This is a genomic window from Methylobacterium organophilum (genome assembly GCF_022179465.1).
In the GTDB taxonomy this organism is placed as follows: Bacteria; Pseudomonadota; Alphaproteobacteria; order Rhizobiales; family Beijerinckiaceae; genus Methylobacterium; species Methylobacterium organophilum.
Window position 1 is genome coordinate 1 of the sequence record NZ_BPQV01000016.1, and the last position, 57,021, is coordinate 57,021.

At 70.2% G+C, this 57,021-nt stretch carries 49 protein-coding genes (1 of these 49 only partly in view); 22 read left to right on the plus strand and 27 right to left on the minus strand.

Features of this window, described 5'->3' with window-relative positions; all coding sequences use genetic code 11:
• Nucleotides 1–155 precede the first annotated feature (155 nt).
• Genes MFF21_RS21600 through MFF21_RS21610 form a run of 3 tightly spaced genes read right to left on the minus strand, consistent with a single transcriptional unit; the run spans nucleotide 156 to nucleotide 3,879 of the window.
• Complete coding sequence (locus MFF21_RS21600; protein ID WP_238313967.1) at nucleotides 156–1,904, minus strand: ABC transporter ATP-binding protein; 1,749 nt, start codon at nucleotides 1,902–1,904, stop codon at nucleotides 156–158.
• Nucleotides 1,898–2,635 carry a siderophore-iron reductase FhuF gene (gene fhuF / locus MFF21_RS21605; protein ID WP_238313969.1) on the minus strand — a complete coding sequence of 246 codons (738 nt, stop codon included), beginning with the start codon at nucleotides 2,633–2,635 and terminating at the stop codon, nucleotides 1,898–1,900. The genes MFF21_RS21600 and fhuF overlap by 7 nt, the downstream gene beginning before the upstream one ends.
• Nucleotides 2,632–3,879: an MFS transporter gene (locus MFF21_RS21610; RefSeq protein ID WP_373325077.1), complete on the minus strand. Its 1,248-nt coding sequence runs from the start codon at nucleotides 3,877–3,879 to the stop codon at nucleotides 2,632–2,634. The genes fhuF and MFF21_RS21610 overlap by 4 nt, the downstream gene beginning before the upstream one ends.
• A 337-nt stretch (nucleotides 3,880–4,216) precedes the next feature.
• Here MFF21_RS21610 and MFF21_RS21615 point away from each other — a divergent pair, with 337 nt between their 5' ends.
• A complete protein-coding gene (locus tag MFF21_RS21615) occupies nucleotides 4,217–5,422 on the plus strand; it encodes an L-dopachrome tautomerase-related protein (protein WP_238313971.1) in 1,206 nt (401 codons plus the stop codon).
• Nucleotides 5,423–5,479: 57 nt separating this feature from the next.
• Here MFF21_RS21615 and rfbA read toward each other — a convergent pair whose 3' ends face one another.
• From rfbA to MFF21_RS21645, 6 genes are all read right to left on the minus strand, one after another.
• Nucleotides 5,480–6,499, minus strand: coding sequence for a glucose-1-phosphate thymidylyltransferase RfbA (gene rfbA, locus MFF21_RS21620; RefSeq protein ID WP_238313974.1), 1,020 nt, complete (start codon nucleotides 6,497–6,499; stop codon nucleotides 5,480–5,482).
• Nucleotides 6,500–6,596: 97 nt separating this feature from the next.
• Nucleotides 6,597–8,030 carry a hypothetical protein gene (locus MFF21_RS21625; protein WP_238313976.1) on the minus strand — a complete coding sequence of 478 codons (1,434 nt, stop codon included), beginning with the start codon at nucleotides 8,028–8,030 and terminating at the stop codon, nucleotides 6,597–6,599.
• On the minus strand, nucleotides 8,030–9,142 hold the full coding sequence (locus tag MFF21_RS21630) for a DegT/DnrJ/EryC1/StrS family aminotransferase (protein WP_238313989.1): 1,113 nt from the start codon (nucleotides 9,140–9,142) through the stop codon (nucleotides 8,030–8,032). The genes MFF21_RS21625 and MFF21_RS21630 overlap by 1 nt, the downstream gene beginning before the upstream one ends.
• Nucleotides 9,143–9,511: 369 nt before the next feature.
• A complete protein-coding gene (locus MFF21_RS21635) occupies nucleotides 9,512–10,810 on the minus strand; it encodes a right-handed parallel beta-helix repeat-containing protein (RefSeq protein WP_238313991.1) in 1,299 nt (432 codons plus the stop codon).
• Between the two features lie 22 nt (nucleotides 10,811–10,832).
• On the minus strand, nucleotides 10,833–12,314 hold the full coding sequence (locus MFF21_RS21640; RefSeq protein WP_238313993.1) for an O-antigen ligase family protein: 1,482 nt from the start codon (nucleotides 12,312–12,314) through the stop codon (nucleotides 10,833–10,835).
• A gap of 107 nt (nucleotides 12,315–12,421) precedes the next feature.
• Nucleotides 12,422–13,012, minus strand: coding sequence for a WecB/TagA/CpsF family glycosyltransferase (locus tag MFF21_RS21645; protein WP_238313995.1), 591 nt, complete (start codon nucleotides 13,010–13,012; stop codon nucleotides 12,422–12,424).
• 78 nt (nucleotides 13,013–13,090) lie between these two features.
• Between MFF21_RS21645 and MFF21_RS21650 the strand changes: the two genes are divergently transcribed.
• Nucleotides 13,091–13,435, plus strand: a complete 345-nt coding sequence (locus tag MFF21_RS21650; RefSeq protein WP_238313996.1) for an acyltransferase family protein — start codon at nucleotides 13,091–13,093, stop codon at nucleotides 13,433–13,435.
• An 87-nt stretch (nucleotides 13,436–13,522) separates the two neighbouring features.
• Here MFF21_RS21650 and MFF21_RS21655 read toward each other — a convergent pair whose 3' ends face one another.
• The 3 genes from MFF21_RS21655 to MFF21_RS21665 form a co-directional block, all read right to left on the minus strand.
• Nucleotides 13,523–14,851, minus strand: a complete 1,329-nt coding sequence (locus tag MFF21_RS21655; protein WP_373325080.1) for an HlyD family type I secretion periplasmic adaptor subunit — start codon at nucleotides 14,849–14,851, stop codon at nucleotides 13,523–13,525.
• A 122-nt stretch (nucleotides 14,852–14,973) separates the two neighbouring features.
• A complete protein-coding gene (locus MFF21_RS21660; protein WP_238314277.1) occupies nucleotides 14,974–16,818 on the minus strand; it encodes a type I secretion system permease/ATPase in 1,845 nt (614 codons plus the stop codon).
• Between the two features lie 426 nt (nucleotides 16,819–17,244).
• Nucleotides 17,245–19,302, minus strand: coding sequence for a right-handed parallel beta-helix repeat-containing protein (locus tag MFF21_RS21665; RefSeq protein ID WP_238313997.1), 2,058 nt, complete (start codon nucleotides 19,300–19,302; stop codon nucleotides 17,245–17,247).
• A gap of 296 nt (nucleotides 19,303–19,598) precedes the next feature.
• On the opposite strand from MFF21_RS21665, the gene MFF21_RS21670 reads away from it, so the two are divergent.
• A complete protein-coding gene (locus tag MFF21_RS21670) occupies nucleotides 19,599–20,675 on the plus strand; it encodes a helix-turn-helix domain-containing protein (protein WP_238313999.1) in 1,077 nt (358 codons plus the stop codon).
• Nucleotides 20,676–20,912: 237 nt separating this feature from the next.
• Here the strand turns inward: MFF21_RS21670 and MFF21_RS21675 are convergent, their stop codons facing one another.
• Nucleotides 20,913–22,265, minus strand: coding sequence for a UDP-glucose dehydrogenase family protein (locus MFF21_RS21675; RefSeq protein WP_238314008.1), 1,353 nt, complete (start codon nucleotides 22,263–22,265; stop codon nucleotides 20,913–20,915).
• 200 nt (nucleotides 22,266–22,465) lie between these two features.
• On the opposite strand from MFF21_RS21675, the gene MFF21_RS21680 reads away from it, so the two are divergent.
• The 10 genes from MFF21_RS21680 to MFF21_RS21725 all read left to right on the plus strand — a co-directional run bounded on the left by MFF21_RS21680 (nucleotide 22,466) and on the right by MFF21_RS21725 (nucleotide 31,798).
• Nucleotides 22,466–23,386 (plus strand): FkbM family methyltransferase, encoded by a 921-nt coding sequence (locus MFF21_RS21680; protein WP_238314010.1) that lies wholly within the window; start codon nucleotides 22,466–22,468, stop codon nucleotides 23,384–23,386.
• A gap of 710 nt (nucleotides 23,387–24,096) precedes the next feature.
• The gene (locus tag MFF21_RS21685; RefSeq protein WP_238314013.1) at nucleotides 24,097–24,327 is read left to right on the plus strand and encodes a hypothetical protein; all 231 of its coding nucleotides are present in this window, start codon (nucleotides 24,097–24,099) and stop codon (nucleotides 24,325–24,327) included.
• Nucleotides 24,328–24,705: 378 nt separating this feature from the next.
• Nucleotides 24,706–25,701: a glycosyltransferase family 2 protein gene (locus tag MFF21_RS21690; protein WP_238314015.1), complete on the plus strand. Its 996-nt coding sequence runs from the start codon at nucleotides 24,706–24,708 to the stop codon at nucleotides 25,699–25,701.
• A gap of 159 nt (nucleotides 25,702–25,860) precedes the next feature.
• Nucleotides 25,861–26,781, plus strand: coding sequence for a LysR substrate-binding domain-containing protein (locus MFF21_RS21695; RefSeq protein WP_238314016.1), 921 nt, complete (start codon nucleotides 25,861–25,863; stop codon nucleotides 26,779–26,781).
• 96 nt (nucleotides 26,782–26,877) lie between these two features.
• Nucleotides 26,878–27,861, plus strand: coding sequence for an isopenicillin N synthase family dioxygenase (locus tag MFF21_RS21700; protein ID WP_241101217.1), 984 nt, complete (start codon nucleotides 26,878–26,880; stop codon nucleotides 27,859–27,861).
• 2 nt (nucleotides 27,862–27,863) lie between these two features.
• Entirely contained in the window at nucleotides 27,864–28,673 is an 810-nt protein-coding gene (locus tag MFF21_RS21705) for an alpha/beta fold hydrolase (RefSeq protein ID WP_238314020.1), read from the plus strand.
• 11 nt (nucleotides 28,674–28,684) lie between these two features.
• A complete protein-coding gene (locus tag MFF21_RS21710; protein ID WP_238314022.1) occupies nucleotides 28,685–29,692 on the plus strand; it encodes an ABC transporter substrate-binding protein in 1,008 nt (335 codons plus the stop codon).
• Nucleotides 29,689–30,474 carry an ABC transporter ATP-binding protein gene (locus tag MFF21_RS21715; RefSeq protein ID WP_238314024.1) on the plus strand — a complete coding sequence of 262 codons (786 nt, stop codon included), beginning with the start codon at nucleotides 29,689–29,691 and terminating at the stop codon, nucleotides 30,472–30,474. Before MFF21_RS21710 ends, MFF21_RS21715 begins: the two co-directional genes overlap by 4 nt.
• Entirely contained in the window at nucleotides 30,440–31,294 is an 855-nt protein-coding gene (locus tag MFF21_RS21720) for an ABC transporter permease (protein WP_308445697.1), read from the plus strand. Before MFF21_RS21715 ends, MFF21_RS21720 begins: the two co-directional genes overlap by 35 nt.
• Nucleotides 31,295–31,303: 9 nt before the next feature.
• A complete protein-coding gene (locus MFF21_RS21725; RefSeq protein ID WP_238314032.1) occupies nucleotides 31,304–31,798 on the plus strand; it encodes a nucleoside deaminase in 495 nt (164 codons plus the stop codon).
• Nucleotides 31,799–31,814: 16 nt separating this feature from the next.
• Here the strand turns inward: MFF21_RS21725 and MFF21_RS21730 are convergent, their stop codons facing one another.
• Both MFF21_RS21730 and MFF21_RS21735 read right to left on the minus strand, forming a co-directional pair.
• Nucleotides 31,815–32,375 carry a HupE/UreJ family protein gene (locus MFF21_RS21730; RefSeq protein WP_238314034.1) on the minus strand — a complete coding sequence of 187 codons (561 nt, stop codon included), beginning with the start codon at nucleotides 32,373–32,375 and terminating at the stop codon, nucleotides 31,815–31,817.
• Between the two features lie 98 nt (nucleotides 32,376–32,473).
• Nucleotides 32,474–32,770, minus strand: a complete 297-nt coding sequence (locus tag MFF21_RS21735; RefSeq protein ID WP_238314036.1) for a hypothetical protein — start codon at nucleotides 32,768–32,770, stop codon at nucleotides 32,474–32,476.
• 425 nt (nucleotides 32,771–33,195) lie between these two features.
• On the opposite strand from MFF21_RS21735, the gene MFF21_RS21740 reads away from it, so the two are divergent.
• The 3 genes from MFF21_RS21740 (at nucleotide 33,196) to MFF21_RS21750 (ending at nucleotide 36,556) form a co-directional block, all read left to right on the plus strand.
• A complete protein-coding gene (locus MFF21_RS21740; RefSeq protein WP_238314043.1) occupies nucleotides 33,196–33,672 on the plus strand; it encodes a (2Fe-2S)-binding protein in 477 nt (158 codons plus the stop codon).
• Entirely contained in the window at nucleotides 33,669–36,020 is a 2,352-nt protein-coding gene (locus MFF21_RS21745; RefSeq protein WP_238314045.1) for a xanthine dehydrogenase family protein molybdopterin-binding subunit, read from the plus strand. The genes MFF21_RS21740 and MFF21_RS21745 overlap by 4 nt, the downstream gene beginning before the upstream one ends.
• 170 nt (nucleotides 36,021–36,190) lie before the next feature.
• Nucleotides 36,191–36,556 carry a hypothetical protein gene (locus tag MFF21_RS21750; RefSeq protein ID WP_238314047.1) on the plus strand — a complete coding sequence of 122 codons (366 nt, stop codon included), beginning with the start codon at nucleotides 36,191–36,193 and terminating at the stop codon, nucleotides 36,554–36,556.
• Nucleotides 36,557–36,793: 237 nt separating this feature from the next.
• Here the strand turns inward: MFF21_RS21750 and MFF21_RS21755 are convergent, their stop codons facing one another.
• From MFF21_RS21755 to MFF21_RS21765, 3 genes are all read right to left on the minus strand, one after another.
• Nucleotides 36,794–37,018 carry a hypothetical protein gene (locus MFF21_RS21755; protein WP_238314048.1) on the minus strand — a complete coding sequence of 75 codons (225 nt, stop codon included), beginning with the start codon at nucleotides 37,016–37,018 and terminating at the stop codon, nucleotides 36,794–36,796.
• Between the two features lie 124 nt (nucleotides 37,019–37,142).
• Nucleotides 37,143–37,850, minus strand: a complete 708-nt coding sequence (locus MFF21_RS21760; RefSeq protein ID WP_238314050.1) for an NAD-dependent deacylase — start codon at nucleotides 37,848–37,850, stop codon at nucleotides 37,143–37,145.
• A 49-nt stretch (nucleotides 37,851–37,899) separates the two neighbouring features.
• On the minus strand, nucleotides 37,900–39,171 hold the full coding sequence (locus MFF21_RS21765) for a hemolysin family protein (RefSeq protein WP_283206554.1): 1,272 nt from the start codon (nucleotides 39,169–39,171) through the stop codon (nucleotides 37,900–37,902).
• 278 nt (nucleotides 39,172–39,449) lie between these two features.
• Here MFF21_RS21765 and MFF21_RS21770 point away from each other — a divergent pair, with 278 nt between their 5' ends.
• The 3 genes from MFF21_RS21770 (at nucleotide 39,450) to MFF21_RS21780 (ending at nucleotide 41,257) form a co-directional block, all read left to right on the plus strand.
• The gene (locus tag MFF21_RS21770; RefSeq protein ID WP_238314054.1) at nucleotides 39,450–39,635 is read left to right on the plus strand and encodes a NepR family anti-sigma factor; all 186 of its coding nucleotides are present in this window, start codon (nucleotides 39,450–39,452) and stop codon (nucleotides 39,633–39,635) included.
• Between the two features lie 307 nt (nucleotides 39,636–39,942).
• Entirely contained in the window at nucleotides 39,943–40,998 is a 1,056-nt protein-coding gene (locus MFF21_RS21775) for a cysteine synthase A (RefSeq protein WP_238314056.1), read from the plus strand.
• A 100-nt stretch (nucleotides 40,999–41,098) separates the two neighbouring features.
• Complete coding sequence (locus MFF21_RS21780) at nucleotides 41,099–41,257, plus strand: DUF3309 domain-containing protein (RefSeq protein WP_238314058.1); 159 nt, start codon at nucleotides 41,099–41,101, stop codon at nucleotides 41,255–41,257.
• Between the two features lie 13 nt (nucleotides 41,258–41,270).
• Here the strand turns inward: MFF21_RS21780 and MFF21_RS21785 are convergent, their stop codons facing one another.
• Nucleotides 41,271–42,680: a trypsin-like peptidase domain-containing protein gene (locus MFF21_RS21785; RefSeq protein WP_373325078.1), complete on the minus strand. Its 1,410-nt coding sequence runs from the start codon at nucleotides 42,678–42,680 to the stop codon at nucleotides 41,271–41,273.
• Between the two features lie 175 nt (nucleotides 42,681–42,855).
• On the opposite strand from MFF21_RS21785, the gene MFF21_RS21790 reads away from it, so the two are divergent.
• From MFF21_RS21790 to MFF21_RS21800, 3 genes are all read left to right on the plus strand, one after another.
• On the plus strand, nucleotides 42,856–48,171 hold the full coding sequence (locus tag MFF21_RS21790) for an alpha-2-macroglobulin family protein (protein ID WP_238314062.1): 5,316 nt from the start codon (nucleotides 42,856–42,858) through the stop codon (nucleotides 48,169–48,171).
• Nucleotides 48,171–50,390, plus strand: coding sequence for a penicillin-binding protein 1C (pbpC, locus tag MFF21_RS21795; RefSeq protein ID WP_373325079.1), 2,220 nt, complete (start codon nucleotides 48,171–48,173; stop codon nucleotides 50,388–50,390). The genes MFF21_RS21790 and pbpC overlap by 1 nt, the downstream gene beginning before the upstream one ends.
• 68 nt (nucleotides 50,391–50,458) lie before the next feature.
• Nucleotides 50,459–51,052, plus strand: a complete 594-nt coding sequence (locus MFF21_RS21800; protein WP_238314064.1) for a histidine phosphatase family protein — start codon at nucleotides 50,459–50,461, stop codon at nucleotides 51,050–51,052.
• 42 nt (nucleotides 51,053–51,094) lie between these two features.
• On the opposite strand, the gene MFF21_RS21805 is transcribed toward MFF21_RS21800, so the two are convergent.
• From MFF21_RS21805 to MFF21_RS21840, 8 genes are all read right to left on the minus strand, one after another.
• On the minus strand, nucleotides 51,095–51,829 hold the full coding sequence (locus MFF21_RS21805; protein WP_238314066.1) for an outer membrane protein: 735 nt from the start codon (nucleotides 51,827–51,829) through the stop codon (nucleotides 51,095–51,097).
• Between the two features lie 42 nt (nucleotides 51,830–51,871).
• Nucleotides 51,872–52,012, minus strand: coding sequence for a hypothetical protein (locus MFF21_RS21810; RefSeq protein ID WP_238314068.1), 141 nt, complete (start codon nucleotides 52,010–52,012; stop codon nucleotides 51,872–51,874).
• 204 nt (nucleotides 52,013–52,216) lie between these two features.
• Entirely contained in the window at nucleotides 52,217–52,942 is a 726-nt protein-coding gene (locus MFF21_RS21815; RefSeq protein WP_238314070.1) for a hypothetical protein, read from the minus strand.
• Nucleotides 52,943–53,019: 77 nt separating this feature from the next.
• A complete protein-coding gene (locus MFF21_RS21820) occupies nucleotides 53,020–54,042 on the minus strand; it encodes a nickel/cobalt transporter (RefSeq protein ID WP_308445698.1) in 1,023 nt (340 codons plus the stop codon).
• Complete coding sequence (locus MFF21_RS21825) at nucleotides 54,033–54,692, minus strand: DUF1007 family protein (RefSeq protein WP_238314071.1); 660 nt, start codon at nucleotides 54,690–54,692, stop codon at nucleotides 54,033–54,035. Before MFF21_RS21825 ends, MFF21_RS21820 begins: the two co-directional genes overlap by 10 nt.
• 144 nt (nucleotides 54,693–54,836) lie before the next feature.
• A complete protein-coding gene (locus MFF21_RS21830; protein WP_238314073.1) occupies nucleotides 54,837–55,190 on the minus strand; it encodes a hypothetical protein in 354 nt (117 codons plus the stop codon).
• Nucleotides 55,191–55,418: 228 nt separating this feature from the next.
• The gene (locus tag MFF21_RS21835) at nucleotides 55,419–55,886 is read right to left on the minus strand and encodes a cytochrome c-type biogenesis protein (RefSeq protein WP_238314074.1); all 468 of its coding nucleotides are present in this window, start codon (nucleotides 55,884–55,886) and stop codon (nucleotides 55,419–55,421) included.
• Nucleotides 55,883–57,021, minus strand: partial view of a heme lyase CcmF/NrfE family subunit gene (locus MFF21_RS21840; protein ID WP_238314076.1) — the 3' portion only. Its footprint extends 862 nt past the window's final position; only the last 1,139 of its 2,001 coding nucleotides appear in the window; the start codon falls outside the window, past its right edge — the gene reads right to left on this strand; the stop codon is at nucleotides 55,883–55,885. The genes MFF21_RS21835 and MFF21_RS21840 overlap by 4 nt, the downstream gene beginning before the upstream one ends.

The following is a 57,021-nucleotide window of genomic DNA, read 5'->3' on the forward strand; positions in this document are numbered from 1 at the left end:
GGCTTCAGAGCGAACCCCTCACCGCGTTCCCTTTTGATCCCCGAGGGGAACCGTCACCCCATGGCTAAGCTTGGCGTCGCGGCTCTGTCAATGCGGTGCCGCCCGCCCCCTCAGTCGCCCTCTCCTATCCCGGGCGAGGGGGCCTCACGCCGCCCCTACTCCGCCGCGGCGCGCGGCGTGTCCGGCCGATCCGACGCGAACTGAGCCGCGTGGAGCCTCCGGTAGTAGCCGCCGGCGGCGAGCAACTCCTCGTGCCGCCCTTCCTCGACGATGCCGCTCTCGGTGACCACGGCGATGCGGTCGGCATGGCGGATCGTGGCGAGGCGGTGGGCGATGACGAGGGTGGTGCGGCCGGCCGCGAGCTCGGTCAGCGCCGCCTGGATGTCCCGCTCGGTCTGGGTGTCGAGGGCGGAGGTCGCCTCGTCGAGGATCAAGATCGGCGGGTTCTTCAGGAAGACCCGGGCGATGGCGAGCCGCTGCTTCTGGCCGCCCGAGAGCTTCACCCCGCGCTCGCCGACCACGGTGTCGAGCCCGTCCGGCAGCCCCGCGATCAGGTCGCCGAGACGGGCGCGCCGCGCCGCCTCCAGGATCTCGGCCTCACCGGCATCGAGCCGGCCATAGGCGATGTTCTCGCGGATCGTGCCGGCGAACAGGAACACGTCCTGCTGCACGATGCCGATCTGCCCGCGCAGGGAGGCGAGCGTGTAGTCGCGGATGTCGTGCCCGTCGATCGTGATGCGGCCGGCGTCCACCTCGTAGAAGCGCGGGATCAGGGAGCAGAGCGTGGTCTTGCCCGCGCCCGAGGGGCCGACGAGCGCCACCGTCTCGCCCGCCGCGATGGTGAGGCTCAGGTCGCGCAGCACGGGACGGTCCGGGCTGTAGCCGAAGGAAACGGAGTCGAAGCGGATGTCGCCGCGCAGGGCGGGGGCCGCGGTGGCGCCCGGCTGGTCGACGATGTCGGGCGCCGTGCCGAGCAGGCCCATGTAGCGCCGGAAGCCGGCAATGCCCTTCGGGTAGGTCTCGACCACCGCGCCGATCTTCTCGAGCGGCCGGTAGAACACGCCGACGAGCAGCAGGAAGCCGACGAAGCCGCCGGCGGTCAGGTCGCCCCGCACCACGAAGGCGGCGCCGCCGAGCAGCACGACGATCTGGACGAGGCGCATACCGAGATAGTTGATCGACAGGCTCGCGGCCATGATCCGGTAGGCTTCGAGCTTGGTGGCGCGGTACTTCGCGTTGTCGGCGGCGAAGAGGGCGCGTTCATGCGCCTCGTTGGCGAAGGCGCGCACCACGCGCACGCCGCCCACATTCTCCTCGATGCGGGCGTTGAAGGCGCCGACGCGGCCGTACTGGGCCTGCCAGTTGCGGGTCATGCGCCCGCCGTAGCGCAGCGTCACGAAGGCGATCACCGGCAGGATCGCCGCCGTCATCAGGGCGAGCGGCGGATGCACCCAGATCATCAGGCCGAAGGCGCCGAACAGCGTCATTACCGCGATGAACAGGTCCTCCGGCCCGTGATGGGCGACCTCGCCGATCTCCTCCAGGTCCTTCGTCACCCGGGCGACGAGGTGGCCGGTCTTCTGGCCGTCGTAGAAGCGGAAGGAGAGCTTCTGCAGGTGATCGAAGGCCCGTGCCCGCATCGTGGTCTCGATGTTGATGCCGAGCACGTGGCCCCAATAGGTGACGACGACCATCAGCCCGGCATTGGCCACGTAGAGCAGGGCGAGGCCCGCGGCGGCGAGCAGGATCAGGCCCCAGTCCTGCTGCGGCAGCAGGTGGTCGACGAAGGCCTTCACGGCCAGCGGAAAGCCGAGCTCGAGCAGGCCCGAGAGTACGGCGCAGCCGAAATCGACCAGGAACAGCGTCCGGTGCGGCCGATAATAGGCGAGGAAGGCCTTCAGCATCGGGGCGGATCAGGCTTCTGGGCGTGTTCGAGGGGGCAGAGCGACCCGCAGGAGGGAACGCCCGGCAGGCGGTGGCGCAGGCAGCAGGTGCGCCGCCGGCAGCCGGAGTCGCCTGGGCGCAAGGCCTGCGCCAGGGGGCTTCTAGGGCAGACCGGCCCGGCGCACCAACCGAGGCAGGCGGCGATCTCGGCGCAAGCGGGGCTGTCCGTCTCGCCGAGCTCCCGCGCCACGTAGTCGAAGATCACCGCGGCATTGCCCCAGAGCACCCGGGGGGCGAGGCCGCCCTGGGCTTGGCACAGGGCCACGAAGGGCTGCAGATGCGCCTCGACGAGGCCCGCCAGGCCGCTCCGCGGGCAGGGTGCGGCGCTGGGATCGTCGCCGAGCCGGTCCGGGTCCACGAGGAGGCGGGCGGGGCGGCCGGCCGCGTCGAGCTCGAGGCTGGTCTCGTCGAAGGCCAGCGGCAGGGGGCGGCCGAGGCGCATCAGGGCGGTCAGGGCCGGGGTCGCCAGGGTCGCGAGGTAGAACTGGCTCCAGTAGGAGACCAGGGCGCGGCGGTCGAGGCTCCCGCAGGCGCCGCAGCGGGCGCCGAAGGCCGAGAGCGTCGCCTCGAACACGGCCGGATCGCGCAGGGCGGAGAGGGGCCGCGCCTCCGGCCCGCCGGGACCGGCGGCGACGCCGTCGCGATAGGCGCTGAGCGAGGCGGGAACCTGCGCGGCGACCTCCGGGATCATCGCGGCTCCGCCCGGTCGGCTTGCGGGGTGCGCGCCACGCAGAGGGCCAGCCACGCCACCGCGGCGGCGTAGAGCGGCATCGTCGCCGCGAAGTAGCCCGGCCAGCCGGCCCAGCCGGCCAGCGCCGGTGCGGCCACCCGCAGGGGCATCGCCGCGAAGAAGGCCGCCCCGAACAGCAGGGCGTAGTCGGTGGCCGGCCGCGGCCCCTGCGCCCAACGGTAGATCATGTTGAACACCGGCACGCCGAGGATCCCACCGCAGACGAAGTTCAGGACGGTCGCGCACACCGCCGGGCCGGCTGCGCCGACGGCGCAGGCGCCGGCCATCAGGCCTCCCGAGGCGAGGACGCCCAGGCCGCCGAGCACGATCAGCCGGACGGTCCCGAACCGGGCGACGAGGGCGCCGGCCACCAGTGCCATGACGAGGTTGATTCCCGGCAGGACCGTTCCGGTCAGGAAGCCGACCTCCCCGAGCGTCACGCCGAGATCGAGCAGGGCCAGGGTGTTGGGGCCGGAGAGGAGATAGGCTGCGGCGAAATAGGCGCCGAGCGCGAGGATCCGCACCAGGAGGGCACGCAGACGCGCGAGGGAGCCCGACCAGCGCTCTGGGGCGCGGCCGGCCCCCTGCAGGCGCGCCTCCGGGTAGCGCAGGATCGGGAGCAGGCAGAGGGCATCGAGGCCGGCGCAGCCCAGAACCGCGAGGCGCCAGCCGAGGCTGTCGTAGGCCCCCACCAGAACGCCGACGCCGAGGATGCCGCCCAGGGAAGCCCCGCACAGCTTGGCGGAGGCGACGAAGGCCCGCTGCTCCGCGGGTACCGTCTCGACGACCAGCGCCTCCAGGGCGATGTCCATGCTCGCGATGCAGGTGCAGGCGGCGATCGCCAGCGCCAGGAGCGCGGCCAGGGGCCAGTGCTCGCCGAAGCTGAGGACGATGAGCAGGGCGATCGTCATCCCCTGCGTCGCGACGATCCAGCCGATCCGGTGGCCGAGGACGGGCAGGCGGACCCGATCCAGTAGCGTCGCCCAGAGGAAGGTGAGCCCCACGGGCAGGTTGATGAGCTGGAGCAGGCCGACCTCGGCCAGATCCAGGCCGCGCGCCCGCAGGATCAGCGGCGCCCCGCCGGAGAGGAAGCCGAGCGTGGCGCCGAAGGTCATGTAGAGGCAGAAGAACGGGGCCAGCGGGCGCAGGGCTGCGAACGCGGTTTCCACGCGCGCGCCGCCCCCGATCGCCGAGAGGCCCGTCATCGCGGGGAGGGGCCACCGCCCCTGCAAGGACAGGCAGGCCGGCCCGCGTCGCGGGCCGGCCACGCTCCCGGGTGCTGCAGGCATCGATAGTTTATAATCAAACTAAACTGTTGTTCTGCTTCACTTTTCCCGCTTAGCCCAAGGGGCGCTCCCGCTCAACCCGGGCCGTCGCCGTCCTGCCGGATCTGCCGTCCCGTCCGCCTCGCCGAAGCCCCGAGCCAGAGCGGCGCGACAACCGCGCTGCGACACGGTGCCCGCTCCGCGCATCCGAAAAGAACGGGACGCATCGGCATGCCGACGCGTTGCCCCGGCGAATTCCCTTCTCGGAGCATGCAGAATGACGAGAGCCGCCATCGCCCGCGCGGGGCTGGGCATGATCCTGATGTCCGGCGTCATGGCCGTGGCCGGTCCCGCCTCGGCCCAGGAGCCCGCCTCCGGGCAGGGCCGCCTGACCCAGGTGGCGCGCTTCGAGCATCAGGTCACCGGCGTCACCGTCGCGCGGGACGGGCGCATCTTCGTCAATTTCCCGCGTTGGAGCGAGGATGCCCCTGTCTCCGTGGCGGAACTGAAGGACGGCAAGCCCGTGGCCTATCCGGATGCGGAGTGGAATGCCTGGCGCAACGCCCGCAAGGACGAGGTCGACCCCAAGACCCATTTCGTCTGCGTGCAGAGCGTGGTCGCGGACGGGCAGGACCGCCTCTGGGTGGTGGACGCTGCCGCGCCCGCCATGGCGCATGTGGTCAAGGATGGGCCGAAGCTCGTCGGGATCGACCTGAAGACCAACACGGTGATCAAGACGATTCCCTTCGACACCAGCACGGTGATGCAGGCCTCCTACCTCAACGACGTGCGGATCTCGCCGGATGGGAAGACCGCCTATCTCACCGATTCCGGCGCCGAGGGGGCCCTGATCGTCGTGGACATCGACAGCGGCTCGGCCAGGCGCGTGCTCTCGGGACATGCCTCGACCATGCCCGACACGAGCGTGACTGTGAGCTACGACGGTGCCCCGCTGCGCCGGCCGGATGGGCGGGGCGTGGAATTCGCGGCCGACGGCATCGCCCTCTCGGGCGACGGCAAGACGCTGTACTGGCAGGCGATCAAGGGCAAGACGCTCTACAGCCTGCCGACCGATGCCCTCACCGGCTGGGCCGCTTCGTCGGTGGTGCCGGAGATGCTCACCGACAGGACCCTGGACGCCAAGATCGTCCGGGTGGGCGAGAACGGGCCGGCGGACGGCCTGCTGATCTCCCGGCACGACGGGCGGATGTACGTGACCTCGCCCCAGGACGACGCGGTGAAGGTGCGCGACCTCTCCGGCAGCGGCACGGGTCTGACGACGCTCCTCCAGGATTCCCGACTGCGCTGGCCGGACACCTTCGGCGAGGGACCGGATGGCACGATCTACCTGACGACGTCGCACATCCAGGATTCGGCGGATTACAAGCCCGGTGCGCCGATCAGCCTGCCGACGGAACTCTGGGCCATCAAGCCGCTTCCGGGCGAGGCGACCGGCTCCACACGCCCGGGGCCCGCCCGCTGACATCGCTTCCTGACATCGTTCGCGGGGCCGCTTCGGGCCGGGCGGGCGGCGGCCCGCTCAGCCCGGCAGGGAGGCCTGCTTCACCCAGTCGAAGGCGTCGCTGCGCGGCAGTTGCACCGGCGGCTGCACGGGAGGCGGCGTCTCGGCCGGGGCCTCCCGCTCGACCCGACGGGGGGAGTCCATGATCAGGCGGAACGCGTCCCCGGCGGGTTCCTCGCGCGCCAGCCGAAGCAGGTTCTGTCCGTAGGGCGTCTTGGCGAAGAGCTCGCCGCGGGCGAGCAACTGCTCGTGGGTGATGAAGTTCTGAAGGTAGGCGATTTCCTCCAGGCAGGCGACCTGAAGGCCCTGCCGGCGCTGCAGCGTGCGCACGAACTCGCCGGCTTCCAGCAGGCTGTCATGCGTGCCCGTGTCGAGCCAGGCATAGCCGCGGGAGAGCTGCTCGACGTGGAGCTGCCGGCGTTCGAGATAGATCTGGTTCACGGTGGTGATCTCGAGCTCGCCTCGGGCCGAGGGCCGCACCTGGGCGGCGATGTCGAGCACCTGGTTGTCGTAAACGTAGAGGCCCGTCACCGCCCAGTTGCTCTCCGGGCGCCGGGGCTTCTCGACGAGCTTTCTCGGACGGCCCTGCTGGTCCAGGGTCACGACGCCGTAGGCCTCGGGGCCATCGACATAATAGGCGAAGACCGTGGCGCCCCGCTTCCGGGCGACCGCCCGGGCGAGCAGGTCGCGCAGGCCTGCGCCGAAGAACAGGTTGTCGCCGAGCACCAGGGCGACGTCGTCGGTCCCGACGAAGTCGCGCCCGATCAGGAAGGCCTGGGCCAAGCCCTCGGGCCGCGGCTGCACCGCGTAGGTGAAGTTCAGGCCGAACTGCTCGCCGCTGCCGAGAAGGCGCTGGTAGCTGTCGAGATGCTCGGGCGCGGAGATGATCAGGATCTCGCGGATGCCGGCGAGCATCAGCACCGAGATCGGATAGTAGATCATCGGCTTGTCGTAGACCGGCAGCAACTGCTTGTTGATGGCGAGCGTGGCCGGGTGCAGCCGCGTGCCGGAGCCGCCGGCGAGGACGATGCCCTTCATGGCGCGATGATCTCCTGCTCCTGTCCCTGGGACGCTTGCGATCCCGCCGGGCGGCGGCCCGATGGCCCCGTCCGGCCTCCGTTCTGTTCCCCCGACCTCAGCGTGCGGCGACGACGGGCGTGCCCAGCTCGGTCGGGGCGATGATCGGGGCCGCGGTCGGCCAGCCGACCAGGGCGTCCTCCGCGACGGTCGCCGGAACGGAGGCGGGCGCGGTGGCGACGAGGTTGTCGATGAGCATGGCGCCGACGGCGGTCTGCCAGAGCCAGAGCCCGTTCGCCTGGCCGACGAAGCTCGGTTCGCCGCCGAACGTGCCCTGCGGCTTGAAGCCGGCGGCAAGCCCGATCCCGAAGACGCCGCCGACGGGGCGTCCCTCGGTGTCGAGCACCTGGCAGGCCCCGTCCACCGCCGGTGCGGAGGAGGTGGTTCCCATGAGGCGGATCGGCGCGCCGCTGCTGTCCGACAGGAGGAGCAGCCGCGGCCGGTAGCCCAGTGCCGCGACGATGACGTCGGCCTCATCCAGGGTTCTGCGCGCCGCGGCGAGGGTGCCGGGCTCGATCAGGGTCGGGACGACCCGCGGTTCCCCGGGCCGCCCCCCGATCCGCTTCACGTTCATCACGAGATCGCGGGAATCGGTCCGGAACCCGGCGAAGCGATAGACGAAGCCGCTGACCGGGCAGATGTCCTGCGGGCCGAACTCGGTATAGCCCTCGTCGAGGGCTGCCTGGGCGGAGGGGTAGAACACGCGCAGCGGCCGCCGGTGCAGCAGCGCGATGCTGCCCGGCTGGCTCGTCTCGGCCGGCAGCGCCTTCAGGAGCAGGGCTGCGGTGGCGACCGCGCTCGTGCTTCCGCCGACGATGGCGATGCGGGGCCGGGCCCGGCCCCGCAGGAGCGCGGCGACGCGGGCGATGCCGCCCGTGCGCAGCACCTCGTCGGATTGCAGGACCTTGCCCGCATAGGTCGGCAGCAGGGGCGCGTTGGCGACCCGCTCCTCGTAGAGGCGGGCGAGATCCTGCCCGCCGCCGGTGGCGAGGAGCAGCGTGTCCGACACGATCTCGTGGGTGGTGCCGACCGCCTTGCTGCGGATCTCGGTGTGCCATTGCCCGTCGCCGTCCCGGTGGGCGCCGGTCGCCTCGTGGTTGACGAGGACCACGCCGCCCGCTTCCAGGATGGCCCGGTGCAGGATCTCGCCGATGAGCGCCATGAAGGCGCCGGCCTTCTCCAGGGGGATCGCGCCCTTCCCGTAGCCGCGCAGCTCCCGGCAGAGCGGGTGGTCGATGAGCGCCCCGAGCCGCGGGTCGGCATGGCCGGTCACGGCCGTGAGGAAGGTCTCTGCCGTGCTGTCCGACCAGATGGCGTAGTTCCCCAGTCGTCCGGCGCCGATGGCCGGCCCAGCCTCGATGACGGCCACGCCGCCGGCCAGGAACGCGTCGAGGCGTCCGTCGCGCGAGGCGGCGACGAGGGGCGCCAGGGCGGCGGGGCCGCCTCCGACGATCGTGGTGCGGAAGGGCGCCCTTGGCGCTCGCCCGGCCATCACGCGACGCGCTCCTCGACGGGCGCACCGCAGGCCTCGCGAAACGCCGCGCAGATCCGCGCGACATCCTCGACCGTCAGGAAGTCCGACAGGGGTAGGGAGAGGACATGCGCGCTGAGCGTGTCGGCCACCGGCAGCGCGTCCGACACGCAGCGCGTGCGGAAATACGGCTGTTGGCCGATATGGGGACTGAAATAGCTGCCCGTGCCGATGCCCATCCGGGTCATCTCGGCCTGGATCTCGGCCCGGCTCGCGGCCAGCCCGGGCGGTAACAGAAGCGGCATGAACTGATAGACCACCCGCTGTCCCCGCGTCTGCTGCGTGGCGATGTCGGGCAACTCCTTCAGGTAGGCGGCGAGCAGCTGTTCCCGGTGCTGCGCGCGCTCCTCGAAATCCTTGAGCCGCACGAGCGCGCCCAGAGCCGCGACCTCGGACATCTTGGCGTTCATCCCCGGCATCACCGCCGAGCGCCCGTTGTCGAAGCCGAAATTCGCCATGCGTCGCAGGGTGTCGATCGTGTCGGAATCCGCGCTGTAGATCAGGCCGCCCTCGCCGACGCCGAAGGGTTTCGTGCCGTGCATCGAGAACACGATCATGTGCGGCGAGCCGGTGCCGAAGGTCTGCCCCAGGGGATCGAGGGAGCCGAGGGAGGGCGCCGCGTCGACCACGACGGACACGCCGTGCTCCCGGGCGAGCCGGTCGTAGCGCGACAGGTCGATGCAGGTCCCGAAGGTGGCGTAGGGCATCAGCGCGGCGACCCGGCCCCGATGCGCCTCGAGGGCCTCCTCCTCGGCGAGGCGGCAGGCGCACCAATCCGAAGGATCCACGTCGATCAGGAGGGGGGTCAGGCCGGCCCAGAGGACCGCATGCGCGGCCGCCGCGAAGGTGAAGGCCGGCATGACCACGTAGCGCGCGCCCGCGGAGGCGCGCTCGGCGGCCAGCATCAGGGCCAGCATCAGCCCGTTCGTCGCGTTGCAGACGGTGGTGCAGGCGCCGACGCCCCCGAAGAACCGATCGAGCATCGCGGCTTCGAGGCGCGTGTTGACGGGCCCGTAATTGCTCAACCAGCAGGACTTCTCGATCTCCCGCAGCTCTTCGACATACGCGCTCAAGCGCGGCGCGTCAGGCTTGGTCAAAGGCAAGAAATTGGCTGCGATCGTCTCAAGTGCTCGCGCTGTCATGGGGGAGCCCTCAGTAATGCTGCACTGCTCCGCGCTTCGAAATCAGCTCAGAGGATGCAAATGCCTGACGTGGGAAGCATGGCAGTCGTATTTATGCCGTTCAACGCGCTTTAATATTTTATTAATGACTAACCCGGAGGGGTTAGGGTTCTCCTGCCCATTTCGGTCTGGGCGCGAATGCCGCCCGCTTCAGACCTTGGCGCCTCTTCGAGGAGGGCCGCGCCGCGGCGGATCTACTTCCAAAGCGGCTGCACCGATTTTCCTTGAGGCGCCCGGGCCCTCGCAGGCCGGCGCCGCGACTCAGCGGAACCTGCCCGATGTCTCCTGCCCGTGTTCGCGGATGAAGGCTTCGCCGCCGGTCCCGTTCGCCCAGGCGAAGGGGGAGGGGTTGGCGCCGATGATGTAGGTGTTGCGGTCCATGCGGATGTTGCGCTCGGAGAAGAGCGCGAGGTCGCCCGTATCCTGGACGAGGCCGCTGGCCCCCCCGGCGGAGAGATCGATCGTGTTGTCGTGGATGTGGATGTTCTGGAGCAGGTGCGTCCCGAACTTGCCCGACTGGCGGGCCTGCTGGATCAGGGCAATGCCGTTGCCCTTGGTCGCGCCATCCGACACCACCGTGTTGTCGGCGATGTCGATCACGCCCCCCTTCGTGCCCCCCGAGGCGGCGATGAGGATGCCGCCGCACCAGAGCCAGCCGGGGCAGGTGGGACCGGAATTGTTGCGGACCACGTTGTGCCGGATCGCGGCGGTCCAGGAGATCTCGTGGAAGATCCCGCCGCAGCAATTGTTCTCGACCAGGTTCCAGTCGGCCGTGTAGTTCGTGTTGTCGATGTCGGTCCAGATCCCGGGCCCGCCGTTGTCGTGGACCCAGTTGTGGCGGACCACGGCGCCGTTGCTCAGGGAGATCTTGCCGCCGCCTGCCTCGAAGGCCGGATCGAATTTCTTCTCGGCGTTGTTGAACGCGATCTCGTTGTTCTCGATCCGCGGCGCGCCCGCCGTCGGGGTGCCGTAACCCGCCTGCCCGTTGTGGTGGAGGAAGTTGCCGGAGACGACGGTGTCGGCCCCCGTCGAGACCCCGATTCCGGCATTGTGGTCGATCTCGTTGTCGAGGACGCGCCAGCCGAGCCCGTGGCCGGCGAAGACCGGTGCGTCCTGGCTGCCGGCGGTGTAGTTGCGGATGGCGAGATTGCGGATGACGACGTTGCGCGCGCTTCCGTCGAAGGCGCGGCGCACGCGGTTGCCGCCGTCGAGGATCGCGCCCTTCAGGCCGATGAAGGACTGGAGCGGGAGCGGGCTGACATGCTGGCCGCGATAGGTGCCGGGCTGGAGGCAGAGGGTGGCGCCGGCGCCCGCCATCTCCGCGATTCCCTGCAGCCCGTCGCCGGGCCGGACCTCGATGCCCTGGCAGGCGATCTCCTTGGGCCCGACCGGCCCGAGCAGCCCGGCGGTCTCCGGGGCGTTCGCCGCGGGCACCCCGCCGCGGCCCACCTCAAGCGACACGCGCCCCTGCGCCGGCCGGTTCGCGGTGGCGAGGACCAAGGCCCCAGCCGACAGGCCCAGGAGGCCGACGAGGACGAGGGCGGTCTGCCGGTCGGACATCGTGGGCCCTCCATGCCGGCCGCTACTTCGCGGCGCTCGCAGGGATCTCGTAGGGGTAGAAGGCCAAAGCCGGCGCGCGGGCCGGACGCCGGCGCGGCGCCCGGTAGACCATCGAGGCGGCGAGGCCGAAACCGAACAGGCTCCAGAACCAGATCCCGAGCATCGGACCCTCGATCGCCACGTCGAAGGACGCGTCGATCACGATCGCGGCCTGGTAGGTGACGATCCAGAGCAGGACGTTCGATTGCTCGATGTCGCCCCGCCGCCGGGATTGGATCACGTCCCAGAGCAGCCGGGTGAACCAGGCCACCAGCAGGACGATCCAGAGGGCGAGCCCGGGTACGCCCGTGCGCGCCAGGAAGGTCATGTTCACGTTGTGCGGGCTGCGCAGCAGCGGCGTGTTCGAGCGGCCGTTGCTGATGCCGTCATCGACGGAGAGATTGATGCCCAGCCCCTTGCCCGTCCAGAAATACGGGCCGTGCAGGGTGTAGTCCTGGATCTTCTGCCACCATTGCAGCCGCCAGGCCTTCGTCTCGTCGAGATTGGCGGACTTGCTGTTGCCGACGATGCTGTTGACGTTGTCGCTGATCTGCTCGAGCCCGATCTCCCGCCGCGATCCGTCCGGGTTGGGCGGTCCGATCTGCTTGATGCCGAGGGCGGACATCGCGCCGAGCAGCACGACGCTGATGAGGAACACCTGCGCGACCCGTCGCATCTGGCCACCGAGAACGGCGGCGATGAGCGTCGGGATCAGGCAGGCCAGCATGCCGCCCCGGCTCGGCGTCAGCAGGGCGAGGCCGAACAGCAGGGCGCCCACCCAGGGCAGGCTGACCTTCCGCATGCCGAGGAGGACGAAGATGGTGGCCCCGGCCACGTGGACGGAGGCTTCCCCCGGCCGGACCTCGAAGGCGGGCGTCCCCGACCAGGGCCAGTTCGGCACGGTGTCCTTGGCGTATTTGGTCAGGAGGAAGAGCGGGCCGCCGATCAGGCCGTAGAACCAGGCGAACGTCGCGTAGCGGGCGATCAGGACGTCGATGCGCCGCGGATCTTCCAGAAGCAGCGCGACCACGAAGAACGCGAACAATCCGTAGAAGACGAGCACGGCGTCCCGGACCGTGTCGAGGCCGTAGGCGCCGACATAGGGAACCGCCCGGACGACGATCAGCACCATCAACCCGACCAGGATCTGGTTCTGCAGCGGCACGAAGCTCGCCAGCACGCAGCGCGTCTGGAACCAGGCGAAGATCCCGAGGAGCAGCAGGATCTCGCCGACGAACAGGGGCGGCAGGCCGAGATAGGCGAAGCCCTTGCCCAAGGTCGCGTAGCCGAAGAGCGCGAGGCAGAGCGCCAGGAGATAGAGGTCGTTGAAGCGCGCCCGCGGCGCGGTCGCCGCGCGGGCGGGACCGGTTCCGTAGGGCAGGCGCGCGAAATTCGTCATGGATCCGGCCAGGAAAACGCGGCGGGCGAGCAGGGTGGCGAGGATGGCATGGCGTGCGCGGCCCAAGGGCGGCGCATCGGTGTCATCCCCCTATCCGAAAGGGGGAGGGCACGGCCTCTCCGGGCGAGGCCGTGCCCCTGGCGCGCTTCGCGCGCGCAGAGACGGAGGCGGGGTCAGGAGTGCTCCAGGCTGGAGCGGCCGCCCTGGCGGATCAGCTGGCCGGCGGCGAGGCCCAGGAAGCGCGGGACGATCGAGGCGTAGCGGCGCCCCAGCCGCCGCGGCTCGGTCCCGAGCCGGAAGGCCCATTCGAGCCCGCTCCGCTGCATCCAGAGCGGGGCCTGGCGCTTGGTGCCCGCCAGGAAGTCGAAGGCGGCGCCGACGCCGATCATCACGGGGGCCTCGATCCGGTCTCGGTGGGCGCTCATCCAGCGCTCCTGCTTGGGTGTGCTGAGTCCCACCCAGACGATGTCGGGCTTGGCCTCGTTGATGGCGCTGACAACCGACTCGTCCTCTTCCTCCGTCAGAGGGCGGAAAGGCGGACAGAAGGTGCCGGCCACGGCGAGGCCGGGATGGGCCGCGGACAGGGTCTGCGCGAGCTTGTCGGCCAAGCCCGGGCCGCCGCCGTAATAGTAGTGGCGGTAGCCGCGCGACGGCGAGAGCCGCGTGATCTCGCGCATCAGATCCGGGCCGTAGACGCGCCGGACGCCGGGCCGGCCGAGCCGGCGGGCCATCCAGACGAGGGGCATCCCGTCCGGCGTCACCATGCCGTCCACAATCTCTATGTCGCGCTGGGCTCCGCTTTCGTCATCGCCGCCTCCTTCGCCGGGGGCGCGATCCGGCACGTGCTCGCGCACAACGTGTTTCAGTTCCTGGGGCGCATCTCCTTCGGACTGTACCTGACGCATGTGCCGTTCATTTTTCTCTACGCCATCTTTTTGAACGACATCGCGCCGCTCTGGACGAACCTGATCGTCCTGCCGCCGATCTGCCTCTATGCCGGCTGGCTCTACCAGCGCGTCGTGATCGACCGGTGCGTCGACCTCGGGAGAAGGCTCGCCCAGGCCCTCCGCCACGCCGCCGCCGATACGCCGCAGCCGTCGCGGATCGCCCTCACCAAGGGGGCCTTCCCGGTCGAGGCGGGCGGCCAGGCCCTTCCGGCCCCCAGCGTGATGATGCCCGACCGGTGAGGTCCGGTTCGGCAACGAGCGGCGCCAAGCCTTTGTCGTGACGCGCGCGCTCACGCCGAACCGGTGTCCACGCCGGCGGAGAGCGCTTTAGTTCTCACGCCAGGCTTTCGCGATCTGGTCGGTGAGGGGCTTGGTCAGGAAGGACAGAACCGTCCGCTCCGCCGTTTCGATGAAGGTCTCGACCGGCATTCCGGGCCGCAGGCTCACGCGGCCGAGGCGCTGGCGCTCTCCCTCGGGAATGGCGATCCGGGCCGTGTAGAAGCTCAGGCCGGTCTTCGCGTCCCGCGTCACGTCGGGGGAGAGCCGGTCGACCATGCCGTCGATCTCCGGCGTCGTGCGCTGGTTGAAGGCCGAGAAGCGCAGCACGGTGCGCTGTCCGACATGGACGTGGTCGATGTCCTCGGGCTTCACCTTGACCTCGACGGCGAGGTCGTCCGCCTGCGGGACGATCAGCATCACGGGCTCGCTCGGGGTGACGAGGCCGCCGATCGTGTGCACGGTCATCTGATGGACCGTGCCGTCCTGGGGCGCGCGCAGATCGATGTGCCGCAGCGAATCCTCGGCGACCACGCGTTTCTCGACGCTCTCGGAGATCTTGGCCCGGATCTCGGAGAGCTCCTTGGTGACTTCGGAGCGCATGTCCTGATCGACCTGGAGGATCTGCAGCTCCGTCTCGCTGATCTTGCCCTTGGCCTGGGCGGTGGAGGCCAGGAGCTGGCCCCGCTCGCCTTCGAGCCGGGTCGCCTCGCGTTCGAGCGCCGTCACGCGGGAGACGGGGATCAGGTTCTTCTGGCGCAGCTCGCGCAGGCCCTGAAGCTCGTTCTGGATCAGGGTCATCTCGTGCTCCTTCGAGACGGTCTGATTCTCGAGGCCGCCGATCTCCTGGCGAAGCTGGGCGATCCGCTCGCTGAGCTGCGCCTTCTGACCGTTGCGGGTGGCGCGGCGGATCTCGAAGAAGGCGGTCTCGCCGGCGATGAGGTCGGCGACGGTCCTGTCCGTCTTCGCCCGCTCCAAAAATTCGGGCGGGAAGGACAGATGGTCGGCGCCCCGCTGCTCCGCCTCGTCCCGCGCCCGGCGGGCCGTCATCTCGTCGAGGGATTTGACGATGATGTCGAGATTGGCCCGGATCTGGGTGTCGTCGAGGCGAACCAGGACCTGCCCGGTGGTGACGCGGTCGCCCTCGCGGACATTGAGCGATCCCACCACGCCGCCGACCGGATGCTGGACCTTCTTGACCTCCGATTCGACGACGAGCTGCCCCGGCGCGATCACGGCACCGGAAAGGGAGGTGAAGCAGGCCCAGCCGCCGATGCCGAAGACCAGCACGCCGGCCAGCACCATCGCCGCCCGGATCTGGCGCATGAGCGAGAGATAGGCCGGGCTCCCATCGACGACGGGCGGCGTGAGCACGCTCATGGTGAGGGCGTGGGCGCGGGTCGCCGTCGGCCCGAGACGGGGGCCGAGGGCCGTGCGCAGGCGCGCGAGATCGGTGCGCAGGCGCGAATCCAGCGTGCGCACGAGCAGGGGAACAGCCAGGGTCATGCGCTCACCTGCCGGTTGGCCGAGGCGCCGAAGGCCGGCCTCTGCACGCTGTTGAGGAAGCTGGCCTGCGCGGCGGCAGGCGTGGAGGGGGGCGCTGCGGAGGAGACCGGCACCGCCGTCGGGCGCAGCAGGCGCCGGAGAACCTCGTCCTTCGGGCCGAACTCGGCCACGCGCCCATCGGCGAGGGCGAGGATCCGATCGACCGTCGCCAGGACGTTGGGGCGATGGGCGACGACGATCGAGATGCCGCCCCGCGCCCTGACGCCGTGCAGGGCCGCCGCGAGGGCGCTCTCCCCGGCCACGTCGAGATTGGCGTTGGGTTCGTCCAGCACGACGAGGAACGGGTTTCGATAGAGGGCCCGGGCGAGGCCGACGCGCTGGCGCTGCCCCGCCGACAGCAGGGTGCCGCGCTCGCCGATCGGGCAATCGTAGCCGCCCGGCATCTGCACGATCGCCTCGTGGAAGCCCGCCGCCTGCGCCGCCTCGATCACCGCGCCGGGAGAGGCCTCGGGATCGAATCGGGCGATGTTCTCGGCGATGGTGCCCTCGAAGAGTTCGACCTCCTGGGGCAGGTAGCCGATATGGCGCCCGAGCGCCGAGCTCGACCATTGGTCGAGGGAGGCGCCGTCGAGACGGACCGTTCCCCGGAGGGGCGTCCAGACGCCGACGATGGCCCGCACCAGGGACGACTTGCCCGAGGCGCTCGGGCCGACGATGCCGAGCGACGTGCCCGCTTCCAGCTCCAGGCTCACATCCTGGAGAATCAGGCGCTGGATCTGAGGGGGCGCCACGCTGATGGCGCGCAGGCTCACGCTCCGGCTCGGGGCCGGCAGCTCATGGGGTTCCGGCACGGCGGGAAGCGTGGACAGGAGCAGGTCGAGGCGGTGCCAGCTCTGCCGCGCGGCCACGAAGCCGCGCCAGTTGGCGATGGCGAGCTCGGCCGGCGCGAGGGCCCGCGAGACCAGGATGGAGCTGGCGATGATGATGCCTGACGACGCCTGGCCGCCGATGACGAGATAGGCGCCCAGCGCCAGGACGCCGGACTGGAGCGCCAGCCGGAACACCTTCGACACGGCGCCGAGGCCGCCGCCGATATCGGCGACGCGCTGCTGGGCTTCCAGGTAGCCCCGGCTCGCCTGCAGCCAGCGCTGCGCGAAGATCTCCCGCATGCCCATCGCGGCAAGCACTTCGGCGTTGCGCTGGCCGGCCTCGGCGAGGCCGCTGCGGCTCGCCGCATAGCCCGTCGCCGTCTGGGCCGGGCTGCGCGTCAGACGATCGGTCACCACGGTCAGCGTCACCAGGACACCGCCGCCGAGAAGGGCCGCAAGGCCGATCAGCGGATGGAACAGGAAGCAGATCAGCAGGTAGAGCGGCATCCAGGGCAGGTCGAACAAGGCGCCCGGGGCGGGGCCGCTCAGGAAGCTGCGAAGGGTGTCGAGGTCCCGCAGGGGCAGGAGCCCATCCCCCGGCATCCGTCCGACGAGGGGGGCGCGGATGACGGTGTCGAACACGCGGCCGCCGAGCGATTCGTCGAGCATCGCGCCGATTCGGACCAGGGCGCGTGCGCGCAGCACCTCCAACCCTCCCTGAAAGGCGTAGAGCGTCAGGGCCAGGAGGCACAACCCGACCAGGGTCGGGATGCTGCGGCTCGGAATCACCCGGTCGTAGACTTCGAGCATGAAGAACGAGCCGGTCAGGTAGAGAACGTTGACGAGGCCGCTCATCAGGCCGAGCCCGATCAGGGCGCGCCGTGAGGCGAGGAGCGCGGAGGTGATCTCCGAATTCCGGCTTCCGGCATGTGCGGCGATCGGCTGCCGAGACCGTGCAGGCTGTGGTTTCATGGACACCACGCCACCCTCTCTTGGATTGATTAGACAGGATTTTTCGAGGATCGGGCGCGACTCGACGCATCACGCCCGATCGGGGCAGCACCGGAGAGCGTTTGCTCACCCGGCATACGCGACTTGGTGGGACGCGACTCGTGGGAGAGGGCGACGCCGGTTCCGCGCGAACGGGCCGGGTCGCCGGGAACGCCGTCACGAAGGCCCGATGCGCCGTCGCCGCCGGTGACGGAGCGCCCGTAAAGGGCGCCAGGGCGCGCAGGTCGGGAGGGGGGCACCCGTTCCCTTCTCGGAACGGGTGCCCTTCAACGCCGAGGGACTGTCAGACGCTGCGGCTGGCTGTCGGCGGCGGAAACACGCTGCCCCGACGCGCGCACCGAAACGCGAGGGGGGGCCGGTCCGACGACCGGCCCCCTTCGACCGCCGTTACAGGGTCAGGCCGGTATGGCTGCCGTTCGCGCCGTGGTGGAACAGGTCGCCGAGTTCGGCCGCATGGCTCTCGGCCTGGGCACTCTGAGCCCCGCAGCCATGGCTCGCCGCGTCGGCATAGCTCTGGAGCGCGTTTGCGACACCGGACCAGTCGAAATGCCCCCCGTGGCCGGAATGACCACCCGAGAACAGGGAGGCGAAGGACGAATCGCCACCGTGGCCCGAGAGCAGATCCGCCCAGGAATGGTGTCCGTTCGTCGAGGCGGCGGGCGCCGTCTCCCCCGTCGCCGTGGCGACCGGATCGGACGATCCCTCCGTGGCCGCGGCCTCGTCGGCCGGGGCGGCCGGCGCCGATTCCGTCGGCGTCGCGGCGACCGTCGTGGGGGCGGGCGAAGCCTCCGGCGTGGCGGCTCCGTCCGTCGCGGAGGCCACGGGTTCCGGAGTCACGGCAGCCGGCTGGGCCGCCTCGTCCGGTGCCGCCGTATGCGTCGTGGCCGCCGGCTGATCGGTGGCGGCCGGGGCCGCCGGCGCCGTCGCGACGGGCTCCGTCGAAGCGGGCTCGGTCGCGGCAATCGCGGCCGGCTGCGGCTGCGCGGCATCCGTGGACACCGTGACGCCCACGCCCGCCGAACCGGACAGACCCGTCTCCAGCACCGGGATCTCCGTGGAGATCGTGCTGCTCCCGTCCTGCCCGGAGGCTTGGCGGAAGCCGTCCCAGTTATAGTAGGCGTCCGTCCAGGAGAAGTGCTCGGCGGACGGGTCGGCGAAGTGGTACTGGTTGTTCGAGAAGCTGTTGCCGCCGTTCTGCAGGGTGGCCGGGTCGTAATCGGCCACCGAGCCCGAGACGCCGCCGCTGCCCGTTGAGGCGTCGACGATGACGTTGTCGTGAACCGTGTTGCCGGTAGTGGTGTGCGGGCCGTAGGCGCCGTCCCCGCGATCCTGCTGGATCAGGGTGATCCCGTTGCCGCCATTGGTCGAATCGACGTGGTTGCCGGAGACGTCGACGTTCTTCGAGTTCTGGATCTGGATGGCGCCGCCCCAGAGCCAGTTCGCCGAATCGCCGCCGTTCCCCGAGAGGACGTTGTTGCGGATGGTGGCGTCGTAGCTGATCTCGTGGCTGATGCCGCCGGCGAGATTGTTGGTGACGGTGTTGCCCTCGTAGAGCGTGTGGATGTTGTCGATGTCGGTCCAGAGACCGTAGCCGTTGTTGTCGTGCGCGTAGTTGTCGACGACCTGGAGGTTGTCGGTCTGCGAGAACTTGCTGCCGCCGGCTTCCCAGCCGGGCGCGATGCCCGAGAAGTAGCCGTTATGGGCGATCTCGTTGCCCTGGATGACGATGTTGTCGCCGTTGCCGCCCAGGCCGAGCTGGCCGTTGTCGTGAACGTCGTTGCCCACGATCTTGCCGTCCGTTCCGACATAGGCGCCGGCGCCGTAGTTCAGACGGATCTCGTTGTTCTGGATGGTCCAACCCTTGGCGGAGTTGTCCCAGCCGACCGCCGCGAACTGGGTCGGGCTGTCGTACTTCTCGACGACGAGGTTCTCGACGGTGACGCCGGTGCCCCCGCGGAACGCGAACGGGCTGACGCCGGCCTCGACCTTGTGGCCTGCGGGATCGTCCTGGAAGTAGATCTTGTCGGCGGCGTAGTCGAAGTAGAACTTGCCGGGCGTGACCTTGTCCAGCGAATCGACCGGGGTCAGCGGCTTGTCGTCGATGAAGAACGTCTCGGGATAGCCCGCCCGTTCGGCCCCGGCATTCCCCTGGTCGGTCGCCCGCCGGTCGCCTTCCTGCGTCTGGCCGGTCGCGACCCAGTTCGCGCCTTCCTTGTCGAAATCCGTGATCAGGCGGGAGCCGTTCAGGATGGCACCCTGCTGGCCGATGAAGTGGTCGTTATCCTTGGGCGTGACCGACTGCATGCGGTGCTCGCCGGCCTCGATCCAGAAGGTCGAACCTGCCGGTGAGGCGTCGACCAGAGCCTGGAGATCGGCACCGACCGGAACCGAGATGGCGCCCGCAGGCTTGCCGGTGGAAGTAGTCCCAAAGGTGTTTGCTACCACTATTGCGCTCCGTGTGAGAGGACGAAATCCGTTGACGTCGAAGCCGCCTGGAATCTAGGATTTTTTGCTCGCTCGCGGGCGGGTTCTATTGAACTCGCGTTTGATGGGGAGTCAGATGTAGACGGCTTGGCCATTGGATACGGTGCAATGCACTCGCTGTCTTGTTCTGGCTCGCCAGACATTCGCGACGACGCGCCTCGTGCGCTTTCGACGTCGCTTGGACTCTGTCTCGCCCATCGCGGCATTTGCCGTGTCTTGCGATGGGCCGGTGACCCTGCGCGGTCTGAAGCGGCGCGATGATTCCCTATGGCCCGGCCCCGCCCCTGGCGCCTGCCCTCAGCAGCACGGTCGTCGCCCTGGCGATCGAGCGCCTGACCCAGGCCGGGTTCGATCCGGAACCTCTGCTTCGACAGGCCGGCCTCGCGGATGATCCGATTCGCGGCGACGCTGCGGAGTGCCGAAGCGCCTTCCTGAACACGGCGGCCGAGGTGCTTCACGATCGCTCGCTCGGCCTCCATCTGGCGCAGGGCTACGATCTGCGCCGGCTGGGCCTGTTCTTCTACCTGATGGCCTCCTCCGAGACGGTCGGCGAGGCGCTCAACTGCTTCGAGCGATTCGCGCGGACGGACGGTTCGGGGCTTCAGGCCTCATTCCGGATGTCCGACGTCGCGCTCACCGTGGTCGTGGGGTTGCAGGATCCCGTCCATAAGCCGGACCGGCATTTTTCCGAGTTCCGGCTCCTCTCGATCTATCGGCTGGTGACCTCCCTGGCGCCGGCCACGCCGCTTGGCGTCAGCTTCACGCATGAGCGGCACGAGGCCGCCGAAGAGACGGAAAGCCGTTTCGCCGTACCGGTCGAGTTCGACGCGTCGGAGGATCGAATCGCCTTTGCGGTCGGTCTCGCCGAGGCCCGGCTGCCGAGCTTCGATCCCTATCTCCACGAATCGCTCGTCCGCTACTTCGAGCATGCGGAGGAGGCCACGCGCCGGGAGCCGGATCTCCTCTGGTCCCAGGTGAAGAAGGCGATGGCGCCGCGCCTGTCGCAGGGCACGGCGACGACGGCGGAGATCGCCCGGGACCTGGGCATGAGCACGCGGACGCTGTCGCGCCGGCTGCACCAGGAAGGCAAGACCTTCAGCGGCGTGCTGGACGAGCTGCGGGCCGAACTCGCCATCCACTACATCAAGATCAAGGGATTGCCGATCTCCGAGATCGCCTGGCTGTTGGGCTATCGCGAGGCGAGCGCCCTGGTCGTGGCCTTCCGGCGCTGGACCGGCATGTCGCCGACCGAGCTGCGGCGGCGCTACGACGTGGCGCCGGTTCCCTCGGGGCGCAGGGGCCCGCGGGAGCCGCCGGGCGGCCGCCTGCATTGAGGGCGGCGACGAAGATCCCGACCTCCTCGCTCGGCGGCGGGGCGCATGTCTCTCGGATTAGTCCCAGCGGTGAGGTTGTCTCGCCCGGCGTTCCCGGGAAGATCGACGGCGTTGCGACCGAGGTTTCGTCGTTGGTGCCCGCTTTCGATGAAGCTTGCGTAGCAGCGGGCCCCTGACCGAGCGATCGGTCAGGGGTTCCCGAACGCGGCCCGAGGCCGGTTCCGATTCCCGCCCGTCCTACCCGACCAGGGCCAGGGGCACGACCTGCGCCTCCTCGACGGCCTCGCCCTGACCGCGCCCGACGCCGACATAGCGGAAGCCGGCCTTCTCGGCCTGATCCGGCCCGTAGATGTTGCGCAGATCGACGAGGACGGGCCGGGCGACCGCGGCGCGGATGCGGTCGAGATCGAGGGCCCGGAAGGCGTCCCACTCGGTCACGATGACGACCGCGTCCGCGTCGCGCGCGCAATCGTAGGCGTCGAGGCAGTAGTCGATGTCGGTGAGCACCAGGCGGGCCTGATCCATCCCCTCCGGATCATAGGCGCGGATCCGCGCCCCGGCATCCTGCAGGGCCGTGATGATCGCGATCGCCGGCGATTCGCGCATGTCGTCCGTGTTGGGCTTGAAGGTGAGCCCGAGGACGGCGATCGTGCGTCCGCGGACACCCCCGCAGGCGCGGACGATCTTGCGCGCCATGTTGCGCTTGCGGTGGTCGTTCACCGCGGCGGCGGTCTCGACGATGCGCATGGCCGCCCCATGGGCCTGCGCCATGGCGATCATGGCCTGCGTATCCTTGGGAAAGCAGGATCCGCCGAAGCCGGGGCCGGCATGCAGGAACTTGCTGCCGATTCGCTTGTCGAGGCCGATGCCGTAGGCGACGTCCTGAACGTCGGCGCCGGCCTGCTCGCAGAGATCCGCCACCTCGTTGATGAAGGCGATCTTCGTCGCGAGGAAGGCGTTGGCGGCGTATTTCGTCATCTCGGCGCTGCGCCGGGCCATGAACAGGATCGGCGCCTTGTTGAGGAAGAGGGGCCGATAGAGCTCCGCCATCACCGCCCGGGCCCGGTCGCTCTCGGCGCCGATGACGATCCGGTCCGGCCGCTTGAAATCGATGATGGCCGCCCCCTCGCGGAGGAATTCCGGGTTCGAGACGACGGCGACGTCGAGCTGCGGCCGAATGTCCCGGATGATGCGTTCGACCTCGTCGCCCGTGCCGACGGGAACCGTCGACTTCGTCACCACCACCGTGGAGCCGCTCAAGGCGGCGGCGACCTCCCGGACGGCGCCGAACACGTAGGTGAGATCGGCCTGGCCGTCGCGCGGGCGCGCCGGCGTGCCCACGGCGATGAAGACGACGTCCGCCGCCGCGACCGCGGAGGCCAGATCCCTCGAGAAGGCGAGCCGGCCCTCGGCCATGTTCTTCGCGACCATCTCGCCGAGGTTCGGCTCGTAGATCGGGATCTCGCCACGCGCCAGCGCCGCGACCTTGTCCGCGTCCCGGTCGATACAGACGACGTTATGGCCGAAATCGGCAAGGCAAGCGCCGGAGACCAGACCGACATATCCAGATCCGATGACTGCTACGCGCATCGCGGGGACCCCTGTTCGATGGAAAAGTCTGCGGCACAGCACTGAATGCGGCTGCGACATCATTCGAACGAGCATGTCTCAAGAAGCGCCAAGGTCGCAATCAACCCAGTCGTATATTTGGGATGAGCCGGCGATCGTGCGATCTATTATTGATTAATGCCTCCGGGCTGGATGGCACGCGGCAGTAAACAGCTTACCCGATGCTTGTATCGTCGGGCACCACGCCCGATGCGCGGCCAAGGACCCGCCCGGTTACGGGCGTTCCGGTCGGACGCGAAACGATCGTCGGCACATCAATACGGGGCTCGACGATCGCGGTTTACAAGCCCGACCCCGAGCAGGAGACGCCCATGCCGTATCTCAAGCAGAAGGCCTATGCGCTGATCACCGAAGCCGTCGAGGACATGCTGCCGCTCGCGAGCAAATCACAGCGCCTGAAGGACAAAATCGTCTTCGTCGATGTCGGGGCCTCGAACGGCATCCAGGCGAAGTGGCTGAAGCAGAAACACAATATCGTGCCGGTGCTGTTCGAGCCCAATCCGGACGAGGCCCGCCGTCTCCGGGAGCAGCTCTCCGAATTCGAGAGGCACTTCGTCCTCGAACACGGATTGTCCGACCGGGCCGGGGAACAGAATTTGCATATCGGTAATCACTACGGATGCACCTCCATCCTGGAGGCGAACACGGACTTTCTGAAAGACTATGCGATCGCCGACAGCTATCGCACGAAGAAGGTCGTTCAGATCAACTGCGTCCGGTACGACGATCTCGTGAGATCCGGCGAAGCACCGGTGCCCGACGTCATCAAGATCGATGTCGAGGGGTACGAAAGTTTTGTCCTGGCCGGCTTCGGTGATCTGCTGCATGACGTGCTGGCGATCGAGACGGAAACATTCTTCTATCCCGTCTACAAGAAACAAGCCCTGCTCCACGACCTCATCGAACAGCTCGAGCCGTTCGGTCTGCGCCTGAGAAGGATCGAGGAGATCCCAGCCTTCGACGGTGATTTCATCTGTGCGAACGCTTACTTCACCAAAACCAAGAAAGCCTGCTCCGGCCTCAGCGCTGAGCGCCGGGCCAAGCACGAACTCGCGTCGCAGGTCTTTCGTGTAACTTATTAGATGCGATTCACATTTGATATTTTTCAAAGGGATGAACTTGATAAGATCGCAACTCTTCAAGTCGTTCGCAGGAAATATTAAATCTATGTCAAATATCGGTCGGCGATTATTGTCGGTGCTGATGAGGTGTATGCACGCCGAGGTTTCGTAGCGGCGGCTTTGTGTGATAATTGCTCGTGAAAACTTTACTGTCATTTTGGCTGTTGAGTTTGTTTATTTTATAAAAATATGAAATTACTTCTGTTGTTTTTGTATTTTTGTTTGATCATCTAAAATAAAAACTATCCAATTTGAAAATTTTGACTTCAATTTGCTAGATCGATAATAATAAAAATCCGGAATCAGGCGGAGATGACTTGTGTCATGAGAATAGAATTCATCTCACGGGCGTGCGGGGTCGCCGATTTGTAATTAACCGGGACGACTCGATTTCGACTACTAGACATACGCCTTTTGGCGCATTATGCATCTTTAACGCGAATTTTGATGCAAAATAGGATGATGTTCCCTTTCGCGGGATGGTGGGGTGAATCGCCAGCCTCAAAAAGCTGCTCGTATTGCGTCGCACTCAAGCAAGAATAAAAAGGTGCTTGCCTGGTATTTTATGAAAATATCAAAATATATGATAAATAATAATAAGCGTAAAATAAAGTACCATCCGTCAAAAACAGGGGCGTTCTGAGTCTTTGAGGCATCGGAGGAGGGCAAAGATGCAAACCGCGCCGCAGGAGCCGAGCGAGAGCTCGGGAATGTCCGATCTGAAGGAGCTGGATGTCGAGGATGACGGACAGCGGGTTCTCAAGATTCGGGAGCATGTGCGCTCGATTCTCAAGAAGATCCCGCTCCGTACGCCCAGCTCCGACCATCAGGGAGCTTTGTCGCGCTGCTTCCCGAAGGGCCCAGCCTTTCGCGAAGGCTACAGGATGGCCCATCCGGGCTGATATTTGCAGAGAGCTGTTCTGTTTCCCTTGCATTGATCAGAGCCTGCGCGGCGCGACGATCCGCCTGCCGGGCCCGGTCGCGAGGGGACGTTTTTCGAGGGGATGCGGCGGGCCGATAGGGTTGCGACGGCAAGTTTTTTCGCGATCCGCGCCTGTTCCTTTCGATCTACTCCGAATGGAGCGTGGGCGCTGCCCCGAAGAATTCTCCTGGTCCCGAGACGCCGACCTACCATGCGTCCGTGAGGCACGCGTCAGAGCATCCGTCGATGCGGGATCGTCAGCGCTGCGACCGCCGCGGGGGCGTGGCGCTCTGCCGATCCGCAGGAGCGGAGGATCCGGCCGGCGCCGATAGGCCGTCCGTCACGCCAGGGGAAGACTATGCCGGTTTCCGTGATCATTCCCGTCTACAATCGCTGCAGGCATGTCGCCAAGGCCGTGGAAAGCGTCCTGGGGCAGACTTACAGAGATCTTGAGCTGATCATCGTCGATGACGCGTCGACGGACGGAACCTCGGAGATCCTCGCCGATCTGGCGACGAAAGACTCGCGGATCACGCTGATCCGCCAGACCGTGAACAAGGGCGGCGCGACGGGCCGAAACCTGGCTTTGACCCTTGCCCGGCACGACCTGGTCGCCTGCATGGATGATGACGACATCATGCTACCGGATCGCCTGGAACTGCAGGTCGCGTTCATGGAGGCGCATCCGGATGTCAGCGTCCTGAGCTCGGCAGCCCACATGATCGATGAGAATGATCAGATCATCGGATTGAGCGTTCCGACCATCGATCTCGAAAGAGGCAAACGGGAGTTCGATCCGAATTACTTCGTGAACATCATTCACCCGACTGCGATGTATCGCAAGAACGATGTGCTGCGGCTCGGCGGCTACCGGAAGTTCCTCCTCGACGATCGGGATCTGTGGGGACGTATGGTGACGGCGGGATACAAGATTGCCGTCTCGCCCGATCCCGTGCTGCTGCATCGGCGGCACAGCAGCATCATGACTACGAAGATCAGGGAGATTTTCGAAGTCGGCGATTATATCGACTTCAATATCGTCAGGCGTATGCACGGCGAGCCGGAAATGTCGGTCGAAGAGTACAGACTTGTCGTTTCCCTCCGGCCGCGTTGGAATAAATTCATGACCTGGAAGAGCCGGAATGCGGCCATCGCGTTCCGGTTGGCGACGCTGTATTACAGTAAGAAGAGCTGGCTCCCCTTTTCCTACAACCTATCCAAGGCGATCGCCCTGGAGCCTGTCCGTTACGTCCGCCGCGTTCTCCTGAAGAAACCGAAACATATGTTCGGGAGAGGCGCCACGCCGGCGTGGAATCGCCAGGCGCAGGCGGTGAGCGCCCAGCCCTCGTCCTGAGGGGACCGGTCCGGCCGCGAGCCTCGTCGCGCAAGGCGGGCCTGAGCGCGTCCGGCAAGGCGCGGATGCGCCGGCCGGAACCCCGGTCTTGCCTTTCCGCAGCCGGAGCGAAGACATCCCTCGGGGCCGTTCCCGCGGTCCCTGAGGGAGCCGTCCGCTTTGCGCATCCATGCCGCCGCCATCCTGTATTTCGATGCCGTGCGTCGGGCCGGCTCGATCCGCGAGGCGGCGCGCCGGCTCAATGTCGCGTCCTCGGCGGTCAACCGGCAGATTCTGAAGCTCGAGGCGGAGATCGGGGCGCCGCTGTTCGAGCGCTTCGCCAGCGGCACCCGGCTCACCTCGGCGGGCGAGGCGCTTGCCCGCCACGTCCTCGTGGTGCTGCAGGATCTCGAACGGGCCCGCTCCGACATCGAGGGGCTGAAGGGCGCGCGGGCCGGGCACGTGTCGATCGCGGCGGTCGAGGGTGTCTCCGGCGCGCTGCTGCCCGCGGTGCTGGAGACCCTGCGCGAGAAGGCGCCGCGGGCGACCGCCAGCGTCGAGGCGATGGGCTCCTTCGCGATCCCGAAGGCGGTCGCCGAGGGTGAGGCCGATATCGGCCTCGCTTTCGCCCTGCCGCGCCGGCCGGACCTGCGTCAGGTGGCTTTGGCCCGGTTCAAGCTCGGCGCCATCATGGCGCCGGGCCATCCCCTCGCGGGCCGCGAGCGCGTCAGCCTTTCGGCCTGCCTCGAGCATCCGCTGATCCTGCCCGCGGGCGATCTCTCCATCGGCCAGCTTCTCGCCCCCGCCATGGCGCGGCTGTCGCGGGAGGTGCGGCCGGTGATCCGCTCCTCCTCGATCGAGCTGATGCGCGAGCTCGCCGAGCGGGGCGTCGGCCTCGCCTTCCAGACGCGGATCGGCCTGGAGCGGGCCGTGCGCGAGGGGCGACTGGTCCATGTGCCCATCGAGGCCGGCGGCCCGATCTGGAGCGATCTCGGGGTCTATGTCCGCGCCGGCCGCGCCCTGCCGGCGACTCTCGACCTGACTCTGCGCGTCCTCACCGAGGAGATCCGGCGCCGCGAGGCGGAGGAGCAGGGCGGATGATGCCGATCCGGCATCGGCCTAGGCGAAACTCTCTGCTTTTTCGACCGGGCCTCGGCTCATAGCCTTTTCCCATCGCGAGCCGAGAGGGAGAGAGCGATGTCCGCTGGCCTGCATGCCGTCCACGTCCCGGGGACATCGCTTCCGGTCATTCCGGTCGGGGGGCTCTCGTCGTCTGATCCAGCCCGGCGTCGGGCCGTGGGGGCGGCGCTCCGCGAGGCCTGTCTCGCCAGCGGTTTCTTCTACTGCGCCGATCACGGCATCCCCGCCGGCCTGATCGAGGCGGTGTTCGCGGAGAGCCGGCGTTTCTTCGCGCAGGCGCCGGAGGCCAAGGCCGCCGTCGACAAGGCACGCTCCTTCTGCAACCGCGGCTACGAGCCCCTGCGGGGCCAGACCCTGGAGGCGGGCGCGCCCCCGGATCTCAAGGAGGGCTTCTATCTCGGCCTCGAACTGCCGGAGGACGATCCCCGGGTGCGGGCCCGCCGCTTCAACCGCGGCCCGAACCAGTGGCCCGCGGACCTGCCCGGCTTCCGCCCGGCGATGCAGGCCTATTTCGCGGCGATGCTCGATCTCGGCGAGCGCCTGATGCGCGGCATCGCCCTCTCCCTCGACCTGCCCGAGGATCACTTTTCCGCCTTCTGCCGGGATCCGCTCGCGATCCTGCGCCTGCTGCACTACCCGCCCCAGCCGAAGGACGCGGCGCCGGGGGAGAAGGGAGCCGGGGCGCATACCGATTTCGGCGGCCTGACCCTGCTCCTGCAGGACGAGGTCGGCGGCCTGCAGGTCCAATCCGCCGATGGCGGCTGGATCCACGCCGACCCGATCCCCGGCACCTTCGTGGTCAATCTCGGCGACATGATCGCCCGCTGGACCAATGGCCGCTACCGCTCGACCATGCACCGGGTGGTCAACGCCTCGGGCCGGGAGCGCTATTCGGTGCCCTTCTTCTATTCGGGCAATCCGGACCACGAGGTCGCCTGCCTGCCGAACTGCCTCGCCCCCGGGCAGAGCCCGCTCTATCCCGTCACCACGGTCGAGGGGCATCTCCAGGCGATGTACCGCCGCACCTACGCGGCGGCCTGACCATGGGGACGGACCCGGTCGTCCTGATCCATGGCGCCTGGGCGGGGGCCTGGGTCTGGGAGCGGCTGACGCCGCACCTCGAATCCGCCGGCCTCATAACGCAGGCCCTCGACCTGCCCGGCAACGGCGCCGACGACACCCCGCCCGCCGCGGTGTCGCTCGATCGCTACGTCGCACATGTCGGGGCGGTGCTCGACCGGCTCGGGGGGCGGGCGAGCCTCGTCGCCCATTCCGGCGGCGGTGTCGTCGCCTCCGCGGTGGCGGAGGCGTTCCCGGACCGGGTCGCGCGCATCGCCTATGTCGCCGGCATGATGCTGCCGGACGGGATGGGCTTCGCGGATCTCGTCGCCGAGGCGCGGGCGCGCCATCCCGAAGCCGCGGGGATCGGCCCGCACCTGATCTGGTCGCCGGATCGCCTGACGAGCCGCGTGCCGGAGGCGGCGGCCCGGGCGATCTTCTTCCAGGATGGTCCCGAATCCGACGCGCAGGCCGCCGCGCGCCGGCTGACGCCCCAGCCGGAACGCGGCCGGGCGGTGCGCGCCCGCCTCACCGCCGAAGGCTTCGGCCGGGTGCCCCGCCTCTATGTCGAGGCCCTGCACGACCGGGCGGTGATCCCGGCCCTGCAGCGGCAGATGTGCGCGCTGGTGCCCGGGGCCGCGCGGGTCGCGCTGCCGACCGGCCACGCCCCGCAGCTCTCGGCGCCCGACCGCCTCGCCGCCGCCCTGCTGCCCTTCCTGCTGTCCGACGCCCCTGGCACGTCGTTTGCGGCTCAGCCTGCCGACGCGCGCCATCGCCCCCGTTCCGCCGCGTGAGGATCTGAAGCGTGACCCCATCCCTGACCCGACTGGCCGCCGCTTTCGGCCTGACGCTGGCGCTGACCGGCGCCGCCACCGCCGAGCCCCTGACCTTCCTGATCGACTGGCTGCCCGCGGGCGACAAGGCGGCGATCTATCTCGGCGTCGAGAAGGGGCTGTTCAAGGAGCAGGGGCTCGAGGTCACCGTGCAATCGGGCCGCGGCTCCAGCGACGTGGTGACGAAGCTCGGCACCGGCGCGGCCGATATGGGCACCGGGGGCCTCGCCGCCCTGCTCCAGGCCAAGGCCCAGAGCGGCGTGCCGGTCACCGCCGTGATGGCGATCTACACGAAGCAGCCCGACGCGATCTTCACGACGACCGATTCCGGCGTGTCGAGCCTCAAGGATCTGGTGGGCAAGACGATCGCGACCGCGACCTTCTCCTCCTCCAACGTCGCCTGGCCGCTGGTGCTGAAGGCCAACGGCGTGCCCGCCGACGGCATCAAGGTGCTGAAGGTCGATCCCGGTGCGCTGGCGCCGATGCTCGCCGCCGGCAAGGTCGCGGCCACCATCAACTGGCTCACCGTGGCGCCCGCCTTCCAGGGTCCGCTCAAGGAGGCCGGCAAGGCGTTCAAGGCGCTGCCCTGGTCGGAATTCGGCTACGAGGGCTACGGCCTCTCGGTCTTCGCCTCCGACAAGATGATCGCGCAGCGCCCCGAGGCCGTGCGCAAGTTCCTCGCCGCCTACGCCAAGGCCACCGAGATGGCCAATGCCGATCCCGCCGCCGCCGCCCAGGCGCTGAAATCCGCGGTGCCGGAGGTCGAGGTCGAGCGGGCCGCGCAGGAATGGAAGGCGTCCATTCCCCTCATCGACAACGCGGTCTCGAAGAAGGACGGCCTCGGCGTCTACGAGCCGGGCCTCCTCAAGACGACCTGGAAATGGGTCGCGGAATCCCAGGGCATCCCGGTCGAGTCCTTCGATCCGGGCAAGGCCGTCACCGGCGCCTTCCTGCCCACGATGAAGAAGGCCGAGCGGTGAGCGCGCCCGGACCGGCGATCCGCTTCCGCGACGTCGGCCAGCGCTTTCCCGGCGCCAAGGGCGAGGCCGTCACCGCGCTGGACGGCCTCTCCTTCGAGATCGGCCGCCACGAATTCGTGGCGGTGCTCGGCCCCTCGGGCTGCGGCAAGTCCACCCTGCTGCGGCTCATCGCCGGGCTGATCCGGCCGACCTCGGGGAGCGTCGCGATCTTCGACACCCCCGTCACCGAGCCGCGGGACGATATCGGCATCGTCTTCCAGAAACCGACGCTGCTGCCGTGGTTCGACGTGCTCGGCAACGTCACCTTCCCGATGCGCCACAAATACGGGCGCGTCACCGAGACCGAGCGCGTTCGCGCCCGGGAACTGCTCGATCTCGTCGGGCTCGCCGATTTCGCGGCGCGCCGGCCCGACGAATTGTCGGGGGGCATGCAGCAGCGCGTCGCCATCGCCCGCGCCCTGCTGCTCGACCCCGACATCCTGCTCATGGACGAGCCCTTCTCGGCCCTCGACGCGCTCACCCGCGACGAGATGAGCTTCGAGCTCCTGCGGATCTGGGCCGAGCGGCCCAAGACCGTGCTGTTCATCACCCACTCGATCCCCGAGGCGCTGCTGCTGGCCGACCGCGTCATCGTCATGACCGGCCGCCCCGGCCGGGTGCGCGAGACGCTGTCCGTGCCGCTGCCGCGGCCCCGATCCATGGCGACGCTGTCGCAGCCGGCCTTCCATGAGCTTGCAAACCATATCCGTGGACGCCTCTTCAGCCGCCCCCTCGCCGCCTGAGCCGGCCGCCCCGGTCCTCGTCGGCACGCAGGTCCTGTCGGCCGCGGCCGCCCGGCGCCGGGCGCTGCTCGACCGCCTCGCGCCGCCGCTCGCCTTCGCGGCCCTGCTCGCCCTCTGGGAGGGAGCCTGCCGGGTCTTCGCCATCCCCTCCTTCCTGCTACCCGCCCCGAGCGCGATCCTCGCCGCTCTCGTCGCGACGCCCGTCTCCTCCTGGGCGGACCATGCCGGCGCGACGCTCCGGGTGGCGCTGATGGGCTACGCCCTCGCCATCCTGGTCTCGGTGCCCCTCGCGGTCGGCATCGCCACATCGCGCTTCCTGCGGCGGACGCTCTACCCGATCCTGGTCGTGGTGCAGTCGACGCCGATCGTGGCGGTCGCGCCGATCATCGTGGTGACGCTCGGGGCCTCCGACCTGCCGCGGGTCGTGATCACCTTCCTGATCACCTTCTTCCCGATCCTCGTCTCGACGGTCACCGGCCTGCAGACCACGCCGGAGGAACTGATCGAGCTGTCCCGGTCCCTGCGGGCCGGCCGGACCCGGGAGATCCTTCACGTGCGGCTGCCCTTCGCCCTGCCGCACCTGTTCGCGGCCCTGAAGATCTCGACGACCCTCGCGATCATCGGCGCCGTGGTCGCCGAGTTCGTCGCCGCCGAGAAGGGCCTCGGCTTCTTCATCGCCTACGCGACCTCGAATTTCCGGATCCCGACCGCCTTTGCCGGCCTCGTCGTGCTGGTCGCGATCAGCCTCGGGCTGTTCCGGCTGGTCGGATGGGTGCAGACGCGTCTCGCGCCATGGTCGCTGCCGAAATCGGAACGCTGAGCAAACCGCATGAACCTCGACCACGAGCGCTACCTGCGCATGGCCTTCGACGTCGCCCGCAAGGCGCGCGAGGGGGGCGACCATCCCTTCGGCGCGATCCTGGTCGGCCCGGACGGCGCGGTGCTGATGGAGCAGGGCAACGGCTACACGGCGGAAGGCCATGACATGACCGCCCATGCCGAGCGGCTGCTGGCCACCCGCGCCTCGAAGGCGCATGCGCCGGATGAACTCGCCGGCTGCACGCTCTACACCTCGGCCGAGCCCTGCGCGATGTGCGCGGGCGCGATCTACTGGGCGGGGATCGGCCGGGTCGTCTACGGCCAGAGCGAGGCCGAGCTGAAGGCCCTGACCGGCGACCACGCCGAGAACCCGACCCTCGATCTGCCCTGCCGCACGGTGTTCGAGGCCGGCCAGCGGAAGATCGAGGTGATCGGCCCGCTGCTGACGGAGGAATCCGCGGCCCTCCAGGCCGGCTTCTGGGCGGGCGAGCCGTCCGCCGCGTAGCGGGCGGATTCGGAGGTCAGCCCCGGGCGGTCTCGCGCGGGAGAGCGGCGTCGTCCGTCGCCGCCGGCCCGAGGCGGCGGGCCGTGAGCCCGAGGCCGAGTCCCGCCGCGTGGAGCAGCGCGGTCGCGCCCACGAAGCCGAGGGCATAGGCGAGGCCTGAGGCCGTCTCCGGCATCTCGGCGCCGTGGGCATGGCCGTGGAAGACCGCGAAGGCGCCGACGAGCCCGGCCAGCAGGGCCGTCGGCAGGCGGCGGCTCAGAAGGGCGAGGACGCCGAAGGCGACCAGCGAGGCGAGGATCGCCGATTCGACGAACGGCAGGGCGAGCCCGGCCATGCCGAGGCCCGCGCCCAGGCCCATCATGGCGAGGAAGGCGAGGGGCACCGCCCAGAGGGCGCGGCCGCCGCGCAGGGCGGCGATCAGGCCGACCGCGAGCATCGCCAGGAGGTGGTCCGCGCCGCCGAACGGATGGGCGAAGCCCGCCGCCGCGCCGACCATCCCGTCATGTCCCGGATGCGCGAGAGCGGCGCTCGGCAGCAGGGCGAGCGCGAGGGCCGGACCGACGGGGAAACGCTTCATTCTCGGGACTCCGGATACGGACGATGCGTCGCATCTTCGCTTGGCGAAGTGCCGACGTCGAGCCTCGAGGCAAGAGCCGTTCCGGGACGGCCGCTCCCTCAGGCATCGTCCTCGCGGGCGAAGACCTCGCCCTCGTCGGCGAGCTTGGCGTCGCGCTCGTCGGCGGTGAGGTTTGCCAGGGTCCGGTACTCCGCCAGAAGCTTGGCGAGCCTCACATGGGCCGCCACCGGGTCGGACGCATCGGCGATTGCCTGGCCGTTGCGCAGGATTAGGGTCGCCGTCTCCGCCTCGACCGTCTCCCGATCCGCGGCGCTCAGAGCCGCGAGATCGCCCAGGCCGAGATCCCGCGCCACCAGGGCCGCGATCTCCTCGCGCTTCTCGTCCAGTTTCGACATCGCCGCCTCCGGTGATGGGGATTAACGAATGTCCGGGCGGGTCGATGCATGTCGATGCGGTGCCGGCAGGGCGCGCCCGTTCCCGATGCCTGCGACGTCGTGCCGGCGCGCGATGTGCGAAATGTTACCGGTCATATCCGGGCAAGGCCGGCAAGCCGCGGATCGCGGGCGATCGCATTGCGCCGCAGCGTCATACAGGCATACATTATTCTCATTATCAGGTGCGGCGCGTCGGCGGGGGCCCACGCGCTGGCGCGGGCATGGGCCCCGGTCGCCAGCGGGCCGTTTCCGCACCCGAGTTCGGGAGCCTCGTCAGAAGGCTTCCAGGCGAAGCCGCCCCGCGGCGACCGCCACATCCGTTCCACGCTCCGCCGTCCCGTCCCGGTTCCGCCGGCGATGCGGGCGGCTCACGACAGGACGAGGCGATGATCAAACTCACGGTCAACGGGACCGAACGCAGCTTCGACGGCGATCCCGACATGCCGCTGCTCTGGTATCTGCGCGACGAGCTCGGCCTCACCGGCTCGAAATTCGGCTGCGGCCAGGCCCTGTGCGGCGCCTGCACCATCCATATCGGCGGCGAGGCGACGCGCTCCTGCGTGACGCCGATCTCCGCCGCCGAGGGCCAGCAGATCACCACCATCGAGGGGCTCTCGCCCGACGGCAACCATCCGGTTCAGGTGGCCTGGCGCGACCTCAACGTGTCCCAGTGCGGCTACTGCCAGTGCGGCCAGATCATGCAGGCCGCCTCCCTCCTGAAGGACACGCCCAAGCCCACCGATCAGCAGATCGACGAGGCCATGAGCGGCAACATCTGTCGATGCGGCACCTACCCGCGCATCCGCGCGGCGATCCATCAGGCTGCCGGCCAGGCCGCCTCCGGCAAGGGAGACCGCCTGTGATCCACGACGCCCAGCGCATGGCGGATCTCGCCAACGACACCCCGGCCCCGGCCGTCCTCGCCAATGTCAGCCGCCGCGCGATGCTCGGCGGCCTGGGCGCCTTCACCCTGGCGCTCTCCCTCGCGGACCGGGCTCGGGCCGAAGAGGGCGCGCGCACGGATAAGAAGGACGAGCCGAAGAAGTTCGGGGCCGATGCCATGCCGCATGGCTGGCAGGACGACCCGAAGGTCTTCGTGGCGATCGCCGCCGACGGCACCGTCACCGTCACCTGCCATCGCTCCGAGATGGGCACCGGCGTGCGCACCTCGATCGCCTTCGTCGTCGCCGACGAGCTGGAGGCCGACTGGTCGAAGGTGAAGGTCGCCCAGGCCTGGGGTGACGAGGCCCGTTTCGGCAACCAGGACACGGACGGCTCGCGCTCGCTCCGCCACTTCTTCCAGCATTTCCGCCATGCCGGCGCCGCCGCGCGGCTGATGCTGGTCCAGGCCGCCGCGAAGAAATGGGGCGTGCCGGAAGCCGAGGTGAAGGCCGAGAACCACGTCGTCAGCCACGCCAAGTCCGGCCGCAAGATCGGCTACGGCGAGATCGCGGCCGCCGCCGCGGAGCTGCCGGTGCCGGCCCGCGAGAGCGTCGTGCTCAAGAAGCCCGAGGCCTTCAAGTATATCGGCAAGGGCAAGATCGGCCTGATCGACAACCGCGACATCACCACCGGCAAGGCGATCTACGGCATCGATACCCGCCTCGACGGGCTGCTCTACGCCGTCATCGCCCGTCCGCCGGTCTATGGCGGCAAGGTCGCGAGCTACGACGACACCGATGCCCGCCGGGTGCCGGGCGTGGTCAAGATCTTCAAGATCGACGCGCCGGAGATCCCGAGCGAGTTCCAGCCGCTCGGCGGCGTCGCCGTCATCGCCAAGAACACCTGGTCAGCGATGAAGGCGCGCGACGCCCTCAAGATCACCTGGGACGACGGCCCCAACGCCGCCTACGACACCTCGACCTTCCGGGGCGAGCTGGAGAAGGCGGCGCGCGCGCCCGGCAAGGTCGTGCGCAGCCAGGGCGACGTCGACGCGGCGATGGCCAAGGCCAAGACGAAGCTCGAAGCCGAGTACTTCGTGCCCCATCTCGTCCAGGCGCCGATGGAGCCCCCCGCCGCCACCGTGCGGATCAAGGACGGCTTCTGCGAGGCCTGGGCCTGCACCCAGGCGCCGCAGGCGACCCATGACCGGCTCGCCAAGAAGCTGGGCTTGGCCGCCGACAAGGTGAAGGTGAACGTGACGCTGCTCGGCGGCGGCTTCGGCCGCAAGTCCAAGCCAGACTACGTGCTGGAGGCCGCGCTCTGCAGCAAGGAAGTCGACGGCGCCCCGGTGAAGCTCACCTGGACCCGCGAGGACGATATCCATCACGGCTACTACCACACGATCTCGGTGGAGCGCCTGGAGGCCGGCCTCGACGACAAGGGCATGCCGGTCGCCTGGCTGCACCGCTCGACCGCGCCGACCATCGGCTCGATCTTCGCGCCCGATCCCAAGCACGAGCTGCCCTTCGAGCTCGGCATGGGCCTCGTGAACACGCCCTTCGCCCTGCCCAACGTCCGCCTGGAGAACCCGGCGGCGGATGCGCATGTGCGGATCGGCTGGTTCCGCTCGGTCTCGAACATCCCGCACGCCTTCGCGATCCAGTCCTTCGTGGCCGAGCTCGCCCATGCGGCGGGCAAGGACCAGAAGGACTACCTGCTCGAGCTGATCGGGCCGGCGCGGAAGATCGATCCGACCGAGATCGGCGACGTCTGGAACTACGGCGAGGATCCCAAGCGCTACCCGATCGACACGGGCCGCCTGCGCGGCGTGATCGAGGCGGTGGCCAAGGGCGCCGGCTGGGGCCGGAAGCTGGAGAAGGGCCGGGGCCTCGGCGTCGCCGGCCACTACAGCTTCGTCACCTACACCGCGGTCGCGGCGGAGGTCGAAGTGACCCCGCAGGGCGAGGTGAAGGTCCACGCCGTCGACATCGCCGTGGATTGCGGGCCTCAGGTGAACCCGGAGCGTATCCGCTCGCAGATGGAAGGCGCGGTCGTGATGGGGATGGGCCTCGCCCTCACCTCGCAGATCACCTTCAAGAACGGCCGGGCGGAGCAGAACAACTTCGACGGCTACGAGGTCACCCGCATCGACGCGGCCCCGAAGGTGGTGCGCGTGCATCTCGTGCCGACGGGGAGCTATGACGGGCCGCTCGGCGGCGTCGGCGAGCCCGGCGTGCCGCCGGTGGCGCCCGCCATCGCCAATGCGGTCTTCGCGGCCACCGGCCGCCGGATCCGGCAACTGCCGATCCGCGACCAGCTCAGCGCCTGACGAACCGGCCGCCGGCTCTCCCCGAGGGAGCCGGCTTTTCTCATGGCCGCATCCGGGGTGCGTCCCATCCGGAACCCGCGGCGGCCTCGCGCAGTCTCTCAGGCAGCGCCGCCCGGGAAACGGCCCGGCGCGGCCCCGTATCAGCTCGTCCTTGAGGGAACGTCCCGTCGATGATCCGCTCCGCCTGTCTCGCCGCGCTCCTCCTCAGCCTGGCCGCCGGCCCGGCCCTCGCCGCCTGCGCCGACGACATCAAGACCCAGGAAGCCCGCTTCAAGGATCAGGCGACCGACGCGGCCGGCGCCTCCAGCGGCGGCCAGGGCGTCGCCGCCGCCCGGCAGAGCCAGGGCATGACCAGGCCCGCGGGCGAGGCGGAGCCCACCCCGCCGGGCAAGGCGGCCGAAGCCGGCAGCGGCAGCAGGGTCCAGACGGCCAAGGCGGCGCTCGAAGAAGCCCGCAAGGCGGATCAGGAGGGCAAGGCGGCGGCCTGCGCGGAGGCCGTGGCCAAGGCGAAGAAGGAGCTCGACGCGACGCCGTGAGGCCGGTCGCGATGGGCGGGGCGCCCGGTGGGGCGTCCCGCCCACGACTGCGAGGTCCCTAGACGACGAGCCGCATCGGATTGCAGCTTTCTTCGCGTCGTTCTTCTTATGCGGATGCCCGTTCGGGGCGATCCGAAGCGTCCTACGCAGCCCGCGCGCGAAAGGTTTCGGAAGCCGGGTTCCGTGCGAGGCGCCGTGCTCGGATCGGGGCGGATTCCTCTCCGCCCCGCCATGCTGTCAGGCCGCCGGCAGGATCTGGGCGCGCCCCTTGAGGCCGGCGCAGAGATCGTCGATCTCGATCACGTCGAGGGCCTCGCCGGTGGCCGAGGCGATGGTGTCGATGAGGTGGTCGTGCTGCGGGTCGAAGGGATGACCCTGCATCCGGTAGAACTGGTAATAGCGCAACGCCGCCAGCAGCGTGTCACGCTCGCGGGCGGTCACGGTGAAGTTCTGCGTGGTCATGGGCTTCCCCTTGGCTTGCAACGAACGCCTGGACGAGGCCGCGCGACGACTCGCCAAGCGTGACCGTTGTAAGGCCGCGATGCGGGAGCCGTCCATATCCAGGGCGGAAACGTGGCCGGATTGTTCAACCAAGGATTGTGCCAACGAAGGCCGGAACCGCCTCGCTCGCCAGTCCATACAGCCGTTCGTCGAAGGTGGAGGCGTTGTCAGAAGGCTCCAGATTGATCGCGCAGCTGCGAATGCCGAGGCGCCGCGCCGTCTCCACGTAGCCCGCCGCCGGATAGACCGAGCCCGAGGTTCCGATCGCCACGAACAGGTCGGCGCCTCGCAGGGCGGCGTCGATGGCGTCGAGGTGCTTCGGCATCTCGCCGAACCAGACGATGTCCGGGCGCAGCCCGCCCGGCTCGCTGCATTCCGGGCAGCGCCGGTCGGTATCGAGATCCTCGCGCCAGTCGAGCACGGCCTCGCAGGCGGTGCAGCGGGCCTTGAGCAGTTCGCCGTGCATGTGGGTGACGCCGTTCGAGCCGGCCCGCTCGTGCAGGTCGTCGACGTTCTGCGTGCACAGGAACAGCCGTCCGCCCCGGGCGCGCAGCTCTTTCTCCAGCCGGGCGAGGGCGTGGTGGGCCGGGTTCGGCTCGGCCTCGATCACCCCGCGCCGGCGCAGGTTGTAGAAGGCGTGGACCTCGTCGGGATCCGCGGCGAAGGCCTCGGGGGTGGCGAGCTTCATCGGATCGAAGCGGCTCCACAGGCCGCCGCGGTCGCGGAAGGTGCCCAATCCGCTCTCGGCGGACACGCCCGCCCCGGTGAGAACGAAGATCGCCTTGGGAAGCACGCGCGGATCCGAGTCGGAGTTGGCTGCGGGCCGAGATTACCTCCGCGCCCTAGGCCGGGGGAAGGCGCTGCGCGAGCACCTTGTCGATGCGCCGGCCGTCCATGTCGACGACTTCGAGGCGCCAGCCTTCCGCCTCGACGGCATCGCCCTCCGTCGGGATACGGCCGAGCCGGACGATGACGAAGCCGGCCAGCGTCGAGAAGTCGTCGCTGCGCGGCTTCTCCGAGAAATCGAGGCGGTCGAAGGCGTCGGCGGCCGATATCATGCCGTCCATCAGCAGCGAGCCGTCCGGCCGCTCGATCACCATCTTCTCCTCGCCCGGTTCCGGAATCTCGCCGGCCATGGCCTCGAGGAGGTCGGTCTGGGTGACGATGCCTTCGAGGCTCCCGTATTCGTCGACGACGATCGCCATGCGCACGGGCTTGGTCTGGAACATCTCCAGCACCTTCAGGATAGCGAGGCCCTCGTGCACCACGATCGGTTCGCGGGTCGCCGCCCTCACGTCGAGGGGGCGGCCGTCGAGGAGCTGGTCGAGCAGGTCCTGCTTGCGCAGCACGCCGACCACGTCGTCGATCTGGCCCCGGCTGACCACGATCTGCTCGTGCTTGCAGGCCTTGATGGCCGCGATCATCTCCTCCGCCTCGTCGTCGAGATCGACCCAGTCGACCTCGTTGCGCGGCGTCACGATCTCGCGGATCCGGCGCTCGCCGATGGCGAGGATGCGGGCCACCGCATCCTCCTGCGCCTCGTGCAGCAGGCCGGCCTCGTGGCTCGCCGTGACGAGGAGGCTCAGCTCGGCGGGGGAGGGGAGGTTCTCCTCGCCCGATCCCGGCTGGAGCCCCATCAGGCGCAGCACGCCGTTGCCGAGCCCGTTCAGGAACAGGATCGCCGGGCGGAAGACGAGCAGGAACAGGCTCAGGGGCCGCACGATCACCAGAGCCGTGCGCTCGCTGCGCTGGAGCGCGAGGCTCTTCGGGGCGAGCTCGCCGAGCACGATGTGGAGGGCGGTGATGACCACGAAGGCGACGGCGACGGCCAGCGTATGCGCGCCGATGCCGGCCGCCGGCTCGGGCAGCCAGGCGAAGAGCGGCTCGATCAGATGCGCGAGGGCTGGCTCGCCGACCCAGCCCAGGGCCAGGGAGGAGATGGTGATGCCGAGCTGCGTCGCGGCGAGATGCGCGTCGAGGCTCTCGATGGCCCGCTGCAGGGCCGTGGCGTTCACACGCTTCTCGTTGACGAGTTCGGCGACCCGGCTGCGCCGCACCGCGACGAGGGAGAATTCCGCCGCAACGAAGAAGCCGTTGGCGAGAACGAGCGCCAGGACCGAGAGCAGCCCCAGCGCCGTAGACCATCCGTCGTCGAAAATCGTGCCCTCCCGGGCGCAGCCTCCGCCTCACGGGCGGTCCCCGCTATAGAGCCGAACGCCGCCCGGGAGAAAAGGTGGCGGCGAAAAAGTCGCGAAGCCTGCGGCGCGGACGGCGCCCACCGCCGTGAACGGTGAACGTTTGGTGATCGGTGGCAGTAAAATGCCTCTTAACCCGAAACTTGCATCATGGCCGCTTCCCCGCGACTCAGGTCGCGCATTGCCGGAGGCGAACCGTGGGACAGCCCCTCGACAGGCCGAAGGACGACAAGCCCGTCCGATCCAAGGGGGCGCCCCTGAGCGGCAGCACGCGCCGGCATCTCGGCGAAGGGCTGCGGGCGCATTATGCCGAGGTTCTCACCGAGCCGGTGGATCCGCGCATCGCCGCCCTGCTCGCGCGCCTCGAGAAGCCTCCGGCCTGAGCCGGGGGCGGTCAGTCGAGAACGACCGCGACCAGGGAGAAGAGGCCGGCCAGCAGGAAGTTGCCGACGATAACGAGGGCGATGACGGTCATCGGAGGGGGGAGCCTTGGGCGGCGATTCGGGATCGGGAGCCTGCTTCTAGCGGCCCGAACCTGAACGCGCCGTATCCGGTCGACCACCATGCCCGGGATTCGCCGATCAAGGTGAAGGCGATGTGTCCGTGCCACGCCGCCCCCGGCATGGCCACCACCGCGCCCGGCGCTTTTGGCAGGATTTCCTCCCGCGCCTTGCCTTATGCTGCGCAGCCATGACCTCCGCTCTCAAAGCCGACGTGCTCGCCGCCATCGGCGGCACGCCCCTGATCAAGCTGCGCCGGGTTTCCGAGGAGACCGGCTGTACGATTCTCGGCAAGGCCGAATTCCTCAATCCCGGCCTCTCGGTGAAGGACCGCGCGGCCCTCTCGATCGTCCGGGACGCCGAGGCGCGGGGGCTGATCCGGCCCGGCGGCACCATCGTCGAGGGCACGGCGGGCAATACGGGCATCGGGCTTGCCCTGGTCGCCGCCGTGCGCGGCTACCGCACGGTCATCGTCATCCCCGAGACCCAGTCCGCCGAGAAGAAAGAGACGCTGCGCCTCGCCGGCGCCCAGCTCGTCGAGGTGCCCGCCGTCCCCTTCGCCAATCCCAACAACTACGTGCATGCGGCGCGCCGCCTCGCGGAGAAGCTCGCGGCGCGGGAGAGCGCGGGCGCCTTCTTCGCCGACCAGTTCGACAACGTGGCCAACCGCCTCGCCCATGTGGAGGGCACCGGTCCGGAGATCTTCGCGGCGACCGGGGGCCAGGTCGACGGCTTCGTCTGCGCCGCCGGCACGGGGGGCACCCTCGCCGGAACGGCGGAGGCCCTGCGGGCGCGCAATCCGAAGGTGACGATCGCCCTGTCGGATCCCGAGGGCTCGGCGCTGCACGCCTATTACAGCACCGGCACCCTGAAGGCGGAAGGCTCCTCGATCACCGAGGGGATCGGCCAGGGCCGCGTCACGAAGAACCTCGAAGGCTTCCGGCCGGACGTCTCCTTCCGGGTTCCGGACGACGAGGCCCTGGGCCATGTCTTCCAGCTGATGCGCGAGGAGGGCCTCTCCCTCGGTGGCTCCTCCGGCATCAACGTCGCCGGCGCGGTGCGCCTCGCCCGCCATCTCGGGCCGGGCCACACCATCGTGACGATCCTCTGCGACGGCGCGGCGCGCTACGCCTCCAAGCTGTTCAACCCGGCCTTCCTGCAGGGCAAGGGCCTGCCGGTGCCGGACTGGCTGACGGCGCCCGCCGAGCCGCTGCCGGATTGGCGGGCGGATTCCGCATTCGTCTGATCGGAGCGTCGCACACGCCCTCAAGTTGAACGAAACGGCAGATCGCGACGTTTACGGTCACGCTCGGGCGCCCTTGCCCGGCGGCCCGGAGTCCGCGTCGATGACTTTGACCACCATTCTCCTGATCGTGCTGATCCTGATCGTCCTCGGCGGCGGCAACTTTCTCGGAGGGGGTGCCTATCGCGGACCGAGCTTCGGCCTGGGCGGCATCCTCCTCATCATCCTGATCGTCCTGCTCCTCACCGGAAATCGCGTCTGACGCGCAGGACCGCTCAGCCGCGCGGGCCGCAGGCGATGGCGACCACGGCGCCCAGATAGGGCGCCGCGGCCGCGCCCAGGCTCGCCGGAGGAGCGGCGGTCGTGGCAGGCGTCACGCCGTTGGCCGTCAGGAAACCGCCGATCGCCGCGGCCGGCACCAGCCGGTAGCGGGTCGGCGGCACCACACCCGCCACGAGCCGCGGAGCGCTTGGATAGACCGCGACCAGGCCCGCGAGCCGTCCCGACCGGTCGAAGGCCGGAGCACCGCCGGAGCCCGGCTGCAGCGGCGCGGTCAGCCCGTCGCCGGCCGCCTCGCCCGGCGCTGCGGAGGGGGCGCCCGCCGCCTCGGCACCGAGGACGACGAGGGCCTCGCCCGGCGCAGGCGCCTCCGCTCGCAGGGTCGGTGCGCGCGAGGCAGGAAGACCCCGTCCTTCCAGCTTCAGCAGAGCCAGCCCGTTGGCGGCGTCGCGAGGCCCGATCGTGGCGGCCATCGCACCGATCCGCGGCGCGGCGCAGCCTTCGAGCGCCGTGGCCGAGGTGAGGACGAGGTTCTGCGCGACCGCGAGCCCCGTTGCGGCAGGGCGGGCGGGGAGGGCGGCGCTCGGCGCGGGCGCGGATCTCGGCGCCGCAGCCTCGGCGGGCTTGGCCGGGGCGGGCGCGGTGTCCGGGAAGGGCGTGAAGCTGTTGGCCACCGCGATCACGAGCCGATCGATATCGGCCGCGAGCGCCTTGTCGTAGGCGAGGCTGAAGCTGCGGATCCCCGCCTCGCCGAGGGCGTAGCGGAGGTAGAACTTGCCCGTCGCCGTCTCCCCGGTGACGACGAAGAAATCCGGCTTCTTCAGCTTGTAGGTGACCTTGCGCTCCGGCGTCGCCGTGCTCAGGCGCTCGAACAGCGGGTCGAGCCCGCCCTCCGCGGGGGCGGATTTGGCGTCGAGGGTGACCCGGCCGTCGGCGCTCTGCCAGCGGCTGCCGCCGGGGATGGCGCTGCGCTTGGACAGGAGACGCTCGGGCACCCCGAGGGCGATCCCGCTCGCCGCATCGGTCCGCACCGAGAAACGGGCGGCCTTGCGGGCCGCCTCGCCGGCGGCCAGCAGCGCGGCCGTCTCCGTGCCCGAGAGCTGGCCGGTCGGGTTCGCCCCGATCCGCTTCTGATAGGTGAGGAGCCCGTCGAAGCTGCGCCGGCCGAAGGCGCCCGTGGTCACGCCGTTATAGTCGCCGGTCCAGACCAGGGCGTCCTGGATCGCCCGGCGCTCGGATTCGGGGCGCGCCTCGAAGGCGGATTTCGCGGCCTCGAAGACGGGATCGGGCTGGGCCGCCGGCCGCGGCGCCTGCGCCCGGGCCCCCATCGGGCCGCCCGGGCCGGTGAGAAGCGTGAGCGCGACAAGACCGGCAACATACCACCGCAAGTCGCGCCCCTGAACCATGTCTCTCGCCCTCGAGCCGGGAATCAGCGGGCTTCCCCGCCGGCCTGGCGATCATAGGGGATTTCGGGACGGCCTCACGCATCGGTGCACCGGCTCAAAGCGGCTGTTGCGGCCATGAGTGCCGGTGCTAGCGTGCCGCCCGCCCCGGACGGGACGAATCATTCGGAGACAAGGCATGGCGTATGGCGGTGGCCTCTTCGGATGTCTCGCGGCAGCCTTGGCCCTCTCCACGGCCCTCGTCTTGCCCGCTTCCGCGCAACAGCCCGCGCGCCCGGTCCCCGCTGCCGGGAGCGCGACGGCTCCGGTCCAGAAATCCTATCAGCGCCAGGAACTGGCGAGCGAGGGCGTCCGCCTTGCGGCGGCGCTGAAGGCCGAGGCTCCGGCCGGCGCGAAAAATGCGGCTCAATGGCGGCGCGAGGCGGAGAGCGCGGCCAAGAGCGATGAGGGGGACGGTCTCGCCGAGCTGAACGCCCTCGCCGCCGCCGTGTCCGCCGATCCCGGCGATCCGCGCTCCTGGCTCGACTATGCCCGGGCCGCCAACGAGGCCGGCCTCGACGAGGAATGGGACGATTACCAGGCCAAGGAGAGGCTGAAGCGCCGGGCCACGGTCGCCGCCTACCAGGCCTATCTGCGGGCGCGCACGGCCGCCGACGAGGGGAAGGCGCTGGCCAAGCTCGGCGAGATCGAGGGCAGCCATTCCGACTGGCGCCCGGCCCTCGACGCCTACCGCGCCAGCCTCGCCCTGCGCGAGGACGCGGCGATCCGCGAGACGTTCGACACGATGCGGGCGGAGCACGGTTTCCGCATCCTCGACTACAAGGTCGATTCCGATGCGGCCGCCCCGCGGGTCTGCTTCGTCTTCTCCGAGAGCCTGCCCGCCAAGACGGACATGACGCCCTACATCGCCGTCTCGGGCTCGGCGAACGCCGCCGTGACGAGCGAGGGGGCGCAGGCCTGCGTCGACGGGCTCAAGCACGGCGAGCGCTACGCCTTCGTGCTGCGCCAGGGCCTGCCTTCGGCGCTCGGCGACGATCTTCTGAAATCCGCCGATTACGAGATCTACGTGCGCGACCGCGCACCGCAGGCGCGGTTCACCGGCCGCAACTACGTGCTGCCCCGGACCGGTCAGGCGGGCGTGCCCGTCATCTCGGTGAACGCGCCGAAGCTCGACGTCGAGGTCTTCCGCATCGGTGACCGCGGCCTGCTGCCGGCCCTGCGCTCGGAGGAGTTCCTCGGCCAGATCAGCGGCTGGAGCGCCAAGACCATCGGCGACCAGAAGGGCGTCAGCGTCTGGAAGGGCAGCCTGGAGACCGCCAAGGTCGACCTCAACCGCGAGGCGGTGACCGCCTTCCCGGTGCTCCAGGCGGTCGGCAAGCTCGAGGCCGGCCTCTACGTCATGGTCGCCCAGCCGAGCGGGACCGCTGCGCAATTCGGCGGCGAGGAGGAGGTCAGCGCCGACGCGAAGGCGACCCAGTGGTTCGTGGTGTCCGATCTCGGGCTCACCGCCTTCAAGGGCAGGGACGGCGTCCATGTCTTCGCCCGCTCGTTGGCGAGCGCCAAGGCGGTGCCCGAAGCGGAGATCCGGCTCGTCGCCCGCAACAACGACGTGCTCGCGAGCGCGAAGACCGATAGGCAGGGCCATGCCGCCTTCGCCGCCGGGCTCGCCAAGGGCGAGGGCGGCCTCGCCCCGGGCCTCGTGGTGGCGCAGCTCGGGGAGGATTACGGCTTCCTCGACCTGTCCCTCGGTGCCTTCGACCTGACCGATCGCGGCGTGAAGGGGCGCGCGGCTTCGGCCGCGCTCGAAGCCTATGTCTTCCCCGAGCGGGGCGTCTACCGCTCCGGCGAGACCGTGGCGCTGACTGCGCTGCTGCGCGACAGCACCGGCGCGGCGGTGCCGAGCCTGCCCCTCACCCTGGTGGTGAAGCGGCCGGATGGGGTGGAGTATCGCCGCGTCTCCGTCGCCGATGGCGGGCTCGGCGGCCGCGCGCTGGCGGTGCCCCTCCTGTCCGGCGCCATGCACGGCACCTGGCGGGTCGCGGCCTATACCGATCCGAAGGCGTCGCCGGTCGGCGAGGCGAGCTGGCTCGTGGAGGATTACGTCCCCGAGCGGCTGGAGGTGAGCCTCACCCCGAAGATTCCAGCCCTGAAGCGGGGTGAGGCGGCCGCGATCGACGTCGCCGCCCGCTATCTCTACGGGGCGCCCGGCGCTGGGCTCTCGGTGACCGGCTCGGTGGCGGTGCAGGCCGCCGCCGCGCCCGGCATCAAGGGGCTGGACGGCTTCTCCATCGGCCTCGACGACGAGGCGGTGCAGGCGACGACCGCCGAGATCGGCGAGGCCGGCACCACGGATGCCAAGGGCAACGCCACCGTGAGCGTGCCGGTGCAGGAAGTGACGGCGCCGCGCGCCATGGAGGCGCGGATCACGCTCGCGGTGGGCGAGCCCGGCGGCCGGGCCCTCAGCCGCAGCCTGACCCTGCCGATCCTGCCCGAAGGCCCGGTCCTCGCCCTCCGCAAGAATTTTTCCGGTGAGCTCCGGGAGGGCGGCACCGCCACCTTCGATCTCGTCCTGGCCGCGCCCGACGGGAGGCGCCTCGCCCAGCCCGGCGTGAGCTGGACCCTGTCGAAGATCGAGCGGAACTACCAATGGTACCGCCAGGACGGGCGCTGGTCCTTCGAGCCGGTGCAGAACACGCGCCGCGTGGCCGACGGCACGGTCGATCTCTCGGCCGAGGGCCCGGCGAAGCTCTCGGCTCCGGTGGGGTTCGGCAGTTACCGGCTGGAGGCGAGCCTTCCTGGGCAGCCGAATGCGGCCGTGAGCGTGTCCTTCACGGTCGGCTGGGGCGGTTCGGAGAGCGCGGACGTGCCCGACCTCCTCGACCTCACCCTCGACAAGGCCGCCTACGCGACCGGCGAGCGCCTGCGCGCCCGGCTCCAGCCGAAATTCGCCGGCAGCGCCACCCTCGCGGTGGTGAGCGACCGGGTGCACGACATCCTCGACGTCGCGGTGCCCGAGGGCGGCACCACCGTCGAGATCCCGGTGAAGGCGGAATGGGGCCCGGGCGCCTATCTCGTCGCCACGGCCTACCGGCCCCTCGACCAGGCGGCCAAGCGCATGCCGGGCCGCGCCCTCGGCCTCGCCTGGTTCTCGGTCGACCGGGACAAGCGCGGGCTCGCCGTGTCGATCGCGGCCCCGGCCAAGACGAAGCCGCGGGAGACCCTGACCGTGCCGGTGACGATCGCCGGGCTCCAGGCCGGCGAGGAAGCGCGGGTGACGCTGGCCGCGGTGGATGTCGGCATCCTCAACCTCACCCGCTACGAGGCGCCGAACCCGTTCCAGTTCTTCTTCGGCCAGAAGGCCCTGGGGCCGGAGATCCGCGATCTCTACGGCTACCTGATCGACGGCATGCAGGGCGTCCTCGGCGCGATCCGCTCCGGCGGCGATGCCGGGGGCGCCGAGCTGGCCGACGTGCCGCCGACCCAGGCGCCGCTCGCCCTCTATTCCGGCATCGTCACGGTGAGGCCGGACGGCACGGCGCAGATCCCCCTGGCGCTGCCGGCCTTCAACGGCACCGCCCGGCTGATGGCCACCGCCTGGACCAAGGGACGGGTGGGGCAGGCCCAGGCGGATGTGATCGTGCGCGATCCCGTCGTGGTCACGGGCACGCTGCCGCGCTTCCTCAATGTCGGCGACCGCTCGCGCTTCTTCGTGGCGCTCGACAATGTCGAGGGCGCGGCGGGCGACTACACCCTCGACCTCGACCTCTCCGGCCCCGTGCTGGTGGCGGGGGACGCGCTCCACCGGACCGTTCGGCTGGAGGCCGGAGCCAAGGGCCAGCTCGTGATCCCGATCACCGCCGCCGGCCCGGGCACGGCCCGGATCGACCTGACCCTGAGCGGTCCTCGCCTCTCCGAGGGCATCGGCCAGAGCTTCGCGCTCGCGGTCAATCCGGGCACCGGGCCGCTCCTGCGCCGCACGGTGCGCACGCTCGAGCCCGGCGCCAGCGCCGAGATCGGCCGGGAGCTTCTGGCCGAGATGCTGCCCGGCACCGGCTCCGTCTCGGTCTCCGTGAGCCAGATCACCGGGATCGACGTGCCGGCCCTGCTCCAGGCCCTCGACCGCTATCCCTATGGCTGCTCCGAGCAGACGGTGAGCCGGGCCATGCCGCTGCTCTACGTCAACAGCCTCGCCTCCGCCGAGCGGCTGGGCCTCGACGGCAAGCTCGACGAGCGGGTGCGCGAGGCGATCGACCGGGTGCTCTCCCGCCAGAATTCCGGCGGCGATTTCGGCCTCTGGTCCGCGGGCGAGGCGAGCGACGTCTGGCTCAACGCCTATGTCACCGACTTCCTCACCCGCGCCCGCGAGCGGGGATTTCCCGTGCCGCAGACCGCTTTCAGCAACGCCCTCGACCGCCTGCGCAACGAGGTCGCCAATGCGAGCGAGGTGCGCGACGGCGGCATGGACATCGCCTATGCGGCCTATGTGCTCGCCCGCAACGGCCGCCCGGTGATGGGCGATCTGCGCTACCTCGCCGATACCAAGCTGTCCGATTTCGCCACCCCGCTCGGGCGCGGGCAGATCGCGGCGGCCCTCGCGCTGCTGGGGGATCGCGGCCGGGCGGCCAGGGCCTACGAGTCCGCGCTCCAGGCCCTGCGAAGCGAGGCCGATGCGAAGACCTACCGGGCCGATTACGGGACGCGGCTACGCGACGGCGCCGGGCTGATCGCGCTGGGGGCCGAGACCGGCCTGCTGCGCGACGCGCTGAAGCCCCTCGCCGCGGTGGTCACGCAGGAGCGGGAGGCGAGCCGCTCTACCAGCACGCAGGAGAATGCCTGGATGGTGCTCGCCGCCGAGGCCCTGGCGAAGGAAGGGGAGACGCTGTCCGTGGCCGTCGACGGCACCCCCGGCAAGGGGCCGCTCGCCCGCAGCTTCAAGCCCGCTGCGCTGGAGGCGCGGACGGTGCGCGTGACCAACGAGGGCAAGGACCCGGTCCAGCTCGTGGTCGGCGTCTCCGGAAATCCGATCGCGCCGGAGCCGGCGGAGTCCCGCGGCTACACGGTGGAGCGCAGCCTCTACCGGCTCGACGGCACGCCGGTCGACGCCGCCAAGCCCCTGCGCCAGAACGACCGGCTCGTGGTGGTGCTGAAGGTGACGGAGGCCAAGGCCAGTGCCGGCCGCCTGCTCCTCGTCGACCGCCTGCCCGCCGGGCTCGAGATTGACAACCCGAAGCTCCTCGACACCGACGCCCTGGCGGCCCTGAGCTTCGCCAAGAGCGACGTGCCGCCGGCGCATACCGAGTTCCGCGACGACCGCTTCGTGGCGGCCTACAACCGGGACACCGAGCAATCGGCCTTCTTCTCGGTGGCCTATACGGTGCGGGCGGTCTCGCCGGGCGTCTACGTGCAGCCGGCCGCCACCATCGAGGACATGTACCGCCCCGACCGCTTCGGCCGCACCGGCTTCGGCACGGTCGAGGTGGTGGCGAAGGAGTGATGGGGAAGCGGCCGCCAAGGCCCTCTCCCCTCCGCGGGAGAGGGGGACCCTCGCGTCAGCGAGGGTCGGGAGAGGGGAGCGCCGTCTCCGGAAGGACCTGCGCCGGCCCCTCTCCCGCCTGCTCCGCAGGCACCCTCCCCCGCAGAGGGGGGAGGAGCGCGGCCGCTGCCCTGCTTCTCTTGCTCGTCCTCGGCCTCGCTCTCTGGCGCTACGCCGCGAGCCTCCCGGCCCTCGACCTCACGGAGGCATCCCGGCGCTCCACCGTCGTGCTCGACCGGAACGGGGCGCTGCTGCGCCCCTTCGCCACCGCCGACGGGCGCTGGCGGCTGCCGGTGACGGCGGCGGAGGTCGATCCGCGCTACCTCGCCATGCTCAAGGCCTACGAGGATCGGCGCTTCGACGACCATCCCGGCATCGATCCCGCGGCGCTGCTGCGGGCCGCCGGACAATGGCTGAGCCAGCGCCGCATCGTCTCGGGGGGCTCGACCCTGTCGATGCAGGTCGCCCGTCTCGTCGAGCCGCGGCCCGAGCGCTCGCTGACGCAGAAGCTGCGGCAGGCGGTCCGCGCCCTCGCCCTGGAGCGGGCGCAGGGCAAGGCGGCGGTGCTCGATCTCTATCTGGCGCTGGCGCCCTTCGGCGGCCCGGTGGAGGGCGTGCGGGCGGCGAGCCTCGCCTATTTCGGGCGCGAGCCGGCCCGGCTCTCGGCGGCGGAGGCCGCCCTGCTCGTCGCCCTGCCGCAATCCCCGGAGACGCGCCGGCCGGATCGCTTCCCCGCCCGGGCCAAGCAGGCCCGCGACCGGGTGCTCGACATCGCCGCCGCCCGCGGCGTCCTGCCCGCGGCCGAGGCGCAGGCGGCCAAGGCCGAGCCGGTGCCGACGGTGCGAAAGACCTTCCCGATGCTGGCAGCCCATGCCGCCGAGCAGGCGGTGGCCGCCGATCCCACGGCGCGGGTGATCGCCCTCAGCCTCGACCGCCGCCTGCAGGCGAGCCTCGAAGCCCTGGCCGCGGAGCGTGCCGCCGCGGCGGGGCCCGGCCTCTCGGCGGCGATCGTGGCGATCGACAACCGCAGCGGCGCGGTGCTCGCCCATGTCGGCAGCGCCGGCTATCTCGATTCCGCCCGGGCCGGCGCGGTCGATGCCGCCCTGGCCCTGCGCTCCCCCGGCTCGGCGCTGAAGCCCTTCATCTACGCCCTCGCTTTCGAGAACGGCATCGCCCATCCCGAGACGCTGCTCGACGACCGCCCGGCCCGCTTCGCCGCGAGCTACGCGCCGGAGAACTTCGATCTCACCTTCCAGGGCACGGTGACGGCGCGGCGCGCCCTGCAGCTCTCGCTCAACGTGCCGGCGGTGGACCTGCTCGATGCGGTCGGCGCCGCCCGCTTCGTCACCCGCCTGCGCGGGGCGGGCGCCGACATCGTTCTGCCGCGGGATACGGCGCCCGGCCTGCCGGTGGCGCTCGGCGGCCTCGGCATCCGGCTGGCCGACCTCGCCCGGCTCTATGCGGGGTTTGCCCGTGGGGGGGCGGTGCCGCCCTGGCGCGAGCGCATCGTCTCCGCCGCGCCGGAGCCGGAGCGCAGCGTCGCCGATCCCGTCTCCGCCTGGTACGTGGCGGACATCCTGCGCGGGGCGCCCCCGCCGGAGAACGCCCTGACCGGGCGCCTCGCCTTCAAGACCGGCACCTCCTACGGCTATCGCGACGCCTGGGCGGTCGGGTTCGACCGGCGCGTCACCATCGCGGTCTGGGTCGGGCGCCCGGACGGCGCGGCCGTTCCCGGGCTGGTCGGGCGGCTCGTGGCCGCGCCGGTGCTGTTCGATGCCTTCGCCCGTTACGGCGGCGAGCCGGAGCCCCTGCCGATGCCGCGGGACGCCCTGGTCGCCACCACGGCGAGCCTGCCGCCGCCCCTGCGCCACATCCGCAAGGACGCGCCGAAGACGCTGGCCGCCACCCTCGGCGTGCCCCTGAAGATCGCCTACCCGCCGGACGGCGCGCGGGTCGAGCTCGGCCTGTCGGAGAACGGCGCCGTGCGCAGCGAGGCCGCGACCCTGGCGCTCAAGGCGCTCGGCGGCGAGCCGCCGCTCACCTGGATGGTCGACGGCGCTCCGGTGGCCGAAGGCCTGAGGCGGCAGACGGACTGGCACCCCGAGGGCGCCGGTTTCGCCCGCATCTCGGTGATGGACGCGAAGGGCGCCAGCGACAGCGTGGTGGTGCGGCTCGAATAGGCCGGCCGATGGCTGGTCTGCGCGGGCGCCGCTGGCGGGGCGGCCCCGCCCGAAATAGATCAGGCGCCATGAGCACGACCCGCATCGTCTGCATCCGCCACGGCGAATCGACCTTCAATGCGGTGCATCAGGCCACGGGGCGCGACCCCGGCCATATCGACGCTCCCCTGTCCGAGCGCGGCCGCCGCCAAGTCGCCGCGGCCCGGGGATCCCTGCGGGACATTCCCTTCGAGCTGGTGGTGACGTCCCCGCTGACCCGCGCGCTGCAGACCACCGCCGGCCTTTTCGCCGATCATCCGGCCAAGCCGCAGGTCCTGGTCGAGGTGCTCCACCGCGAATGTCAGGAGAGCAGCTGCGATGTCGGCCGCGCCGCTTCCCTGCTCGCGCGCGAATTCCCGGATTTCCGCGTGGACCACCTGCCCGAGACCTGGTGGTACGCCGAGGGCGAGGTCGGGCCGGAGGGCTGGCATGTCGAGCCCCGCCCCCTGTTCGAGGCCCGGGTGGAGGGGTTTCGCGACTTCCTGCGGGCGCGGCCGGAGCGGACCATCGCCGTGGTCGGCCACTGCACCTTCTTCTACCACCTGACCGGACGGTGGCTGGAGAACTGCGAGGCCCTGGAGATCGACCTCGACAGCCCCTCCCGGGCCTCCGCGCGCGCCTGACCCGGCCCTCGCTCCGCTCGCACAGCGAGGGCCGGCGAAGCGTCAGAACCGGTAGTTCACGCCGGCCCGGACCACCGCGAAGCCGGGATCGGTCTTGGCGAGGCCGTAATAGGCGGGAACCGAGGAATCGTAGACGGTCGTGCTGGTGCTGCTCTGCTTCAGGTTGACGTAGAGGGCCTCGATCTTGGCCGAGAGCTTTTCGGTGAAGGCGTATTCGAAGCCGCCGCCGAAGGCGTAGCCGGTGCGGAAGTCGCTCGGCAGCGTGCCCGTGTAGGACGCGGCATAGGACGACTTCGAGCCCCCGCCATAGGCGAAGCCGCCGGTGCCGTAGATCAGCACGCGATCGAAGGCGTAGCCGACCCGGCCGCGGACGGTTCCGAAATAGTCGAGGGTGGAGCCGATCGTGTAATAGGGCGTGGTGCCGAGATAGGCGGCATCCGCCTTGGCGAAGGCCGTGCCCTGGATGTCGGTCTCGACGCCGACCACGAAGCCGGCGCCCGGCGTGAACTGGTAATTGTAGCCGATCTGGCCGCCGCCGAGGAAACCGCCGCGATCGGTCTTGCTCTGGGTCACGGTGCCGTAGGTCGCGTCCGTGAAGCTGCTCGGGGCGCTGCGGAAGCCGTAACCCGCATTCACGCCCGCATAGAAGCCGGTCCAGGTGAAGGCCGGCGGGACCGGCGGCAGGGGCGGGGCCGCGCGCCGCGGCAGGTCGGCGGCCTGGGCGGAGGCCAGCCCGGTGCCGAGGCAGAGCAGGGCGGCGGAGATCGGTTTCAGCATCGCAGGTCCTCGTGAGGTCGAAGGGTTCGGGGTCGGTGCGGCTCAGCGGCCGAGGAGCAGCAGGCCGAGCGCGGCGAGGGCGAGGGCCAACCCGAGGGGCACCTCTCGCCCGACAGCCGCGTTCTGCGGTGCTCGGGCTTCGAAGCGGCTCGCGGTGGGCCGGCGAAAGGCCTTGGGAAGCATGGGCAATTCGGATCGTGCGCCGGGCCGCCATCCGGTTCGGGGAACCGGCGGCGGCCCCGAACTAATGCGTGGGAAATTTTCACACGTCAACGCGGCGTGCCTCATTCGCGTGTGCTGGCGCACGCGCGACGGGCGTCGGGAATTCCGGTTCAGCCCTTCATAGGGGCGACGATGGCGGGCCCTGGAGCTTGGAAATGTGCCCGGTCAGGTGCGGGCGCGGGCCGTCTCCATCCGGCGGCCGGCCTCGATCACGTCGATCGTCGGCGCCTGCCGTCCGATCGCGAGCGCTTCGTCGAGGATCGACACGGCGGTCGGCCAGATGCCCTCCGCGAAGGGGGCGGCGCCTTCCGCGACCTCCGCCGCGCAGCGGGCGTCGTCGAAGGCCTTCACGGCCGCGGTGCCGGTGCGGGCGACGGCGGCGGCCCGGGCGCCCTGGACCCAGGCCCGGCGGTAGCCTGCCATCTGGGACAGGGCGCCGCCCTGGTTCTGGGCGATCCGGGCCGCCGACAGGGCCGCCCGCGGGTCGGGGGCGGTCTCGCAGCGGGCCGCGAGGGCGGGCAGGCCGGCCCGGTCGAGGAGCGGGGGCAGGATGCGGCGCACGCTCTCGGTGGCGAGGAAGGTGGTTCGCCGGGTCTCGACCTCCGGCCCGTCCGCCGAGCCGGAGAGCCGCAGCACGAAGGCCATCAGGCGTCCGCGCTCGGCATCGGGCATCGCGTCGTTGAGGCCGAGCGCATAGGCCGCCAGCGGGCGCGAGAAGCAGGGCGGGCAATCCTCGCTGCCGCGGATCGCCCGGTAGGGCAGGCCCGCGGCCACGATCGCCGCCTCGTTGATGCAGGTGCCGCCCTCCGGCCCCGGAAATTCGTGCGAGCCGGCGAGCAGGCGCCAATTCAGGATGCGGCCGAAGGCGTCGGGCAGGCTCGATGCGCTCAAGGGCCTCTCCTCGCGTGTCCGCAGGGAGAGTGGCACGCGGGCGACGCGCTGGCGAGGGGGGAGCCGACCCTGCGGCGTCAGCCGCCCGCCGCCGTCGCGAGCCCGGTGAGCAGGGCCGCCCCGAGCACCAGCACGAAGGCGGCGGCCACGAGTTCGAGGCCGCCGATGGCCAGCGTGCCGGCCTGGCCCCGTCCGCCCGCGAGGCGCAGGGCGAGGGCCTTGGCGAAGACCGCGAGGCTCGCCAGCGCCCCCGTGGTCAGGGCCGTGCCGGCGGCCATGGCGAAGGTCGCGCCGATCCCGGCCGCGAGCATGCCCTGGGAGGCGCAGAAGACCAGGATCAGCACGGCGCCGGCGCAGGGGCGCGTGCCGGCGGCGAGCACGACGCCGATGCGCTCGCGCCAGGTCTCCAGCCGGGAGACGGTCTCGGCATCGCTCAGATGCCGGTGCCCGCAGCCCGGCCCGCAGGCGGCGGCCGGCTCGGCCGCGAGCAGAGCCGCGAGCCGACCAGCCTTGCGCCAGGTGACGGCGAGGCCGAGCAGGGCGACGAGGGCGAAGCTCACCGTCTCGATCAGTGTGCCGGCCCGCGTCATGCCGGCCGCGGTGGCGTTGAGCAGGAGGGTGCCGATCCCCACGATCGCGATCGCCACCAGGGCCTGGAGCAGGGCGGCGGCGGCGCTCAGGGCGAAGCCGCGCCGCAGGATCTTCTCGCCGGCGACGATGTAACCGGCGATCACCGCCTTGCCGTGGCCGGGGCCGGCGGCGTGGAAGACCCCGTAGGCGAAGCCGAGCAGGGCCAGGGCCTCCCAGCCGCCGCCATGCTTCAGGGCGGAGACGGCCCCGCGCAGGCTCTGGGCGAAGCTCGCCTGGATCGCGAGCAGCCGCCCGCCCAGGCCCGTGGCCGCGGGGGCGGTCTCGCGGAAACCGATGCCGAAGGGGGAGCGCGGGGGCGGGGCGGTCAGGCCCGGCGCCACCAGCCAGACGAGGCCGGCCAGCACGCCGGCGGCCAGGGCGATGGCGCCGAGCGCCAGGGCGATCCGCAGGAGCAGGGAATGCCCCCCGCCCTTCGCGACGGGAAGCGTCGGCGCGGCGCTTACGGACACGCGACGATGGCCCGGTTGGCGAATTGCACGCCGTAATCGGAGGCCGCGGTCAGCGCCTCGAAGAAGGCCTCCGAGAGCGGCTTGCCGGCATCGGCGGTCTTGGCCTCGGTGGTCTTCGGTCGGGTGATCGAGGTGGTGCAGCCCGTGGGCGCGCCGGCGAGCCGCACGGCGTCGGCCCCGTCCGCGAGCCCGAAGGAGACGAAGTAGGTCGGGTCGTAGACCTCCAGCGCGGCGACGCCGCGGCCCTGCGCGGCCGGCGTCTTGAGCGGCAGCAGGAAGGTCAGGGTGAGCTTGCCCCCCTCCAGCCCCATGCGCGGGTCCTTCGGCTCGGCGAAGGCCTGTTCCTTGCCGCCGACCTTGAGCTTGGTGAAGTAGCCGAACTCGGCGAGGCCTGCGGTGTTCTCGGTGGCGAGTCCCTGCAACTCCTCGGGGGAGATCTTGCCGTCCTTGTTGGCGTCCAGCCCCTGCGTGATGAAGGCCGAGTATTCCGCGTCGAAGGTCCAGTGGTGGCGCACGCCGGTGACGCGGCCGGATTCGTAGGCGACCTCCTCGGTCGCCGTCACCCAGACATGGGGATGGGCGAGCACCGGGACGGGCGTGAGCAGCAGCACCGGAGCGAGAAGCCGACGGAGCGGCGAGAAAGACGGCATGGCGGTCCCGCGACGCTGGCGTGCGATGGCGTTGGCGTGGCCTGACCATGCCGGCGCGGTTTGGCGAAAGCGAGGCGCCGACGCGAAGAGCCCGCCCGCACCGGGCGGCGCGGACGGGCTCCTGTCGGACGAAGAGCGGACGGCTTATTCGGCCGAGGCGACCTCGACCACGTCGCCGCTGCGGGTGAAGGCGATGGTCGTCTCGCTGCCATCGGCGCCGAGGGTGCCGGGCACGGAGAGGTTCACCGTCTGGTCGCCCTTCAGGGTGGTGACGAGGCGGATGACCTGCGGGTGGTCGGCGTTGGTGTTGAGCGCGGCGAGGGTCGTCACCACGCGGTAGCCGTCCTTCTCGACCGTGTAATAGGCCATGCCGCGGAAGCTGCCGAGCTCGATCCGCTTCGGGGTGGCGGGCTTCCAGTCGGCGGCGGAGGCCGGCGCGGCCGTGGAAACGGCCGCCGTCATCGCCGCCGCGGCGAGCGCGTAGGAAAGGGTGCGCATGTCGTGAGGTCCTGTGCGGTTACTGTCCGCCGGGAGCGCCCGTACGGAAAGCCGGTTGCACCGGGAGACCCCGATATGCCCCAGGCGTTGTGCGCTGCGAAGGGCTCTGAATGCGCCGCACAAATGCAATCAATGCATGGCGCTGTGCCAAACCGCACGAAATCAGTCGTTCAGCGCATGGATTGGTCTTGAAACGCGCCCTTTCAAAAAATCGCGTTTGACGCGTGATCAGCCGTTTTTGCGCCGCAGCAAGGCCTCGACCTCGGCCTGTTCGGCGGGCGACAACGTCGCGTTGCGTCCCGCCGGTGCGCGCCGCCGCGACAGGTTCCAGATCCCCAGCCCGCCGAGGAGCACCGCGAGCAGCGGCGTCAGCCAGAGCAGCAGGGTGTGCCAGGCGAAGACCGGGCGCAGCAGCACGAACTCGCCGTAGCGGCCGACCACGTAATCGACGACCTGTTTGTCGTCGTCGCCTTCCCTGAGGCGCTCCCGCACGAGCAGGCGCAGGTCCTTGGCGAGCGGCGCGTCGGAATCGTCGATCGACTGGTTCTGGCAGACGAGGCAGCGCAGTCCCTCGGAGATGTGGCGGGCCCGGGCCTCGAGCGCCGGGTCCTTCATCACCTCGTCCGGCTGGACGGCCTGTGCGGCGGCGAGGCCGAGCGCCAGCAGCAGCCCGGCGGCGAGAAGCGGCCGTCTCATTCCGCCGGCACCGCGTGGGGCGGCAGCTTGGCCTTGGCCCGCGCCGGGGCGCCGACCCGCATGCGCCGGTCGGTCAGCGAGAGGGCGCCGCCGAGCGCCATCACCACGGCGCCGAGCCAGATCAGCAGTACGAGCGGCTTGTAGTAGAGCCGCAGACCGATCCCGCCCCCGGGCACGACTTCCCCCAGGCTCGCATAGATCTGGCTGAAGCCGACGGTCTTCAGGCCCGATTCCGTCACGGTCATGCGGCGGGAGGGATAGAAGCGCTTGCCGGTCTCCACGGTGCCGACCCTGTCCCCCTCCCGTGTGCGCAGGGTGAGGAAGGCGGTCGTCTCCTCGTAATTCTCGCCCGAGCGCGGGCCGACCCGGTCGAGGGTGGCGACATAGGGCCCGGTCGCCAGCGTCTCGCCGGGAGTGAGCGTGGCGAGCCCTTCCTTGGCCCAGCCCTGGGCGGCGATCCCGATCACCACCACGCCGACGCCGGCATGGGCAAGCGCCGTGCCCCAGGCGGAGCGTGGCAGGCCGATCGCCCGCCGCCAGACCGTGGCCACGCCCCGGCTGCGCGAGGCCCCGTAGCCGCGGGCGCGGTTGGCGATCTCGAGGGCCGAGCCGATCACGAGATAGGCGCCGATCCCGATCCCGACCGGGGCCATCACCGGGCCGCCCCAGGTCAGCGCCAGGGTGGCGAGCCCGGCCACCAGGGCGAGGCCGAAGGCCAGCATCAGGCGCTGGGAGGCCGCGGCCACGTCGCCGCGCTTCCAGGCGAGCGTCTGCCCGAAGGGCACGATCACCAGGAGCGGGATCGCCAGAGGCACGAAGGTCCAGTTGAAGAAGGGGGGGCCGACCGAGATCTTTTCCCCCGTCAGCATCTCGAGGAGCAGCGGGTAGAGGGTGCCCACCAGCACCGTGGCGCAGGCGGCGACCAGGAACAGGTTGTTGAGCACCAGCGACCCCTCGCGGGAGATCGGCGCGAACAGGCCGCCCTGGCGCAGCATCGGCGCGCGCCAGGCGAACAGCGTCAGCGAGCCGCCGATGAACAGCACCAAGATCGCCAGGATGAAGGTGCCGCGGGTCGGGTCGGTGGCGAAGGTGTGCACCGAGGTGAGCAGCCCGGAGCGCACGATGAAGGTGCCGA

Coding starts and splice junctions, on each gene's coding strand:
- MFF21_RS21600 (WP_238313967.1), bottom strand. CDS start 1,904: ATGCTGAAGGCCTTCCTCGCCTATTATCGGCCGCACCGGACGCTGTTC.
- fhuF (WP_238313969.1), bottom strand. CDS start 2,635: ATGATCCCGGAGGTCGCCGCGCAGGTTCCCGCCTCGCTCAGCGCCTAT.
- MFF21_RS21610 (WP_373325077.1), bottom strand. CDS start 3,879: ATGACGGGCCTCTCGGCGATCGGGGGCGGCGCGCGCGTGGAAACCGCG.
- MFF21_RS21615 (WP_238313971.1), top strand. CDS start 4,217: ATGACGAGAGCCGCCATCGCCCGCGCGGGGCTGGGCATGATCCTGATG.
- rfbA (WP_238313974.1), bottom strand. CDS start 6,499: ATGAAGGGCATCGTCCTCGCCGGCGGCTCCGGCACGCGGCTGCACCCG.
- MFF21_RS21625 (WP_238313976.1), bottom strand. CDS start 8,030: ATGGCCGGGCGAGCGCCAAGGGCGCCCTTCCGCACCACGATCGTCGGA.
- MFF21_RS21635 (WP_238313991.1), bottom strand. CDS start 10,810: ATGTCCGACCGGCAGACCGCCCTCGTCCTCGTCGGCCTCCTGGGCCTG.
- MFF21_RS21645 (WP_238313995.1), bottom strand. CDS start 13,012: ATGGTGACGCCGGACGGGATGCCCCTCGTCTGGATGGCCCGCCGGCTC.
- MFF21_RS21655 (WP_373325080.1), bottom strand. CDS start 14,851: ATGAGCGTGCTCACGCCGCCCGTCGTCGATGGGAGCCCGGCCTATCTC.
- MFF21_RS21660 (WP_238314277.1), bottom strand. CDS start 16,818: ATGAAACCACAGCCTGCACGGTCTCGGCAGCCGATCGCCGCACATGCC.
- MFF21_RS21670 (WP_238313999.1), top strand. CDS start 19,599: ATGATTCCCTATGGCCCGGCCCCGCCCCTGGCGCCTGCCCTCAGCAGC.
- MFF21_RS21675 (WP_238314008.1), bottom strand. CDS start 22,265: ATGCGCGTAGCAGTCATCGGATCTGGATATGTCGGTCTGGTCTCCGGC.
- MFF21_RS21680 (WP_238314010.1), top strand. CDS start 22,466: ATGCTTGTATCGTCGGGCACCACGCCCGATGCGCGGCCAAGGACCCGC.
- MFF21_RS21685 (WP_238314013.1), top strand. CDS start 24,097: ATGCAAACCGCGCCGCAGGAGCCGAGCGAGAGCTCGGGAATGTCCGAT.
- MFF21_RS21690 (WP_238314015.1), top strand. CDS start 24,706: ATGCCGGTTTCCGTGATCATTCCCGTCTACAATCGCTGCAGGCATGTC.
- MFF21_RS21700 (WP_241101217.1), top strand. CDS start 26,878: ATGTCCGCTGGCCTGCATGCCGTCCACGTCCCGGGGACATCGCTTCCG.
- MFF21_RS21705 (WP_238314020.1), top strand. CDS start 27,864: ATGGGGACGGACCCGGTCGTCCTGATCCATGGCGCCTGGGCGGGGGCC.
- MFF21_RS21725 (WP_238314032.1), top strand. CDS start 31,304: ATGAACCTCGACCACGAGCGCTACCTGCGCATGGCCTTCGACGTCGCC.
- MFF21_RS21730 (WP_238314034.1), bottom strand. CDS start 32,375: ATGAAGCGTTTCCCCGTCGGTCCGGCCCTCGCGCTCGCCCTGCTGCCG.
- MFF21_RS21735 (WP_238314036.1), bottom strand. CDS start 32,770: ATGTCGAAACTGGACGAGAAGCGCGAGGAGATCGCGGCCCTGGTGGCG.
- MFF21_RS21740 (WP_238314043.1), top strand. CDS start 33,196: ATGATCAAACTCACGGTCAACGGGACCGAACGCAGCTTCGACGGCGAT.
- MFF21_RS21750 (WP_238314047.1), top strand. CDS start 36,191: ATGATCCGCTCCGCCTGTCTCGCCGCGCTCCTCCTCAGCCTGGCCGCC.
- MFF21_RS21755 (WP_238314048.1), bottom strand. CDS start 37,018: ATGACCACGCAGAACTTCACCGTGACCGCCCGCGAGCGTGACACGCTG.
- MFF21_RS21775 (WP_238314056.1), top strand. CDS start 39,943: ATGACCTCCGCTCTCAAAGCCGACGTGCTCGCCGCCATCGGCGGCACG.
- MFF21_RS21780 (WP_238314058.1), top strand. CDS start 41,099: ATGACTTTGACCACCATTCTCCTGATCGTGCTGATCCTGATCGTCCTC.
- MFF21_RS21785 (WP_373325078.1), bottom strand. CDS start 42,680: ATGGTTCAGGGGCGCGACTTGCGGTGGTATGTTGCCGGTCTTGTCGCG.
- MFF21_RS21790 (WP_238314062.1), top strand. CDS start 42,856: ATGGCGTATGGCGGTGGCCTCTTCGGATGTCTCGCGGCAGCCTTGGCC.
- pbpC (WP_373325079.1), top strand. CDS start 48,171: ATGGGGAAGCGGCCGCCAAGGCCCTCTCCCCTCCGCGGGAGAGGGGGA.
- MFF21_RS21800 (WP_238314064.1), top strand. CDS start 50,459: ATGAGCACGACCCGCATCGTCTGCATCCGCCACGGCGAATCGACCTTC.
- MFF21_RS21805 (WP_238314066.1), bottom strand. CDS start 51,829: ATGCTGAAACCGATCTCCGCCGCCCTGCTCTGCCTCGGCACCGGGCTG.
- MFF21_RS21810 (WP_238314068.1), bottom strand. CDS start 52,012: ATGCTTCCCAAGGCCTTTCGCCGGCCCACCGCGAGCCGCTTCGAAGCC.
- MFF21_RS21825 (WP_238314071.1), bottom strand. CDS start 54,692: ATGCCGTCTTTCTCGCCGCTCCGTCGGCTTCTCGCTCCGGTGCTGCTG.
- MFF21_RS21830 (WP_238314073.1), bottom strand. CDS start 55,190: ATGCGCACCCTTTCCTACGCGCTCGCCGCGGCGGCGATGACGGCGGCC.
- MFF21_RS21835 (WP_238314074.1), bottom strand. CDS start 55,886: ATGAGACGGCCGCTTCTCGCCGCCGGGCTGCTGCTGGCGCTCGGCCTC.